Origin of the sequence: Isoptericola sp. b515, from assembly GCF_030588125.1 — a bacterium.
In the GTDB taxonomy this organism is placed as follows: Bacteria; Actinomycetota; Actinomycetes; order Actinomycetales; family Cellulomonadaceae; genus Isoptericola; species Isoptericola sediminis.
Map to the genome: position 1 here is coordinate 983,603 of NZ_JAUQYR010000001.1, position 55,431 is coordinate 1,039,033.

A 55,431-nucleotide genomic window follows, 5' to 3' on the forward strand; every position below is an offset into this window, starting at 1 on the left:
CGCGGGCCGGGTCCCCGGACACCGTCACCGGAGCGGGGTGCCGCGCCCCGGCGAACCCGAGCAGCGCCGCGACGCCGACGTAGGCGAGCGCGAGCACGAGGAACAGACCCCGCGACCACCCCTCGTCGGGCACCGTCCAGGCGGCGAGCACCGCCGCACCGACGAACGCCGCGTTGTACAGCACGTCGAAGAAGGCGAAGGCGCGGCCGCGGAAGTCGTCGTGGGTGTCGCGCTGGACGATGGTGTCCACGGCGATCTTGGCGCTCTGGGCGGCGAGGCCGAGCAGACCGGCACCGACCAGCACGATCGTGCGGGACGGCGTGGTGGACAGCAGGAGCTGGGAGGCCGCGGCCAGCAGCAGCATCCACACGATCCAGCCCTGGGCCCCGGTGAGCCGGGACAGCACCGGGGTGATGACGACGGCGCACGCGCCGCCGACCGCGGTCGCCGCCAGGACGAGGGCGAAGTTCGCCAGCCCCGCGGCGGTCTGGCCGGGATCGGCCAGCAGGTTGCGGGAGATGAGGATGGCGGCGATGAAGACCACGCCGTAGAGGAACCGGTGGGCGGCCATCACCAGCAGCGCCTGGCCCGGTGTCCGCCGGGCGGCCAGGTAGCGGGCGCCGTCGACCAACCCGTGAGCGACGTCCGAGATCTCGGCCGCGAGGTGGCCGCGGGCGGGATGCTCCGGACCCAGCTGGTCGCGGCCGAGCCGCAGGGCGAGCAGCGCGGCGACACCGAAGACGACGGCGGCGCACACGAGCGCGGCCGCGTCGTGGGCCGGTCCGTCCGGGATGCCGAGCCCGATGGCCAGGGCGACCCCGCCCCCGAGGAAGACGGCGCCGGCGCCGAGGGTGGGCGTCAGCGAGTTGGCCGTGAGCAGGTACGGGCCCGCGACCACGTTGGGGAGCCCTGCGCTGAGCGCGGCGAGGAGGAAGCGGTTGACGCTCAGCGCCAGCAGCCCGAGCAGGATCACCCAGACGTCGCCGCTGCCCTCGAGGCCGACGGTGAGCATGATCGCGGCCATGGCCGCCGTGATGAGGACGCGCAGGGCGTTGCCGTGGGCGAGCACCTGGCGCCGCCGCCACCGGTCGAGGAACACGCCCGCGAAGGGGCCGACGATCGTGAAGGGCGCGAGCATGACGGCGAAGGCGCTCGCGACGCCGGTCGCCGTCCCCGCGCGTTCGGGGGAGAAGAAGAGGAGGGCGGCCAGGCCGACCTGGAACATGCCGTCACCGGCCTGGGAGACGAGCCGCACGGCGAACAGCCGACGGAACCCCTCCAGGCGCAGGAGAGCGCGCAGGTCGTGCCAGGTCTCGACCAGAGCTCCCACGGCTCCACCTTCCCATGGTGCGGCGCGGCCCGGAGGGGCTCACCCGCGTGGCGCGGCGCCGCCCTGTCCCGCGAGTCAGGACGTCCCGCCGCGAGTCAGGACGCGCGTGCGCGACTCAGGACGCCCGGGCTCGGTGTGCCGAGTGTCTCGCCCCGCTGCAGATCGACGGGCGACGTGCAGCGAGACGAGACGTTCGGGAACCGGCGGAAGCGGAGGCCTACTCGGGCCGTCCGAACGCTCCGGGTCAGCGCTCGACGTCGCCGGCGATGAAGGCCTCGAGCTGCGCGCGGCCCTGGGTGTCCTCCATCTGGACCGGCGGGGACTTCATGAAGTACGTCGACGCCGACAGGATCGGGCCGCCGATGCCGCGGTCCTTGGCGATCTTCGCCGCGCGGATCGCGTCGATGATGATGCCGGCCGAGTTCGGGGAGTCCCACACCTCGAGCTTGTACTCCAGGTTCAGGGGCGCCTCGCCGAACGCGCGACCCTCGAGGCGCACGTAGGCCCACTTGCGGTCGTCGAGCCAGGCGACGTAGTCCGAGGGGCCGATGTGGACGTTGCGGTCCTCCTTCTTGCCGGCGAGCGCGCCGGTCAGGTTGGAGGTGACGGCCTGGGTCTTGGAGACCTTCTTCGACTCGAGGCGGTCGCGCTGCAGCATGTTCTTGAAGTCCATGTTGCCGCCGACGTTGAGCTGGTACGTGCGGTCCAGCACGACGCCGCGCTGCTCGAACAGCTTGGCGAGCACGCGGTGCGTGATCGTGGCACCAACCTGCGACTTGATGTCGTCGCCGACGATCGGCACGCCGGCGTCCTCGAACTTCTTCGCCCACTCGGGGTCGGAGGCGATGAAGACCGGCAGGGCGTTGACGAAGGCCACGCCCGCGTCGATGGCGCACTGCGCGTAGAACTTGTCGGCGTCCTCCGACCCCACGGGGAGGTAGGAGACGAGGACGTCGACGTTCGCGTCCTTGAGCGCCTGGGTGACGTCGACCGGCTCGTCGGCCGCCTCGTCGATGGTCGCGGCGTAGTAGTCGCCGAGCCCGTCGAGGGTGGGGCCACGCTGGACCATGACACCCGTGGGCGGCACGTCGGCGATCTTGATGGTGTTGTTCTCGGAGGCGTTGATCGCCTCCGCCAGGTCGAAGCCGACCTTCTTCGCGTCGACGTCGAACGCCGCCACGAACTCGAGGTCGCTCACGTGGTACTCACCGAACTGCACGTGCATGAGACCCGGGACGGTGTCGGACGGGTCGGCGTCGCGGTAGTAGTGCACACCCTGGACCAGGGACGATGCACAGTTTCCGACGCCGACGATGGCAACGCGGACGGAGGTCATCCTCGCTCCTTGTTTCTCGGGGCCGGGGCGGGATGCGCCCCGGCGTCGTGGTCGCGGTCACGGCCGCTGACGCGGTCGCGCTCGGTCGTGATGAGCCCGTCGAGCCAGCGCACCTCGCGCTCGACCTGCTCCAGTCCGTGCCGCTGCAGCTCCAGAGTGTATTCGTCGAGCCGCTCGCGGGTCCGGGCTGCGGACTCCCGGACCGCCTCCAGGCGCTCGGTCAGCCGGGTGCGCCGGCCTTCGAGGATGCGGAGGCGGGTCTCGGCGTCCGTCTGCGCGAACAGCGCGAACCGGACGTCGAAGCTCTCGTCCTCCCAGGCCGCGGGGCCGGCGGAGGCGAGAGTGGTCTGCAGGTGTTCCTTGCCCTCCGGGGTGAGCCGGTAGACGATCCGTCCACGACGTCCCGTGAGGGGCTTCGTGCCCGACGCCGTCCGCCCGGACGCCCCGGAGGCTCCGGAGCGTGCCGGCGTGGCAGGGTCGGGGTCGACCGTCTCGATCAGGCCTCGTCCGACCAAGGACTTCAGGGCCGGGTAGAGGGTGCCGTAGGAGAAGGCGCGGAACGAACCCAGGAGCAGGTTGAGCCGCTTGCGCAGCTCGTAGCCGTGCAACGGGGCAGAGCTGAGCAGACCCAGGACGGCCGTCTCGAGAACGTTCGAGCGACTGCGCACCCGTGTTCTCCCTCCCGTGCCGACGGCACCTCTCATGGCGTTGTATCGAGTCGATACATCACGAGGATAGGACGAGCGCGACGGTGCGGCAATCGGCCGCTCCAGCGCGGCGAATGTGAAGGGCTCGTGGAGCCGCGGCCAGAGGTCTGGGGACGACCGGCGCACAAACGGTTGCGTCGCGCGTCCATCTCGACACCCCGCCGCGCGCATCCCCTAGTGTTCGGTGGGGTTCCTCGTGTCCGCAGGGGGGGGAACAGGGTCGAGGACATCGCACTTCGAAAGGGTGGACGTGGGTCGCTTCTGGAACTATCCGCGCCGGGGCCTGGGCCCTGTGCAGCGGTGGCTGCCGTCGTGGCGCATCGTCGTCGGCTGCGTGCTCGGGTTCGTCGCGCTCGGCGCCGGCGTCTTCTTCGCCGCGTGGACGTCGACCGCCATCCCGAAGAACCTCGACGACGTCGACCACCAGGCGACGACGGTCTACTACGCCAACGGCAAGGAGATCGGCACGTTCTCCAGCGTCAAGCGCGAGATCGTCGCCTACGAGGACCTGCCCAAGCACGTCGGCGACGCGGTCGTGGCCAGCGAGAACGAGTCCTTCTGGGAGGACGCTGGTGTCGACTTCTTCGGTATGGCGCGTGCCGCGTTCACCAACCTCACGACCGGCTCCCGGCAGGGCGGTTCCACGCTGACGCAGCAGTACGTCGAGCGCTACTACCTGGGCCAGACGAGCGACATCGCCGGCAAGGCGCGCGAGGCGATCATCGCCATGAAGATCGCCCAGAACCAGCCGAAGGAGCTGGTGCTGGACCGCTACCTCAACACGATCTACTTCGGCCGCGGGGCCTACGGCGTCCAGGCGGCCGCCCAGGCGTACTTCGACAAGGACGCCAAGGACCTGACCTACTCCGAGTCCGCCATGCTGTCCGGGATCATCCCGGCGCCCGTGCGCTACGACCCGTCGGAGAACCCGGACATCGCCAAGGCCCGCTGGGAGCGCAGCCTGAACCGGATGGCCGAGCAGGGCTACATCACCCAGGCCGAGGCCGACTCGGCCCAGTTCCCGGAGTTCGTCGAGAAGGACACCAGCAGCAACAGCCTCGGCGGCCAAAAGGGCTACATCATGAACGCCGTCAAGAAGGAGCTGCTCGCCACCGGGGAGTTCACCGAGGAGGACCTCGAGTCCCGGGGCCTGCAGATCCACACGACGATCAAGCCGAAGCTGCAGCGCACCGCAGCGAAGATCGTCAAGGACCTGCCCGAGGACGCGAACAAGAACATCCGTGCGTCCCTGGTGTCGATCGATCCCGAGACCGGGGCGATCGTGACGCTGTACGGCGGCGCCGACTACCTCAAGCAGTCGCTCAACACCGCCACCCAGGACAGGGTGCAGGCGGGTTCGACCTTCAAGCCGTTCACGCTGATCGGCGCGCTCGAGGACGGGGTCCAGCTCACCGACCGCTTCGACGGCAACACCCCGAAGACCTTCGAAGGCGTGGGCGAGAACGAAGAGGGCTACACGGTCAACAACTTCGGCGAGGAGTCGTACGGTGAGGTCGACCTCGTCGAGGCCACCACGCACTCGATCAACACCGCCTACGTCGAGCTGAACGTCGAGAACGGGCCGAAGCGCACCGTCGACGTCGCGCACCGCCTCGGCATCCGGGAGGACGAGGACGACCCGATCGCGCCCTATGCGTCCAACGTGCTCGGCACCCACTCGGTCTACCCGATCGACATGGCCGAGGCCTACGCCACGATCGCCGGGGGCGGCTACCACGTGGAGCCGTACATCGTGGACCGGGTGGAGCACATGGACGGCACCCAGCGCTACGCGAGGGAGACGACCGCCGAGAAGCGCTTCGAACCCGACGTGATCAACGCCGCGACCTACGCGATGACCCAGGTCGTGGAGAAGGGCTCGGGGCGCGCCGCGCTCGAGCTCACCGGGCCGGACGGGCAGCGCCGGCCGGTGGCCGGCAAGACCGGTACGGCCAACAACAACGAGACCGCCTGGTTCACCGGCTTCACCCCGCAGCTCGCGACCGTCGTCAACCTGCGGCAGTACAAGACGGTCGATGTCGAGCAGGGCATCATGAAGGACAAGGCGCCGATCGAGGCCTTCGGCCCGTACAGCGAGATCACCGGTTCGACCTGGCCGGCCGCCGCGTGGACCGAGTTCATGCAGGTCGCGCTCGAGGGCAAGGAGATCGCGGAGTTCCCCGAGTACACCCCGCCGACGCCGTCGTTCGAGCCGTCCCCGACGCCGAGCGAGACCGCCGAGTGGGTCGAGCTGCCGGACAACCTCGTCGGCATGAACATCAACGAGGCCACGAGGCTGCTGGAGAGCCTGGGCCTGTCGGTGGCGACGCAGGCGACCGACGACGAGGCCCGCAAGGGCACCGTCGTGAACGTCTACGACACGGGCGGCTCCGTCCAGACGGGGTCGACGGTCACGCTCTGGGTCTCGACCGGCAAGGTCGAGGAGCAGCAGAAGGTCGCTGTGCCCAACGTCGTCGGGCAGTCCGCCGGCTCGGCCGAGAGTCAGCTCAACCGGGTCGGTCTCTCGACGGCCGTGGTCGAGGAGCCCAGCAACCAGGTCCAGCGGGGCCAGGTGATCCGCACCGAGCCCGGCGCCGGGAGCGAGGTCGAGTCCGGGTCCACCGTCACGATGGTGGTCTCGTCCGGGCCCCAGCAGACCCAGGAACCGACGCAGGAGCCGACCTCGGAGCCGTCGCAGTCACCGTCCCCGACGGACCAGCCGGGCAACGGCAACGGGAACGGCAACGGGTGACCGAGGCCACCCGACGATGAACTTCGTCCGGGGTGCCCGTAGCAGGTATCCTGGTCGACTGGCCGTACCACGCCGCCCCCGCTCGGGGAACGGCAGGGCACGGCCGACGCACGCACTAACCCTCCTGCCACGGAACGACCGTGGCCGCTGAGACCAGAGGAGGTGGGTTGAACTCATGCGTCAGTACGAACTGATGGTGATCCTGGACCCGGAGGTCGAGGAGCGCACCGTGGCCCCGACGCTGGAGAAGCTGCTCAAGGTCGTCACGACCGACGGCGGCAGCGTCGACAACGTGGACATCTGGGGTCGTCGCCGCATGGCGTACGACATCAACAAGCGCTCCGAGGGCATCTACGCCGTCGTGAACTACACCGCGACGCCGGACACCGCGAAGGAGCTGGACCGTCAGCTGGGCCTCAACGAGGGCGTGCTGCGGATCAAGACGCTCCGCGCCGCTGCTCACTGAGACCCGCTGAACCGAGACACCCCGCATCCTCGCTGGGCACCTGTCGGTGCCCCGTGATGGGATGCCACTGGACCATCGAGGACAGCCGAATCTCGCGGACGAACGAAGGAGCTTGGCATGGCTGGTGAGACCGTCATCACGGTCGTCGGAAACCTGACCGCGGACCCGGAGCTGCGCTTCACCCCGTCGGGTGCAGCCGTCGCCAACTTCACGATCGCGTCGACGCCCCGCACGTTCGACCGTCAGTCGAACGAGTGGAAGGACGGGGAGGCGCTGTTCCTGCGCTGCTCCATCTGGCGCGAGGCGGCGGAGAACGTCGCCGAGTCGCTGACGAAGGGCATGCGCGTCATCGCGCAGGGCCGCCTTCAGCAGCGTTCGTTCGAGACCCGCGAGGGCGAGAAGCGCACCGTCGTGGAGCTGCAGGTCGACGAGATCGGCCCGTCGCTGAGGTGGGCGTCCGCCAAGGTCGCCCGCGCTCAGCGCAGCGGTGGCGGTGGCGGCGGATTCGGTGGCGGCTACGGCGGCAACGCCGGTGGCCAGCCCGGTGGCGGCGGTGGATTCGGTTCCTCCGGCGGCGGACAGCAGAGCGACCCCTGGGCCACGGCTGGCCCGGCGTCCTCGGGCGGCGGGTTCTCGGACGAGCCCCCGTTCTGATCGTCGCCCACATCCAGAATCACCCGTGACCTCCCGGCGTCGCGCCGGAGAGGTCCACACCTGAGAAGGAGCACACACCATGGCCAAGCCTGTGGTGCGGAAGCCCAAGAAGAAGGCCAACCCGCTCAAGGCCGCGAAGGTCGAGACGGTCGACTACAAGGACACCGCCCTGCTGCGGAAGTTCATCTCCGACCGCGGCAAGATCCGTGCGCGTCGCGTCACCGGCGTGAGCGTGCAGGAGCAGCGCCAGATCGCCAAGGCCGTCAAGAACGCGCGCGAGATGGCCCTGCTGCCGTACTCGTCGTCGGCCCGCTGAGGAAAGGATCCAGATCATGGCAAAGCTGATCCTGACCCACGAGGTGACCGGTCTCGGTGAGCCCGGCGACGTCGTCGAGGTGAAGGACGGGTACGCCCGTAACTTCCTCATCCCGCGTTCGCTGGCCACGCCGTGGACCAAGGGCGCCGAGTCGCAGATCTCCGCGATCCGCAAGGCCCGCAAGGCCCGCGAGATCGCCACGCGCGAGGACGCCCAGGCCGCGGCCGAGTCGATCCAGTCGCGGACCTACACCGTCGAGGCGCACGCCGGCGAGTCCGGCCGCCTGTTCGGTGCGGTCACGACCGCGGACATCGCCAAGGCCGTGCAGTCGGCCGGCGGCCCGTCCGTCGACAAGCGCAAGATCGAGATCGGCCAGCCGATCAAGTCGCTCGGTGAGCACACCGTGTCGATCCGCCTGCACCCCGAGGTGTCGGCGAAGATCGAGCTGGAGGTCGTCGCCGGCTGACGCCGGTCCGATCGTCCGAAGGCCCCGGTTCCCGTCATGGGGAGCCGGGGCCTTCGTCGTCCCCCGTGAGCGTCGGTGCTCGTGCCGCCCCGCCGATGGACCGGTCCGCGCCCGCCACCGAGACGAGCACGCGCTCGGCAGTTCGTGCCTCGCTCGGCAGTTCAAGCTGCCGAACGAGGCACGAACTGCCGAGTGAATCCCCAGGCTGTGGATGACCAGCGGTGACCCCTCGGTCGGGCCGCGATGCTGAAGTCCGTGCCCTCCGAGATCGTGATCGCCCGCGAGTCCTTGCCGTCGGACCTCCGGCAGGCGTGCCGCGCCGGCGAGATCGAGCGCATCCGACGAGGTGCCTACCGGTCCGTGCCGGACGCTCCGGACGGAGGGCGTCGGAGTGCGGCGCGTGACCTGCAGATCGACCGGGCACGGGCGTTGGACCGACAGCTGCGAGCCGGCCACTGGTTCAGCCACGCGACAGCGGCGATGCTCCACGGACTCCCGCTGTGGCGGCTGCCGAGCGGCATCCACGTGCTGCAGGCCTACCGCGCGTCGTCGCGCGCCGCTCAGGACGTGCACCGGCACGTGACGCCGGTGCCGCCGGGGGAGCGCACCGAGGCTCTGGGGCTGCCGTCGACCACCCTGGAACGCACCGTGGCGGACTGCGCCACGACGATGCCTCCGCTGGAGGGACTCGTGATCGCCGACTCCGCTCTGGTCCGTGGGCTCGACTGGTCGGCCACGGGCGCGTTGATCGGCGAGCGGACACGTGGTCGCCGGCGCGGGATGCTGGTGCTCGAGCTCGCTGACCGGGGTGCCGAGAGCCCCTGGGAGTCCTGGCTGCGGTACGTCGCCCACTGGGCCGGTCTGCCGCGCCCGCGGACCCAGGTACCCGTCGCCACGCGGCTCGGACGTTTCCGCGTCGACATCGGTTGGCCCGAGCACGCGGTTCTCGCGGAGTTCGACGGGCTGGTGAAGTACCGGACCGGTGCGTTGGGCGGTGACCACGATCCCGACCGGGCACGTATCGAGGAGAAGCGCCGCGCCGACGCGATCACGGAGGCGACCGGCATCCAGCTGCTGCGCGTCACCTCGAAGGATGCCTACGACCCGCACGCGGTGGCGGACCGGCTGCTCGCCCGTTTCCCGGCTGCCGTGCGCGGGACGGCGCGCCGGAACCCGCTGCTGTCCCGGCCGCGCTGACCGGGGGCCGCCGTCGCGGGTACCAGCGGGAGGCTCGCACCGACGAGTCGCGATCGGCAGTTCGTGCCTCATTCGGCAGTTCAAGATGCCGATCCAGGCACGAACTGCCGAGCGGGCGCAGCTGAGCACGGCATCGGGGTCAGGCGCCGGTGGTCATCCACCGCTCGCCGCGGGCGCGCAGACCGGTCGTCAGGGCGCGGGCCAGCATGAAGACCCCGGCGAACGCCGCCCACAGCCAGGCCAGCCCCACCGCACCCTCCGGAGCCCAGGAGCGCACCGCCAGGGCGACCGGCGCGTAGACGACGAGCGTCAGCATGCCTGCCCAGGCGAGGAACCGGCCGTCCCCGGCCCCGATGAGGACGCCGTCAAGGACGAACACCCACCCGGCCATCGGCATGAACACCCCGCAGACGACGAGCCCGGCGGTGATGGCCACACGCACGTCGGGGTCGGGGGAGAACAGCGGGGCTATCCACCAGGACGCCGCCGCGAGGACGACGCCGATGAGCGCTCCCGCGCCGACACCCCACTGCAGGCACCGCCGCAGCACGGCGCGCACCCGGGCGGTGTCGCCGGAACCGAGCCCGAACCCGACCAGCGCCTGCGCCGCGATCGCGAGGGCGTCCAGCGCGAAGGCCGCGAGTCCCCACAGGCTGTTGACGACCTGGTGCCCGCCGAGCGCGACGGCACCGAGCCCGGTGGCGACCCACACGGTCAGCAGGATCGCCAGGCGCAGCGAGATGGTGCGCACCAGCAGGGGAGCGCCGGCGACCGCGTTGGCCCAGATGCCCGCGTGGTGGGGGCGCATCGAGGCACCCCGGCGTCGGGCCCCGGTGACGACGACGACGGCGAGCACGGCCGCCATCAGGAGCTGCGCCGTCGTCGTCGCGAGGGCCGAGCCGGCGATCCCCATCCCGACGCCGTAGACGAGCGTCACCGAGCCGACAGCGTTGAACACCGCACCGCTGGACGCCACCCACAGGGGGGTACGGGTGTCCTGGAGTCCGCGGAGCACGCCCGTCGTGGCGAGCACGAGGAGCATCCCGGGCAGCCCGGGGGAGGACCAGCGCAGGTAGGTGACCGCGTGCTCGGCGACCTCGCCGGTGGCACCCATGGCGGAGACCGCCCAGGGCGCCGTCGTCCACAGGAGTATCCCCAGGACGAGGCCCAGCCCGAGGGCGAGCCACATACCGTCGACGCCGGACTGGAGGGCCTCGCGGTCGTGCCCGGCGCCCAGCCGTCGCGCCACGGCGGCGGTGGTGGCGTAGGCGAGGAAGATGCACAGCCCGACGAGGGTCAGCAGGATCGTGGAGGCGAGCGAGAGGCCGGCGAGCTCGGCCGTCCCCAGGTGCCCGACGACGGAGCTGTCGACGAGCACGAACAAGGGCTCGGCGACGAGGGCACCGAGGGCCGGCCAGGCGAGCGCGAGGATCTCGCGGTCGATGCGGCGGAAGTCACCCACCGAGTTTTCCTCCACAGCATGAGTACGACGTCGTGGCTGTTCACACCCCGTTTCGGGGCTTGTACACAGCAGATTTCCCCAGTTGTGCACAGGGTTGTCCACCGGCTGTGCACAGGATGTGGGCAGTCTTCCACACCGGGGTCCACACGTTCGTCCACAGGGTCCGTTGCGTCGGTCCCTGGGCGCGCCTAGCGTCATCCACACTGTCAGAGGCGCACGCTAGAACAAGACCTTGACGACCGGTGAACGAGCCCACGCGGGGCATTGATTCCGGTGAGAACCGGACTGGGGGACGCATGTCGATCGAGGAGCTCGAAGCAGGCTACGGATCACGGCCGGCCTTCGACCGCACCCCTCCCCAGGACCTCGACGCCGAGATGAGCGTGCTCGGCGGCATGCTGCTGTCCAAGGACGCGATCGCCGACGTCGTCGAGCAGATCCGCGGCAACGACTTCTACCGGCCGGCGCACGAGGCGATCTACGAGGCGATCATCGACCTCTACGGCCGCGGCGAGCCGGCCGACGCCATCACGGTCGTGGCCGAGCTGACCAAGCGCGGCGAGATCGGCCGCATGGGCGGCGCCTCCTACATCCACGACCTCATGGCCGGGGTGCCGACCGCCGCGAACGCCGGCTACTACGCGCGCATCGTGCGAGAGCGGGCCGTGCTGCGCCGTCTCGTCGAGGCCGGCACCAAGATCGTCCAGCTCGGGTACGCGACCGACGGCGGCGACGTCGAGACCGTCGTCAACAACGCCCAGGCGGAGATCTACGCCGTCACCGAGCGCAGGACCACCGAGGACTACGCGCCGCTGGCGGACATCATCGGCGGCACGATGGACGAGATCGAGGCCGCCGGGAACCGTGGCGAGGGCATGGTCGGCGTGCCCACCGGGTTCGCGGACCTCGACCGCCTGACGAACGGTCTGCACCCCGGGCAGATGATCGTCGTGGCCGCGCGACCCGCCATGGGTAAGGCGCTCGCGCTCGACACCCCGCTGCCGACGCCGAACGGCTGGACCACGATGGGCGAGGTCGCCGTCGGCGACGAGCTGCTCGCCCCCGACGGCACGCCCACGCGCGTCGTGGAGGCCACCGAGGTCCTGACCGACCGGCCTTGTTACGAGGTGGAGTTCGACGACGGCACGACGATCGTCGCGGACGCCCAGCACGAGTGGGCCACCAGCCTGACCGGCGATCCCGTCGATACGTCGGTGCGGACGACCGAGGCGATCGTGGCGTCGATGGATCGCGGCGCGGCGCACTCGGTGTCGCGCCCGGGCGCGGCCTGGAAGATCGTGGCCGTGCGCCCGACAGTGTCGGTGCCGGTGCGTTGCGTCCAGATCGATCATGCGGATCACCTCTACCTGGCGAGCCGGGCCATGATCCCGACCCACAACTCGACCCTGGCGCTGGACCTGGCCCGCGCTGCGTCGATCAAGGCCCAGAAGACCTCCGTGGTGTTCTCGCTCGAGATGAGCCGCAACGAGATCACGATGCGTCTGCTGTCCGCCGAGGCGCGGGTCCACCTGCAGAAGCTGCGCAACGGCTCCATGGGCGACGACGACTGGCAGAAGCTGGCCAAGATCATGGGCAAGGTCTCCGAGGCGCCGCTGTTCATCGACGACTCGCCGAACATGTCGCTGACCGAGATCCGCGCCAAGTGCCGCCGGCTCAAGCAGAAGCACGACCTCGAGCTCGTCATCGTCGACTACCTGCAGCTCATGACGTCCGGCAAGAAGGTCGAGTCCCGGCAGCAGGAGGTCTCCGAGTTCTCGCGTGCGCTGAAGCTGCTCGCGAAGGAGATCGAGGTCCCGGTCATCGCTTTGTCGCAGCTGAACCGTGGTCCCGAGACCCGCAGCGACAAGAAGCCGCAGATGTCGGACCTGCGTGAGTCGGGCTGCCTGACCGAGGACACGAAGATCCTCCGCGCCGACACGGGCGCCGAAACGACGATGGGTGAGCTCCACGCGGAGGGCGCTACCGACGTGCCGGTGTGGGCCCTCAACGACCGCTTGCAGTACGTGCGCCGCCACCTCACCCACGTGTTCTCCACCGGGGTGAAGCCGGTGTACCGGCTGCGGTTGGCGTCCGGCAAGGAGATCGAGGCGACGGCGAACCACCCGTTCCTCACCTACGAGGGCTGGACCCCCCTCGGCGAGCTCGAGGTCGGGTCCAGGCTCGGTGTGCCGCGGCACGTCCCGGGGCCGGAGCAGAACACTGCGTGGGACGACCGCAAGGTCGTCATGCTGGCGCACCTGCTCGGTGGCGGTGAATCGTCGGCGCAGGTTGCCTCTCTCGCGGACGGCGACTGGGCTGCTCCCGAGCTCGGCGTCCCGGCAGCGGTCTTCCACCTGCCGAAGGACCAGATCGCGCTCTTCCTCAAGACGCTGTTCACCGATCGCGGTGCAGTGCTGGGCTCGGACGACGATGGACGCGTGACGCTGCCTGGATCGCGGCGGGTCCTCGAGGGAGTCGCCCGGCTCCTGTTGCGATTCGGCATCGCCACCCGGGTCACAACGGCACCCTCGAACCCGCGTCTCACCGTCGACGGGGTCGACGATCTGCGACGGTTCCTGCAGGAGATCGGGATCGACGGTTCGGAGACCGCTGCGGCGGCTCGGCTGCTGGAGCAGGTTCGTGCGCAGTCGTCCGGCGCGCGAGGGGGGACCCGCCACATCTGGGACGAGGTGCGCGACGTCCTCAGTGCCCAGGTGGTTGTTGCAGGAACGGTCACCGTTCAGGACGGCGGGCGCCAGCGGCTGGGCGTCGTCGCTGAGGTGCTCGACGAGGCTGATCTCGAGATCGAGGCCGTCAACGACCTGCTGTGGGAGGAGGTCGTGTCGATCGAGCCGGTGGGGGAGAAACAGGTCTTCGACGCGACGGTGCTCGGCACCCACAACTTCATCGCCAACGGCATCGCTGTCCACAACAGCATCGAGCAGGACGCCGACATGGTCATCCTGCTGCACCGCGAGGACGCCTACGAGAAGGAGTCCCCGCGCGCGGGTGAGGCCGACCTGATCGTCGCCAAGCACCGTAACGGTCCGACCGACACCATCACGGTGGCGTTCCAGGGCCACTACTCGCGCTTCGTCGACATGCAGGTCTAGCGAGCTTTTTGTCGACGTGCAGCCTAGATTGCAGCGAGCATCCTGCCGCACTTCACCGGTGACCAGCTCGCAGCGACCGAGCGATGGGCACACCGGCACAGCACGGCCGTCCTCGGGCTCCCGGAAACCGCCGGCCTTCACGGCGTCGAGCAGTACCTGCCCGGCGAGCGGATCCCGGACGTGGGACGGGCTCGTCGCGCAGCAGGCCGACGGCGATCCTGGAGCCCCCTGACGCCAAGAACGAGCGGGCTGACGGGCTCCAGCCACTCCGCGATGACGGGGTACGCTAACTTCCCGCCATGACGTGGTTCTTTGACATTCCACAATGTAGGCGTACCTTGACAGACATGGACGGGACGAGCGCTGCGGGCATCGGCGCCCAGCTGCGCGCCGCCCGTCGTGCGGCGGGTTGGACGCAGCAGGAGCTGGCCCGACGGTCGGGCGTCTCCCGACCGACCGTCGGGCTCATCGAGCGGGGGCACCCGAACGGCGAGCTGGGCAAGGTCCTGGCGATGGTCAAGGCGCTCGGGCTGCAGCTGCGCCTCGAGCGGGGCCCCGCCCAGACCTTCTCCCTGGACGTCCTCGAGACGGAGACCGAGCCGCTGTGACCCGGCAGCTGGCGGTGCTGCTCTACGGTCGGCAGGTCGCCACCGCGACGCAGGACGCCCACGGGCGCCATCACCTGACCTACGAGCCGGGCTACACCGGCCCGGATGCGACCCCGGTGTCGATGTCGATGCCGACGGTGCTGGAGGTTCACGCCGGCAAGCCCGTGGACGCCTACATGGCGGGTCTCCTGCCCGACGGCCTGGACGTCCGTGAGCGCTGGGCGGACCGATGGGGCGTGTCGGCGACCAACTCCTTCGCCCTGTTGGAGCACATGGGGCTGGACTGCGCCGGCGCTGTGCAGTTCGTCCCTCCGGAGGGCGTCGAGGAGGCGCTGACACGCCCGACGCACCTGAGGGCACTGTCCCAGGAGGACATCGCCTCCCGGCTGGCCGCGCTGCGCACGGATGACACGTCCTGGGTGGTGTCCGGCGAACGGTGGTCCCTGGCCGGAGCCCAGGGCAAGTTCACGCTCACCCGCTCCGGGGAGGGTCGCTGGAGCGAACCTGAAGGAGCCTCACCCTCCACCCACATCGTCAAGCCCGGCGTCAGCGGCTACCGCGACCAGGCCCTGAACGAGCACCTGTGCCTGCGGGCGGCCGCCGCTTGCGGGCTGGAGGCCGTCGCCACCGAGTACACCGCGTTCGCCGGTCAGCCGGCCCTTGTGATCGCCCGCTACGACCGGCGCCGGTCCGGCGATCAGGTCGTCCGCCTGCACCAGGAAGACATGTGCCAGGCGCTGTCGGTGTTCCCCCGCAGGAAGTACGAGGCGTCCGGCGGGCCCGGCGTCGCGCGGATCGCGGAGCTGTTGCGGGACCGGAGCACGCGACCCGACCGCGACGTGCGAGCGTTCCTGACGGCGGTCGCGTTCAACTACCTGATCGGCGCGCCCGACGCGCACGCCAAGAACTACTCCGTTCTCCTGGCGGGCTCCCAGGTACGCCTCGCCCCCCTGTACGACGTCGCCTCAGGGCTGCCGTACGAAGCCACCGGAGCCGATGCCGAGCTGGACCGCTCGGCGATGTCGATCGGCGGGCACCGGATCTTCGGGGACGTCGCCGGGCGCCACTGGGACCGCATGGCGCGCCTCGCGCGCTTCAGCCCGAGGCAGATGCGCGAGATCGTGGCCGACCTCGCCGAACGAATTCCGTCCGCGCTCGAGCAGGGCGTCAGCGCGCAGTCACACGCCGATGACGAGCTCGGCGTGCGCCTGATCGAGCGGGTCGGAGCCCTGTGCGCCACCACGCTCGACCATCTGAGGCAATGACGGAAGGCCCCTAGCCGTTCGGGAACAGCGGTCCGGCCCGGCTGATCGACCCGTCCCGGACAACCCAGCACCCGTTCGAGAACTCCGCCTCCAGCTCGTCGCCGGCAGCAATGGTGACCCGGACGAGTGCGCCGTCCTCGCCGGCAACCCCGACCGAAACGGGGTGCGGGTCCGGGTCGACGCCCGGGCGGCACCAGGATTCGGATCCCCCTCGACGGGGCGTGCGGGTGGATCTGGACATAGCCTCAAGTGGCCGGCCCGGAAGGAGAGGCTCCACCGCGACGACGCGGGCGTGTGCCGCAGCAGGGTCCTCCGAACGGGATGGTCGCCATGAAGATCGAGAATCAGACGGACACGAGGCTGTACTGGCGCGTGTTCAGGCCCGATGACCTGGTCCGGGTGTCAGGGCTCGCGGACGGGTGGATCGGTGCGCGCAGCGCCGCCGCATGGAGCGACAACGCGTTCGGGCAGGTGCGGCTCGAGATCAAGAACGGCGCGACGTCCCGGTACGACGACGTGGTGAAGACCGGCGTCGACCTGATCGTCACGGGTACCTCCGTCCACGCCCGCGGACGTGCCACGGAGATGCCGCTCTCGGGTCAACCGGGCGAGCGGCGTGAGGTGAAGCCGTTCCCGCCCGCCCCCGGAGCGGTCAGGCGCCTGCTCGTGGTGAACGAGGCGAACATCCCGGTCCACGTGGGCATCTCGTGGGGGAACGTGCTGCAGCAGGTGCGCAACAACCTGGCAGCCGGCGACTTCGACTGGTTCTCGCTCTCCGAGGCGGGCGACCACGACCTCACGATCCTGCCGGCGTTCAGCGTCGACGAGAAGCCGAGCGAGCTGAACAGCATCGACCACAACGGCAAGGCGATCACGGGCTGGACCATCGCGGCGGCAGGGGTGGCCCTGACCGTGGCCACCGGAGGCGCCGCGCTCGTGTTCGGCGCCGGCCTGGTCGTCTCGGGCGCGGGGCTCGTCTCGATCGCGGCGGACTCCAAGGTCGCCCCCTGGACGACGGTCCTGACGGGTGCCCGCGGGTTCGACGTCGTCGTCACGGGCGGCGTGTCCGGCACCCGCGAGAAGCCGAGCATCGCGTTGCAGCCCTTCGACCTCGAGACCACGGTGCCGGGCTACTACGACCAGCTCGTCAGGACGATGGCCGACCCGACCGCGCGGATCGTCAGCATCGACCAGCAGAGCGTCGGCCGGACGTTGGACGCCTACCGTTCCGGGGACTTCATCGCCGTCACCCGCGACAGGGACGCGCGCATCGCCTCGCGGCACTGGGTGCTCACGGAGGTGGGCGACGGGTCGGTGTGGATCCAGCAGCTCAGCAACGGTCGGTACCTCGACGCGCACCAGGACGCTTCCCAGGACTTCCGAGCCTGCACGCGCGGCGGGCCGGGGCCGGGCAACCAGGCCTCTCGTCGGTGGCGGATGCTTCCCGACGGTGACGCGTTCCGGATCCAGCAGGTCAGCTCGGGCCGCATCCTCGACGCGCACGCGACGCCGTCGTACGACTACGGCGTCGTCACCCGGGAGAACACCGCGCAGGCGTCGCGGCGATGGGTCGTCACGGACGTGCGTCCCGCCTTCGACTGAGATCAGGTCCCGTCCCGGGACGAACCGTTCTCCGGGGGACGCCCCGAGGGTCCGACGCCCCCGGGTCGCTCCGGCTCGAGCTGGTGCGCGCGATAGTCGGTCATGCGGCCGTCGTAGGTGGCGATGTGCGCCTCCACGCGTTCCACGTACAAGCGGTCCGGGTCGGGCGCGCCGGCGTAGGCCCCCGCGGTGGTCAGGTGCAGGCGATGTTCCCGTGCGAGCTCGCGGCGCAGGACGTCGAGCGCGACGGCGGCGGGCGTCGTGCGGCTGAAGATCCTCTCGACGCCCGCACCCACGACGACGAGGAAGCCCAGTGTCGGGATGATCCACCTCTGGCCGTCGGGGGCGACCGCTTGCGTGAGGGGGATGGCGGCGCCGGCGGCGAGGACCAGCAGCCACACGAGCTGGATCCCGCCGGACCGCAGCCACGCCGCGACGTCGGCGACGCGCAGCCGCGTGCGGAGAGTGCGGTCGTACCGGGACTGCGTGCGCGTGGACTGCTGGTCGCTGCTGCGTGCCATGACGGCTCCTGTCCGACGCCGGCCGCCCCGTCGCGCGCCGTTCGCGACAGCGTAGGCACAGTCGGGGAGCCCACACCCCCGGGGGGCGACGCTGGTGTGGGGTGGAACCCGTCGGCGGCATCGCAGAGCGGGGCGAACTCGGCGCGGTGTACGACGGCGGGCCCCCGCAGCCGCGGGGGCCCGCCGTCGGCGGCAGCAGAGTGGATGTCATCCTGCATGCCTGGGGGCTCAGGGGAACCGGACCGTCAGTCGACCTTCCAGGTGCGCAGCTCCCCGGCCACCGGCAGCACCGTGCTCAGGGGCGTGATGGGTCCACCGAGCACTCCGTCGAGCGACGAGATCTCGATCGTCGGTCCGTCGACGACGACGCGGAGCGCCCCGCCCGTCCACGGCATCTCGGTGGTCTTGCACCCCGGCCGGTCGAGCCGGACGACGCCGTCGGCGGCGGAGACGGCGGCGCTCTCCAGGTCCCCGGCGGTGAGCACGAGACGATCCCCTCCAGGGTGCGGCGCCCACTCCGCGTCGATCACCTGGTCGCCGTCCACGGCCTCCCGCCCGCGTCGTGCGTCGAGGTCGGGGTGCGGGGTGGCGACGAGGCGCTCGCCGACGACGGACAGGACATGGGGAACGCTCAGGCAGCTGCTCCATCCGGCGTCGTCGTCATGCACACCTCGCATCCAGAACATCAGGCACGGGCGACCGTCACGGTCCCGGAAGAAGGACGGCGCGTAGTAGCTGTCACCGAAGCTGAGCCGGCCCCAGGTGTCGGCCTCGAAGCGACCATCGGCGTATGAACCGATCGCATAGCCGGCGTAGTGCAGCACGTCGTCGTCCCAGATCGAGCTCACCATGACCCAGCGACCGTCGACCTCGAAGAACTGCGGGCACTCCCACAGCGCCCCCATCCAGACCGGTGAGCGCTCGTCGGTCGAGCGGGACGCGGCCACGCCGTCGTAGGCCCAGTCGGTCAGGTCCGCCGAGGTGTAGGTCAGGGCCATGGCCGTGCCGGCGCGGTCCGCGGCGCCCACGAACATGCGCCAGCCGTCGTCCTCGCGCAGGACGAACGGGTCGCGGTAGGCGATGAGGTCGAGGTCGTCGGGCGCCTCGACCAGGACGTCGCCCTTGGTCCACTCGTCCCAGGTGTCGTCGGTGGGTACGGCGACCCGGACCCGCCCGATCCCGATGTCCGGCCGGACCACCGAGGTGTACAGGATGCGCGCCGTGCCGTCCTCGGCGACGAGGCTCCCGGTCCAGATGCCGTCGTCACCGTCACCCGGCGCGATCGCCACCGGACGACGCTCCCAGGTGAGCAGGTCGCGGCCGACGGCGTGTCCCCAGTGGCAGTTCGGCGCCCACTCCATGCTGCCGGGCACGAACTGGTGGAAGAGGTGGTAAGCGCCGTCGTGCCAGGTGAGGCCGTGCGGGTCGTTGATCCAGCCGGACTCCGCGGTGAAGTGCAGGTGCGGTCGCATCTCATCGCCCCCCGTCGTAGGCGCGGCGGACGGCGCGCGCCTGGTCGAGGTTCCCGCGTTCCCAGTCGTCGACCTCACGACGGCGCTCCGCGCGCAGCGCGTCACGTTCGGCGACGAACCGCTCCATCCGGTCGGACGCGGCCCGGCGGGCGGCCTCCTGCTCGTCGGTCAGGGGCGGCAGCGGCGCCTCGATGACCCGGTCGACGGGTCGCAGCGGCAGCCGCTCCTCCACCTCGGGCACGGTGAGGACGGGCGAGGGGAGCGTCTGGTACCAGTACGCCGTCGAGGACCAGTCGTCGGACAGGTGGTTGCCGTGACCGTGCTCGAACGTCACCTTGATCCGCTTCTCGAAGCGGATCGGGTCGACGAGGTGGAACCGGTAGCTGTGGTGGAATCCGGGCACGTCCTCCTCGTGGACGATCGTCCCGTTGAACAGGTAGGCGTTGCGCTGCATGCCCCAGGCGTGACCGAAGTAGTCCTCCATGCCGGTGCCGTGCAGGCTCGGCGGCCACGTGTCGTCGTCGATGAAGATCATGTCGTCGCCCTCGCCCCACCAGGATCCCTGGAAGTGGCGGACGGCGAGGTTGCAGCCCACGTAGTGCCCGCGGCCCTCGGTCTCCAGCGCGACATAGTTGTCCGCACCGTCGAGGTTGGCCACCGTCGTCTCGATGCTGTTGGTCTGCAGGTCCGGACCCCACCCGCGGTTGGGCAGGGCGCGGCGCCAGTGGGCGTGGAAGTAGACCGTGTCGGCCGGCAGCGGTTCCGGCGAGAGCTCGTAGTCGATGTAGAAGTACTGCAGGTACGGGATGTCGTTCTGATTCTCGACGACGACGCGGGCGCGCTTGCCGAAGGGCATCCGGAAGTAGCTGTTGAACGCCGCGCTGCCGCCGAAGCTGTGCAGCTCGGGCTCCTTGGCGGACACCGACAGCGGCAGGGAGTCGTAGCTGCCCGAGAGGGAGTTCATCAGACCGAAGAAGTCGCCGAGCGGCGCGATGACGCTCGGTGTCTCCTGGTCGTCCCAGTAGATCTTCAGCAGGATCTTCCGGTAGTAGTCCGGGTCGACGACCTCCCAGCTGACCCCGAGGGCGTTGTGGATCTCGAGCATCGGGACGCCGACGACGTCGGGAGCGATCTGACCGGGACCCGGCTGGACGCGGCAGGACTGGGTCATCCAGATGTGGGTGATGAACCCGGGCCCCTCGAGGTCGGCGAGGACGCGCTCCTCCCCGGGCATCACGATCCAGTTGTCGCGGTTGCGACCCGTCTGGTCGAAGCTGGACGCCCGGGCGCTGCGTCCCGGTCGGGCTCGGGTGAGGTCTCCGAGGAGCCCACCGGGGGCGGGGGTGGGGGTCATGACTGTCCTTTCGCGACGACTCTGTGGCCAGGAAGAACGCATCGAAACGTTTGCGTGCCTGGATTCGCAGCGTAGACGACGCGTATCCTGCGCGCAAGGACTGAAAAGCCTGTAGGTACAGGCTCCGCGACCGGTGGGGCCGACCAGGAAAATGTTTGATTGGAGTGGTCGATGGCGACCATCGTCGAAGTCGCCCGCATGGCCGGGGTGTCCACGTCGACCGTCTCGCACGTGCTCAACGGGACGCGGCCGGTCCGACCGGCGACCCGCAAGCGGGTGGCGGCCGCGATCGAGAAGACCGGCTACCGCCAGGACGCCGTGGCTCGCGCCATGCGCCGGTCACGGACGGACAGCATCGGGCTGGTCGTGTCCGACGCCGGCGAGCCTGCCTTCGCGGAGATGGTCCACGGGGTGGAGCACGCCGCGGCGGCACGCGGGCTGACCCTGGTGCTCGCCAACTCGGCCGAGGACCCGGAACGCGAAGAACGTGCGGTGAGCACGCTCCTCGCGCGCCGCGTGGACGGGCTGATCCTGGCCCACTGCGCGGGCTCGGGGCGCGCCGTCAGCACCCGGCTCGACGCCGACGACACCCGGCCCGTCGTCCTGCTCGACCGTGTGTTCGACGGTTCGCCGCACGACCAGGTGGGGGCGGACAACCGCGAGACCATGCGCCGCCTCGTGACGCACCTGCGCGGAGCGGGCCACCGACGCTTCCTGCTGGTGGCCGGCGATCAGCGGGTCCCCACGCTCGCCGAGCGCCGCCAGGGCTTCCGCGACGCCGTCCCCGACTCCGAGCTCGGCGAGCAGACGATCGTCGACGCCGTCGACACCGCGTCGGTCCGCGCCCACGTGGCGGCCGCCCTCCGCTCCGGCGGCGCGACCTGTGTCATCGCCTGCAGCACGCCGCTGGCGGTCGTCGGTCTCGAATGTCTGCGCGACGCGGGGATCGCGACGCCCGAGCAGATCGCGTTCGCCGCGTTCGACGGGTTCAGCCACTCGGACCTGTTCCGACCCACGATCACGACGGTGCGGCAGCCGGCGTTCGAGATGGGCGAGGCCGCGGTCTCGTTGCTGATGGACCGGATCGCGTCCCCGGAGGCGAGCCCGCGCACGCTCCGGCTCAACCAACGCCTCGAGCTGCGGGAGTCGACCGAGGACTACCGTGTCCCGGAAGTTGACGCGCCACCCATCTCTTGACAGCCGTCGAGCGGCGCGCGTAACCTCGCAAACGATTCGCGCAAACGTTTCGCTTAGCCGTATCCGCCCCCGGGCCTCACCCAACGAAGGACGAGACATGCCTGGCTACCCTTTCCGCCGCCCCGTCGCCGCCGCGGTGACACTCGCCGTGCTCCTGCCGCTCGCCGCCTGCTCCCAGGCGAGTGACGCCGAGCAGGGCGGCCCCACGACCATCACGCTCTCCATGCAGAACCCCGACGTGAAGACCGCCGACCCCGCCACCTGGGCGATCGTGGAGGCCTTCGAGAGCGCCAACCCGGACGTCGACGTCGAAGTCAGCGGCCAGCCGGTCGCCGAGCACCTGCAGTCGCTGTCCATCGCCGCGCAGAGCGACACGCTCCCCGACGTCTTCTGGGTCTACAAGTCGAACGCCGAGGAGATGCTCGCCGGCGACCGGTTGCTGGACCTGCAGCCAATCCTGGAGGAGCAGGGCGTCATCGACAGCCTGCCCGCGACCACCGTCGAGTACTTCACGTCGGACGGCACGGTCTTCGGCGTGCCGTACCAGGGCCTGTTGACCGGTCTGTGGACCAACACGCAGGTCCTCTCCGACCACGGCCTGTCGACGCCGACCACGTTCGACGAGCTGCTCCAGGTCGCCGAGACGCTGGCCGACGAGGACGTCGTGACGATCTCGAACGGCGCGAGCCAGTCGGCGTTCAGCGTCTGGCAGTTCCTCGTGTGGCTGGACCGCTTCGGGTTCGAGGAGAGGATGGACGGCCTGCTCGACGGATCGGAGTCGTGGGAGAACCCCGACTTCGTGCGGATGTACGAGCACATCGCCGAGCTGCGCGACGCCGGGGCGTTCTCCAGCAACGTGTCCACCCAGACCTACCAGCAGGCGGTGGACCAGTTCCTCCAGGGCGAGGCGGCTTTCCTCGACGCGGGTGTCTGGGCCGCGGGGGCGATCCAGGACTCCGAGGTCGCGCCGCACACCACCTTCTGGAAGGGCCCGACGTTCGCCGACGGCGTCGGTGAGCAGAACATCATCATGAACGTGGCCTCCGCCCCCCTCGTCGTCGCGAAGAAGGTCGGTGAGGACGAGGCGAAGCTCGACGCCGTCGAGCGGTTCCTCGGCTTCTACTACAGCGACGAGGCGCAGCAGCTCATGGTCGACAACGGTCAGCCGCCCGTCACGACCTACGAGCCGGAGCTCGACGAGGAGGAGCAGTCGGTCCTGAAGTCGGCGCTCGACGCCGCTCGGGAGGAGGGCGTGTCGACGCCCGGGACCCAGCCGGACCTCGTGTTCCCGGTCGCCGTGTCGAACGCCATCTACGACTCGATCTACGGCGTCATCCAGGACCAGCTCACCCCCGAGGAAGCCGCCGCGCTCGTGCAGCGAGCGCTCGACGCCGAGTGAGGCACGCGGGTGCGCCGCCGAGCGGCGCACCCGCGTCCCTGACCGAACCCGCAGCATCGTCGAGACAAGGAACGACCGTCATGATCTGGCTCAGCTCGCGGTGGAGGATCGCGGTGATGGTGCTGCCCGCGGTGGTCCTGTTCACCCTGTTCTTCGCCTATCCGGTGCTGTACGGCGTCGGCTACAGCCTCACCGACGCGCAGGGCTTCAGCGCTCCCCGGCTCGTCGGGCTCGACAACTACGCCGCGCTGGGCGACGACCCGTTCTTCTGGCTCTCCCTGAAGAACACCGTCATCATCCTCGTGGTCAGCGTGGCCTTCCTGGTGCCGGCCTCCTTCGCCCTGGCGCTGCTGATGCAGCAGAGGATCCGGGCCGCAGGAGCGCTCCGGGCACTCCTGTTCGGACCGGCCATCGTGGCGCCGATCCTCGTCGGTCTCGTCTGGGTGTTCATCCTCGACCCGCGGGTCGGACTGCTCAACCGGCTGCTCGTCCCCCTCGGCATCCCCGAGATCCAGTGGATCGGCGGCGACTCGCTCACGCCGTACTCCATCGCCCTCGTCTTCAGCTGGGCGAGCATCGGCTTCGCCATGACGATCTTCTACGCCGGCCTGCAGCAGCTGCCCGACGATGTGATGGAGGCGAGCTCGCTCGACGGGGCGACCCGGTGGCAGCAGCTGCTCCACGTCACCGTCCCGATGATGCGCGAGACCATCGGCATCGTGTCGATCCTGCTCGTCACGAACGTCTTCAAGATCTTCGAGCTCGTCTACATGCTGACCGGCGGCGGTCCCGTCCACCGCTCCGAGACCCTGGTCAGCTACATGTACTTCGTCACGTTCACCAGCCAGCGCTACGGGGCCGGCATGGCGATCGCCGTCGTCGTGCTCGTGCTCGGCGCGCTGACATCGCTCGTCTACCTGGCCCTCGCACGCCGCGGCCGGTCCGCATGAACTCCCGGAGCGCACCCATGACCTCTGCCACCGTCGCCGGTCGCGAGACCGCGCCGCCGCCCGTGCCGGCCACCGAGCGTCGGCGCGGACGCGAGCAGCACCGGCCCACCCGGTCGCCCGCCGCCGAGCGCCGCCGACGGGTGCGCACGCGGATCATCGTCGCCGGCATCGCGTACCTGGTCACCTTCCTCGTCGTGCTGCCCATCCTCTGGATCGTCCTGCTGTCCTTCCAGCAGAGCGACCAGATCCTCTCGGACCCGTTCTCGGTGCAGACCCTGACCCTCGAGAACTACCGGGACGCGATCGCCACGCTGCCGCTCGTGCAGATGTACAAGAACACGATCATCATCGCCGCCGTCGCGGTGACGATCGGCACGACCGTCTCGTTCATGGCGTCCTTCGCGCTGACCCGGATGGTCTTCCGGCGACGCGGCGTGCAGTCCGCGCTGCTGCTGTACTTCCTGGCGGGGCTCGCGGTGCCCGTCTACGTGCTGCTCTTCCCGGTCTACCGTCTCGACCTGGCGCTGGGCATCTTCGGGACCTACGCCGCGGTGATCCTCCCGTACGCCGTGGTGTCCATCCCCTTCAACACCCTGCTGCTGACCGGGTTCCTGCGCGGAATGCCGGGGGAGCTCGAGGAGGCCGCCATCATCGACGGCGCCGGTCTGTTCCGGATCTGCTGGTCCGTCGTCCTCCCGGTCATGCGCCCGATCCTCGCGACCGTCGTGATCTTCAACGTCGTGTACGTGTTCAACGAGTTCCCCTTCGTGTCGGTCCTCATCAACGACCCGGACCTGGCGACGGTGTCGCTGGCCGTGTCCAAGTTCCAGGGCCAGTACTCCGTGAACTACGGCGGGATGATGGCCGCGGCGACGCTGGTGCTGCTTCCCCAGCTCGCCATCTACGCCGTGCTGCAGCGACACGTGATCGCCGGTCTGACGGCGGGCGCGGTCAAGGGGTGACGGCCCGTACGTAGCCCGCCAGGGCCGTCGGTCCGATCGCGCTCGCTGCGTCGTCGCACCAGATCCAGCCCGAGAAGAGAGGCAGAACCCATGGATGACCGCAACGACGCGGCCGCCCCCTCCGCACGTCACGACCTCGTCTCACGACGCCAGGTGCTCGTCGCGCTCGGCGTCGCCGCCGCGGCCGCTGTCCCGCTCACCGTGCTCGACGGCGGACCGGTAGAGATGCACGCCGCCTCGGCGGCGGAGGCTCCTGAGCTCCCGCCCTACGACGCCATCACCGGCCTGATCTGACCACCCGAAGGAGCAACTCCCGTGGCCTCCACCGTGTACGACGTGACCACCTTTGCCGCGAGCGTCTCGCCGCAGGACGACATCGGGCAGGTGATCAACGAGATCATCGCCGACATCCACGCACGGCAGACCGGTCAAGCCACCCGTCCCGGCGCCGTCGTCTACATCCCCCCGGGTCACTACGTGTTGCGGACGACGGTGGTCGTCGACGTCGGGTTCCTGACGATCAAGGGCTCCGGCCACGGCTTCCTGTCGGAGGCGATCCGGGACGACGTCAATCACTCGGCGTGGGTCGAGACGCTCCCGGGGTCGAGCCACGTCCAGATCGCCAACGACGGTCAGGTGGGCTTCCTCGTGGACCGGGTGGGTGACCCGGGGACGAACGGTCGGCTCAACTCGGTCGTCTTCCAGGACTTCTGCCTCGACGGCATGAACAGCGCCAAGCCCTATGTCGGCACGAACGGCAACGGCAAGACCGGCATCAGGTTCGAGTACGACAACGACGCGATCCGCGTCGAGGGCATGGGCTTCGTCTACCTCGAGGAAGCCCTCACCGTCCGCAACGCCGACGCCTACAGCATCACGAACAACTTCATCGGCGAGTGCGGCCACGGGGTCAGGATGATCAACGGCTCGATCGCCGGAAAGATCACGAACAACTACATCGTCACGCCCTGGGGCGGTAACTCGATCTTCGTCGAGAACGCCGAGAACTGCCTGATCAACGGCAACAGTCTGCTGTGGGGGGCTCGCATCCAGTGCAAGAGCGTCCACCGAGCCGTGATCACGGGCAACAAGCTCGTGAGCAACTTCTCCGGGATGATCGTGCAGGAGACCCCCTGCCATGAGCACCTCATCTCCGGCAACCACTTCCGGCGGATCCACGGGGACGGTGGCCCGGCGCGCAACGACGACCTCTACGGGATGCTGCACCTCAACGGTGACGACAACGCGGTGACGGCCAACATGTTCTCGTTCGACGTCGGCAGCGGGGCCGTCGTCCCTGCAGGGGCCACTCCGACCGTCGTCCTCGTCAAGAGCGGCGCGAGGAACTTCCTCTCCAGCAACCAGCTCGCCGCGACCATGGCCGTGCGACACGTCGTGGACGCGAGCGCGACCTCGTCTAAGGTCCTGTGGTCGGGAACCGCGGGACAGCTGCAGGATCTGAGCTCGAGCACGTCGTTCGTGGCGACGCCGTGAGAGCCCCGCTCAGGCACCCCGCTCCGGACCATGACGTGCTCGTCGTCGGCGAGGCGTTGATCGATGAGGTCGTCGCCGCCGACGGTTCTGTCCGGGAGCATCCCGGAGGGAGTCCGGCGAACGTGGCGGTCACGCTCGGTCGGCTCGGCCGTCGACCGCGGCTCGCGACCCAGCTCGGTCGGGACGACAGGGGCCGCAGTGTGCAGCAGTGGTTGTCGGCGTCGGGAGTGGTACTGGCTCCCGGGTGCGAGCACGGGGGCCCGACGTCGGTCGCGACGTCTCGCCTGGGCGCCGACGGGGGAGCCACGTACGACTTCGCGCTGACCTGGTCACCGGACCTCTCCGGCGTCGGGACGGCGCCGCTGGTTCACGTCGGCAGCATCGCGACGCTCCTGGAGCCCGGGGCCGATGACGTGTTGCGGCTCCTCCACCGGTCGCGCGAGACCGCGCTCGTCACGTACGACCCGAACGTGCGCCCGACGATCTGCCCCGACCGCGAGGCGGTGCGAGGCCGGGTGGAACAGTTCGTCGGCCTGGCGGACGTCGTCAAGGTCTCGGACGAGGACCTCGCGTGGCTCTATCCCGGCGAGGGCGCGATGACGGTCCTGCGGCGGTGGGCGACCGCCGGGCCCGGGGCCGTCGTCGTCACACGGGGGGCCGAGGGTTCGGTGCTCCTGACGGGGGAGTCCTGCCGAGAGGTGCCGGGACGCAGCGTCGACGTGGTGGACACCATCGGTGCCGGCGACTCGTTCATGGGTGCGCTGATCCACGGACTGCTCGACCTGGTGCCCCTCGGAGCGGACGCGCGTACAGCGCTGCGTGGGGTGTCGGTGGAGACCCTGGCACCGATCGTGGAGTTCGCCGGCGAGGTCGCGGCCGTGACCGTCGCGCGCGCCGGGGCCAACCCCCCGTGGCGGCACGAGCTCGCTGCCTAGGGGCGGAGCGCGACCATCGGGTCCCTGGGGCTGCGCCCCGCGCGCCGCCACCGCGTCACGGGGCGGTCGCACTACGGTCGACACGTCCGGGTCCACCGGTTCAGCGAGGGAAGGAAGTCGATGGGTCTCTTCGGCCGACGTGCCCGACGTGCCCGCCCGGCCGGCCGCCGTCCGCCGGAGGTGCCCGACGTCGAGGCCTCCCGGCCGGTCGTCACCGAGCCGCTGGGTGCGTCGAAGCTGTGGTCCGACGGCATGGGCAAGGTCGCGACGCGCTCGGTGCAGGCGCTCGCGGTGATCGCCCTCGTCGGCGTGCTGGTGTTCGCGAGCACCCGGCTGACCCTGGTGGTCATCCCGGTGCTCATCGCGCTGGTCCTCGCCGCGGCGATCTCACCGCTGGTGTCCTGGCTGCGCCGCCGCGGGGCGCGGTCGATCCTCGCGACGTGGCTCGCGCTGATCGCGCTGCTCGCCATCCTCGGTGCCGTCCTGTGGCTCGTCGTGCGGGCCGTCGTCGACCAGTGGGACGAGCTTCAGCAACAGGCGCTCGACGGCTTCGACTCCTTGCAGACCTACGTCCAGGACCTGCCGTTCCAGATCTCCTCCGAGCAGATCAGCTCGGTGCGGGACTCCGCGGTGAACTTCCTCCAGTCCAGCGCGGTGGGGTCCGGTGCGCTCCAGGGGGTGTCGCAGACCGCGGACTTCGTCGCGGGCTTCTTCATCATGGTCGTGGTCCTGTTCTTCTTCCTGAAGGACGGCCCCGCGATGTGGGAGTTCCTTCTGCGCCCGTTCGACGGCGAGGCGTACCAGCGGGGACGGCGCGTCGGCACGGCGACCATCCAGACCCTGGGCAACTACGTCCGCGGGACGGCGATCGTGGCGGCGGTCGACGCGATCGGCATCGGCATCGGCCTCGCGATCGTGGGCGTCCCCCTGGCGCTCCCGCTGTCGGTCCTGGTCTTCCTGCTCGCCTTCGTCCCCCTCGTCGGCGCGACCCTGGCCGGCATCCTCGCCGCGCTCGTCGCGCTGGTCGCCGTCGGCCCGGTCGAGGCGCTGATCGTCGTCGCGATCGTCGTCGGCGTGAACCAGCTCGAGGGCAACTTCCTGCAGCCGATCGTCATGGGCCGCACGCTCAGGCTGCACCCGCTCGTCATCCTCTTCGCGCTGACGGCCGGGACGGTGCTCGTCGGCATCACCGGCGCGGTGCTCGCCGTGCCGATCGCCGCGTCGATCTGGCGGGCGATCCAGGTGTGGGACGGGCCCGACCTGCCCGCGAAGTTCGCCCGGCAGAAGCGGGTCGAGACCGTCTGACGGCGCCGGTGGTGCCAGCGCCGTGCCGCCCCACCCACATCGGTGACCAGGCGCCTCCGCCCGGCGCCGGACCCGCTACCTTCACCTCGTGCATCACCTGCGGAGAACGGCCCGGTTCATGGCTCTTGTCGCGGCTCTGCTGGCGATCGCGGACGGCTTCCGGTGGGGCAACCGCTGGTACGTCTCGACGATGTACGGCGGTGCGCCGGACGGCGGACGGCGGTGCGCTCGCGGTGGAGCGGCTGGTCGCCGCGCACAGCGCTCTGGTCAGCGGTCTGGGTTGGCTGTGCCTGGCGGTCGCGGCCGCAGCCCTGGGGTGGCGGCTCCGGATCGTCGCGGCTCCGGGCTTCCGCTAACGCATGCCTGCCAGGAGCAGGTGGGTGAGCCTGCGGGCGTCGTAGCGGCCGTCGTCACCGGAGAAGAGGCAGAGGTTGCCGATGCCGCGCATGAGCTCGTAGCCGCTGACGTCGACGGCGACCTCTCCGTCCTCGCGCGCTGCGGCGAGGAGGCGGTCGCAGATCGGCACGAGGCGGTCGAGGAAGTAGTCGTGCAGCCCGCTGCCCGACTCGTCGCTGGTGCGGACGGAGGCGAGGCCGTGCTTGGTCGCCAGGAAGTCCACGAAGGCGTCGATCCACTCGCTGAGTGCGGCGAAGCGTGACGAGTCGCCCTGGAGCAGCGACTCGCCGAGGTCGACGCACGCGTCGACCTGGTGGCGATAGACGGCGGCGACGAGCTCGGCACGGGAGGGGAAGTGCCGGTAGATGGTGCCCATCCCGACCCCGGCCTCGGCGGCGATGAGCCGCACCGGGGCGTCGATCCCTGACTCCGCGAACACCCGCGCCGCGGCGCCGAGCAGGGCCTGCTCGTTGCGCCGGGCGTCGGAGCGCCGCGTCCGGGACGGAGCCGCGGGCTCGCTGCGGTCGGACTCGGTGGTGGGCATGACAGGACTCCTCCTTGCTAAACGGAACATCGCTCCGTATATTTAACGGAGCAGCGTTCCGCTTCAATGATGCCAGACCCTCGCTGCACCGCACCATCCTCATGACAGGAGAACGCTCATGCAGTACCGCACGCTCGGGCACACCGGCATCCAGGTGAGCAGCCTGGCGCTGGGCACGATGAACTTCGGGAAGATCGGCGGCACGACGCAGGCCGAGGTCGACACCCTCGTCGGCACCGCGCTGGATGCCGGGATCAACCTCGTCGACACCGCCGACGTCTACAGCGCAGGGGAGTCGGAGGAGCTGCTCGGCAAGGCCCTCGTCGGCCGCCGCGACGACGTCGTGCTCGCCACCAAGGCCGGGCTCCCGATGGGTGACGGGCCTGGCCAGAGAGGTGCGTCGCGGCGCTGGCTCACCACGGCGCTGGACGCGAGCCTGCGCAGGCTGGGGGTCGACCATGTCGACCTGTTCCAGATCCACCGGTGGGACCCGGCCACGAGCGACGAGGAGACTCTCGCGGCGCTGTCGGACCTGCAGCGGGCCGGGAAGATCCGCCACTTCGGCACCTCGACCTACCCGGCCTACCGGATGGTCCAGGCGCAGTGGGCGGCCGCCGAGGCGAAGACCGGACGGTTCGTCACGGAGCAGCCCAGCTACTCGATCCTGCAGCGTGGCGTCGAGCGGGACGTGCTGCCGGTGGCTCAGGAGTACGGCCTCGGAGTGATGGTGTGGAGTCCGCTGGCGTCGGGATGGCTCTCCGGAGCCGTGCGCCGTGGCCAGGAGGTCACCACCCACCGCGCGGCGTTCATGCCGCAGCGGTTCGACCTCGCCGACCGCGCGAACCAGGCGCGGATGGACGCTGTCGAGCAGCTCGCGACCGTCGCCGAGGAGGCCGGCCTGAGCCTCGTCCAGCTCGCGCTGGGATTCGTGACCGCCCATCCCGGCGTCACCAGCGCCCTGATCGGGCCGCGCACGCCCGACCACCTCGCCTCGCAGCTCGCGGCCGCCGAGACGGTGCTGACGGCCGAGGTGCTCGACGCGATCGACGCGATCGTGGCGCCCGGCACCGACCTGGCTGCGCACGAGAAGAACGACGCCCCGCCGGCGTTGCAGGACGCGGCGCTGCGCCGTCGGTGAGCTGAACCGCCCCGTCCTCGAACCAGGTGACCCGGGGCGCCCGAGGAGTCGGGCGCCCCCGGGTCACCTACGCGTAGTCGGCCCAGACGCGGCGCTCCGCCCCGTCGACCGTGAGCATCCCGCCGTACGGCAGGATCCACTGCGGCCGGGTGTGGCCGAACGGCACGCCGACGACGATCACGGCCTCCGGGTTGTAGCGCTGCACGGACTCGATGACGACGTCGCGCTGCTCGGCGCGCTTCACGGTGCGCTCCGCGGGCGTGAGCTTCACGTCGAACGACGTGGTCGGTGGGCGCGCGACGACGACGGCGTCGACGGCGTCGAGCAGCCCGCGCTCGCCGAGGGAGCGCACGACGAAGCCCACCTCCCGGGCGGGCAGCAGCTCCTCGGAGGTCTCGAGCAGCAGGACGCCGCCGTCGACGACGGCAGGGTCGGTCGGGAAGCGGCCCGCGGTGAGAATCCACGGCAGCACGTCGAGGCAGCCGCCCCAGGTCCGCCCGGTGACGGACCGCTCGGGCCCCGCCCACGTCCACGGCTCGGTGGGTTCGCGGTCGCCGAACGAGGTGAGGGCGGCCGGGTCCTGCCAGTCGACACCGAAGTCCTCGGCCTCGCCGGGTTCGGTGATCTCCAGGCGTTCACCGGTGAGCAGGGCGGCGCGCAGGGACGCGGCGTGGACCGGGTCGACGGACGGCCCGGGCCCGAGGTGCACCTGGGTCGACCCGCCGTAGTAGCCCGCGACGCCGTGCGTCCACAGCCAGCTCAGCAGGTTCGTGTTGTCGCTGTACCCGAGGAACGGCTTCGGGTCGGCGCGCACCAGGTCGGCCTCGAGGTGCGGGATCACGGTGATCTGGTCCTCGCCGCCGATCGTGGCCAGCACCGCACGGATCTCGGGGTCGCCGAAGGCGGTGTTGAGGTCTGCGGCGCGGTCCTGCGGCGTCGCGCCGAGGCGTCGGGTGGTCGGGTACTCGACCGGGACCAGACCGGTGATCTCCTGGAGCCGCTCCATGGCCTGCTCGTGCACCGCGGGCGCGAACCCGGGTGCCGCGAACGACGGCGAGACGACGGCGACCTTGTCACCGGGTGCGGGCTTGCGGGGCGATATGAGCTCCATGTCCGTCATGGTGCCGTGGGTGCGGGCGACGGGGGAACCTGATTCCCGGCCCACCAGTCCACCGCGGCGGAGACCACCCGCTCGGGGGACCGGACCCAGCGGATGTGGTCGTTGCTGGCTCCGGCGGGCACCTCGCGGTCGGCGTAGTGCCAGCGGGTGACGGTCCCGGGTGCGAACAGGTCGCGGGCGAACGCCTCGACCGCCCGGCGTGGTGCCAGCGGGTCGTCGTCGAGGCTGACGACGAGCGACGGCGTCGCGATGGGTGGTGCGGTCGGGAAGGGCGGCCGTCCGCTCCGTGCCATCGTCGCCCACTCGCGCATGAGGGTGCGAGCGCCGGGACCGCCGAACGCCGGCCGGGGGAGGTACCCGAAGACGGCCGTCAGCGTCGGCACGATCACGCCTCCCATGAGCACGAGGTGCAGGCCGCCGTACGGGAAGTGGCGGTGGTAGGGCAGGGCTCCGGCGACGGTGATCAGCCCGTCCACTCTGCCGCCGGTCAGCAGGTACCCCGCCGCGAGCTGCGCGCCGAGGCTGTGGCCGAGCAGCAGGACGGGACGGTCCGGACGCTCCCGGCGTGCCGCGGCGACGGCGTCCGCGATGTCGTCGATCTCGTCCTGGTAGGCCCAGTCCAGCCCCCGGCCGGCCGTGACCGACGGGTCCTCGAAGCCGCGACGGGTCAGGGCGCGCGCGTCCCACCCGGCCTCCTCGAACGCCGCGACCACCGGCCGGTAGTAGCGGGAGCCGATGGCCATCGCCGGGGAGATCAGCACCACGGGCGCCGGCTCACCGGAGCTCTGGCCGTTCGTTCCCAGGGTGGTCTGCATCGATCTCGACTTTCGACGGCCTCGCCGCGCAGCAGTGTGGGGGCGGCACACCTGAGCCTAGGGGGCAGCGCGTGCACGCTGCGGTCGCCGTGATCCTCGCCGTCGGTTTGGATGGTCAGGTCCCGACACCCGCTCGACTGGAGGCACACCCGTGACCCGACGCATCCTCCACGTGGTCACCAACGTCGGCCACTACGACGACCCGTCGCACCCGACCGGACTGTGGCTGTCCGAGCTCACGCACGCCTGGCACGTCTTCGCCGAGCACGGCTTCGAGCAGACGATCGTCAGCCCGCAGGGCGGGCGCTCGCCCCTGGAACCGCGGTCCCTGAAGTTCCCGACCTACGACAAGACCGCCAAGGCATGGCACGGCGACCCGGACCGGATGGAGCTGCTGGAGCACACCGCCGGCCCGGACGAGATCGACGCCGCGGACTACGACGCGATCTACTTCACCGGCGGTCACGGGGTGATGTACGACTTCCCCGACAGCGAGGGCCTGCAGCGGATCACCCGACAGATCTGGGAGCAGGGCGGCGTCGTGGCCTCCGTCTGCCACGGCTACTGCGGCCTGCTCAACACGCTGCTCTCCGACGGCACCCTCCTCCTCGCCGGACGGCAGGTCACCGGCTTCGCCTGGACCGAAGAGGTGGTCGCGCGCGTCGACAAGCTCGTGCCGTACAACGTCGAGGAGGAGGCGAAGAAGAGGGGCGCGCGCTACCAGAAGGCAACGCTGCCGTTCGCTCCGTACACCGTCGCCGACGGACGCCTCGTCACAGGCCAGAACCCCGGCTCCGCGAAGAAGACCGCCGAGACGGTCGCCGAGCTGCTCTGAGGCTCAGCAGGAACCCCCGGCACCCACCGGCTCATCCCCGCCCGGCCCCGGCCTCGGCGGGCACGGGCTCCTGCCCGAGCCGGCGGGCCAGCACGGAGCACACCACGAGCTGGAGCTGGTGGAAGACGACCAGCGGCACGACGACGACGGCGAGCGTCGCGGCGGGCAGCAGCGCCGAGGCCATCGGCAGGCCCGTGGCCAGCGACTTCATCCCCCCGACGAGCAGCAGCGTGACCCGCTGGTCGCGCGGCAGCCCCAGCGCCCGGCCGCCCCACCACGTGAGGGCCAGCATGACGGCCAGCAGCACCCCGGCGGACCCGACGAGCACGAGCACGACCCCCACGGTCATGTCCGCCCAGATGCCCTCGGCGGTGGCGCCGCTGATCGCCGTGAACACGATGAGCAGGATCGTCCCGCGGTCCACGGCCGTGGTGACGGCCTTGTGCCGCCGCACGAGCCCGCCCACCCAGGGCTGGAGGAGCTGACCGAGCACCAGCGGCGCGAGGAGCTGCAGCAGCACGGTCTGCAGACCGTCCGCCCCGACGGCGCCGTCACCGGCGACCGCTCCGCTCATCAGACCGAGGACCAGCAGGGGAGTGGCGACCATGCCGACGACGTTCGACACGGTCGCCCCGCAGATCGCTCCGGCGACGTCGCCGCGTGCCACGGACGTGAACGCGACGGCGGAGTTCACCGTGGACGGTAGGAGCGAGACGCAGAGCAGCCCGACGGCGATGCCCTGGCCGACGACCGGGCCGACGGCCGCGGAGACGCCGAGCCCGACGAGCGGGAACACGACGAACGTCGCGACGAGCAGCGGTCCCTGCAGGCGCCAGTCGGTCAGCGACCGCCAGATCTCCCGCGTCGGCAGCCGTGCCCCGTAGAGCAGGAACAGCAGGGCGATCGCGACGTCGGTGACGACGTCGAGCACTCCCCGCGCGCCGTCCGGGACGGGGACGACGACCCCGATCAGGAGCGCGAGGACGATGGCGACGACGAACGGGTCGACCCACAGGCGTACCCCGCGCCACAGGCTGGATCGTCGTGTCACAGGTGGTCCCTCTCGGTCGTCGCGTCGACCGTACGGTACGCGTGCGACGTGCACGGGCGTCTGGTCCGACGTCGACGGCCTGTCCGTGACGAGGGCGAGGCGTTCGCCGCGACCTCTCAGCTCTCCGCCGACGCCTGGTCGTACGCGTCCCGCGCGCGCTCGACCTCGTCGGCGTTCTCGGCGGCCCAGATGATCAAGGCGTCGACGGGCTCCCGGAGGGTCTTGCCCAGGGGCGAGATGCGGTACTCCACGGCCACCGGGCGGGTCGACAGCACGACCCGCGTGACGATGCCGTTGCGTTCGAGCCGCCGCAGCGTCGCGCTGAGCGACTTCTGCGTCACCCCGGGGATGGCCCGACGGAGCCCGTTGAACCGCAGGGGCTGCTCGCACAGGAGCTCGAGGATCTCGAGGGACCACTTGTCGAGGACCTGGTCGAGCAGGTCGCGTCGGTGCTGGGCGATCGTCAGGTGTGGTGAGGGTGACGTGGTGTCGTTCATGAAACCTGGTCTCGTTGTAGTGACTTCCTGCTACTAGGTACCTTACAGAAACCAGATCACCGAGTACAGGAGGATTCCCATGACCGTCACCTATGTGTCGCCCGAGGGCATGACGCAGCCCGTTCCCTACCACCACGTCGCCGTCGCGACGGGCACCCGCCAGGTCCACGTGGCCGGTCAGGTCAGCCGTGACGCCGACGGGCAGGCGCTCTCCGCCGACCTCCGCGGCCAGACCGCGGACGCGCTGCGCAACGTCGCGGTCGGGCTGGCCGGGGGCGGCGCGAGCTTCGCCGACGTCGTCCGCCTCACGTTCTACGTGACCGGATGGCGACCGGACCGCATCGAGGACTTCCTGGCCGGCGTCGGGGACGTCGCCGCGGAGCTCGGCCTGCCCCAGCCGCTGCCGCCGTCGTCGCTCATCGGGGTCGAGATCCTGTTCGAGCCCGACGTCCTCGTCGAGGTCGAGGCGATCGCGGTCACCGACTGAGAGCCGCCGCACCGCGCACGCACGAGTCCCGGCCGGATCGATGATCCGGCCGGGACTCGTCGTCTACCCCTGGGGGCGTCCGGTCAGGACCGGACGAACTCCAGCAGCGCCTCGTTGACCTCGGACGCGTGCGTCCACAGCAGCCCGTGGGGCGCACCCTCGATCTCGACGTACTCCGCCTCGGGCAGGGCGTCGCGGAAACGTCGGCCGGTGGCGTCGATCGGCAGGATGTTGTCCTTCGTCCCGTGCAGGATGAGCGTCGGCTTGGCCGCGGCCCGGACGGCCTCGACGTCGGGCCGGAAGTCCTCGATCCAGGCCGGGACGACGCTGTAGGCCGCGACGGGCGCGGAGCCGACGGCGGTGTTCCAGTTGGCCCGGACGACCTCCTCCGAGATCCGGCTGCCGAGGGTCTCGTCGAGGTTGTAGAAGTCCTGGTAGAACTGCGTGAACCAGGCGTAGCGGTCGGCTCGGGCCGTCGCGGCGATCCCGTCGAAGACCGACTGCGGCACACCCTCCGGGTTGTCGTCGCGCTGGACGAGGAACGGCTCCAGCGAGGCGAGGAACGCCAGCTTGGCGACCCGGTCGTGCCCGTACTTCCTCACGTACCGGGCCAGCTCGCCCGTACCCATCGAGAAGCCCACGAGGATGACGTCGCGCAGGTCGAGGTTCTCGAGCAGGGCGTCGAGGTCCCCGGCGAACGTGTCGTAGTCGTACCCGGCCCCGACCTTGCTCGACCGGCCGAACCCGCGGCGGTCGTAGGTGATGACGCGGTACCCGGCGTCCACGAGCTCGCGGGCCTGCAGCTCCCAGCTGTTGCCGTCGAGCGGGTAGCCGTGGATGAGGACGACGGGCTGGCCGGTGCCGTGGTCCTCGTAGTAGATCTCGACGTCGGTGCTGTTCTCGTGGCTGACGGTGATGTAGCCCATGGTGGCGTTCCCTCCGAATGGTGGAGAACGATCGTTCTCCGTTGGGGGCCGTAACCTGGAGAACGATGGTTTTGTTCCCGGGAGGTGGTCGGCGTGACGAAGCTCGACGACGCGGGCGCCCGGGAGGCGATCGTCACGGCCGCCGACCGGCTGTTCTACGTCCGTGGCATCCAGAACGTCGGCATGGACGCGGTCCGCGCCGAGGCGGGGATGTCGCTGAAGCGGATCTACGCCCTGTTCCCGTCCAAGGAGCATCTCGTCGTCGCCGTGCTGGCCCACCGGACGACGATCTGGTGGAGCGGTGTCGACCGGGCCGCCGAGGGGGCGGGCTCACCCCGGGAGCAGCTGCTGTCCGTGTTCGACTTCCTCGAGGCGTGGTTCCGCGAGGACGACTTCCGCGGCTGTGCGTTCATCAACTCCTTCGGCGAGCTCGGCGCGACGTCGCCCCGGGTGGTGGCCGCCGTGCGTGAGCAGAAGGAGTCGGTCCGGGCGTACGTCCGCGACCTGGTCCGCCGGGAAGGGCTCCCCGATGACGTCGCACTGCAGGTCGACCTCCTCGTCGAGGGCGCGCAGACCGCGGCGGCGATCACCCGGGACGACGACGTCGCGCCGCAGGCCCGTGCCGCTGCTGAAGTCCTGCTCGACGCGGCGGCCGCGTCGGGCGGGAGCCGGGTGGGGACCACCGCTGACTCACGGTGACCGCGCCCTCGCGCGCGATCCCGTCAGGTGGTCTCCCGGGCCTGCTGTCGTGCGTAGTGGCGGCGCGCCTTCATGCGGTTGCCGCAGGTGGCCATGGAGCACCACCGTGCCGTGTTGCCCTTGGACCGGTCGATGAGGAACCGTCGGCAGTCGGGGTTCCCGCACGGGCGGAGCCTGCCGGGCTTGTCGGCGGCGAGCTCGGACCAGGTGATGATCGCGCGCGCCGCGGGCAGCGTCGCGGCGGGACCGGCGAGCCGCCAGCGCAGGCCGTCCGGGGTGAGCGGCGACGGCGCCTGTGCGACGTCGTGAAGGATCTGGTCCAGCTCGTCGCCGACCGTTCCGGTGCGCACGGCCTCCTGCAGGCCGTCCCGGGCTCGGGCCAGCTCGCGCACCTCGCTCGTCGTCCCCTGCCCGCCGAAGCGTCGCGCGAGGTCCGCCGCGTGGGCCGGGTCGGCCATCAGGTCCTCGACGACGCCGTCCGTGACGGGTGTGGAGTTCAGCAGCGCGAGCAGCGCGTCGACGGAATCGTCGTCCGCCACCATATCTAACCCCCTCAATGGTCTTGAACGGTTAGGTCCAGCGTGGTCTACTGACCTAACCACCGAAACCATTTTAGACCGAAGGGCGTCGTCGTGAACACCTACCACCGCTTCGTGGACATCGAAGGGCTGCGAGTCTTCTACCGGGAGGCGGGCGACCCCGAGGCTCCCACCGTCGTGCTGCTGCACGGCTACCCGACCAGCTCGTTCATGTTCCGCCACCTCATCCCCGAGCTGGCCGGCGACTTCCACGTGATCGCGCCCGACCACATCGGGTTCGGGCTCTCCGACGCGCCGTCGGTGGACGAGTTCGGGTACACCTTCGACGCCCTGGCCGCGCACACCGCGAAGCTCCTCGAAGCGCTCGGCGTCGACACCTACGCGATCTACGTCCAGGACTACGGGGCCCCGATCGGCTGGCGCCTCGCGCTGGAGGACCCCGAGCGGGTGTGGGCCGTCGTCAGCCAGAACGGCAACGCCTACGAGGAGGGCTTCGTCGAGGGGTTCTGGTCGGACGTGTGGGCCTACGCCGCCGAGCCGAACGCCGAGACCGAGGCCGCGTTGCGGCCGGCGCTCGGCGAGGAGGCCATCCGGTGGCAGTACACCCACGGCGTTCCCGACCCGGCCGTCGTGAGCCCGGACACCTGGCGGCACGACGCCGCGCTGGTCGCCCGGCCCGGCAACGACCGGGCCCAGCTCGCGCTCTTCCGCGACTACGTCACCAACGTCCGGCTCTACCCGGCCCTCCACGAGTACCTGCGAGACTCCCGCGTGCCGGTCCTCGCCGTCTGGGGCAAGAACGACGAGATCTTCGGACCCGCGGGCGCCGAGGCGTTCCGCCGCCACGCCCACGACCCCGAGATCCACCTGCTCGACGGCGGGCACTTCCTGCTCGAGAGCGCGCTCGACGAGGTGGCGCCCCTGATGCGCCGGTTCCTCGCCCGGCACTCCTGATGCGGTCGCGCCGGCCGCGTGGTCACGACCGGGCGGCGGGCAGTGCTTCCGTGCGTGCCTTGAGGGCATCGTTCATCTGCTCGAACCCGAGCCGTGTCGGGGCGAGGATCGACCGGAGCAACGGGACCAGGACGCCGCTGAAGGTCTCGCTCTGGGTCAGCAGCGTCCGGCCGGAGGAGAGCTCGTCGAGCTCGAAGCGGTGGTCGCCGTCGAAGATCCCGGGGAGCAGGAGGCGGCCCCGCCAGTGCAGCACCCGCCCCGGCTCCCGGTCGACGACCGTGGGCCGGAAGGTCATCGGGCGCCCGCCGGGAGGCTCGATCACGGCCTCGAGCCGGGACCCCACCTCGAGGTCCCCGGAGAGGCGCGTGATGAACGGGTTCCAGTCCGGGTAGCGAGCGGTGTCGGCGAGCACGCTCCAGACGTCGGCCGGTGCGCGGTCGATCTCGACGGCGTGACTGATGGTCGTGGACATGACGGGTCTCCCGGGTGGACTGGGACGGACGAGGTGGGGTCAGGCTGCGGCCGACTCGGTGAGGAGCCGGAGCCGGTCCGCGTCGACGTTCGCGCCGAAGGCGGGATGCCCCGGTTCGAGCCGCCGGCCGGTGGCGAGAGCGCCGGTGACGACCGGGTCGAAGCCGAGATCGTCGACGACGGCGGCCGCGGCGGTGACGTCGTCGACGTCGTCCCCCGCGACGGCGATCGCCTTGCGCTCGGGATGGCCGGCGGGCCGCGAGCCGTCCTCCAGGTCGTGGTAGCCCATGTGGTTGAACGCCTTGACGACGCGGGCGTCGGGCAGCGAGTCCTGGACGAGCTCGCTGGTGGAGCTGGCGGGCCGGGCGAGGTCCTCACGGTGGCCGTCGGTCTCCCACCAGTAGTTCATGGCGTCGACGACGAGCTTGCCGGCCAGCGCGTCGGCGGGCAGCGTGCGGTGCTTGCCCAGCGGGAGGGCGAGGACGACGACGTCGGCCTTCGCCGCGGCCTCGGCCGTGGTGACGGGTTCGGCGCCGGGCGCGAGCACCTCGACGGTCAGGGCGATCTTCGCCGGGTCCCCGGAGCCGGAGATCAGGACGCGGTAGCCGGCCCGGACCGCGAGACGTGCGAGGACGGTGCCGACCTTGCCGGCGCCGATGATGCCGAGGGTCTGGTCGCTGGTGCTCATGCGATCTCCTGGGGCTGGTCGGCGAGCAGGTCGCGGACCAGGGGGACGACCTTGGTCCCGTACAGCTCGACGTTGCGCAGGCGCGCGTCGGCGGGCTGCGCGCCGGTGGTGTAGATGAGGTCGAACCGCCCCACGCCGAGGCTGGTCACGGCTGCGGCGATCCTGCGGGCGACGGTCTCGGGCGAGCCGACGTAGAGGGACCCGCCCGCGATCTCGGCGTCGAACTCCTCCTTGCGCAGGGGAGGCCAGCCCCGCGTGGCGCCGATGCGGTCGCGCTGCAGGCGGTAGTGGGGCCAGTAGATCTCGCGGGCCTCCTCGTCGGTGTCGGCGATGAAGCCGGGCGAGTGCATGCCGACCGCGTGGGCGGTGGTGCCGAGCTGCGCGGCAGCGCGCCGGTACAGGTCGACGTACGGGCGGAAGCGCGCGGGGTCGCCGCCGATGATGGCGAGCATGAGAGGCAGGTCGTAGTGGGCCGCGCGGATCACGGACTGCGGGGAACCGCCGACGCCGACCCAGGTGCTCAGGTGGCCGGACTCGGTGGTGGGGAAGACCTCCGCGTCGGTGAGAGCTGCTCGGGTGGTGCCGGACCAGGTGACGGGCTGCTCCTTGAGCAGCTCGGCGAAGAGCTGGATCTTCTCCTCGAACAGCAGGTCGTAGTCGGCCAGGTCGTAGCCGAACAGCGGGAAGGACTCGGTGAACGAGCCGCGGCCGAGGATGACCTCGGCCCGCCCGCGGGACAGGGCGTCGACGGTGGCGAAGCGCTGGAAGACCCGGACCGGGTCGTCGGAGGACAGCACGGTCACCCCGGAGGCGAGCCGGATGTTCTGCGTGACGCCGGCGAGCCCGGCCAGGACGGTGTCCGGGGAGGAGATCGCGTACTCCGGGCGGTGGTGCTCGCCCAGGGCGATGACGTCGACGCCGGTCTGGTCGGCCAGCACGGCCTCGTCGACGACCTGACGGATGGCCGCGGCGTGCGAGACCAGCTCGCCGTCGGTGCCCATCGGGCGGTCGCCGAACGAGTCGAGGCCGAACTCAACGGTGGTGCTCACGGTGTGACTCCCCAGGTGATCGAGGTGGAGGATGGCGGAAGTTGACACGTCAACACTTGACAGGTCAACAACTATTCCCGATGGTTGACATGTCCATCGAGGAGGGGAGGCCCGCCGTGGCAGAGGTAGCTCGGCACGCTCCGACGGCGCAGCAGCTGGCGACCTGGCGCGCGTTCATCGAGACGACCGAGCTGCTGCGCTCGCGGTTGGGCGCCCGGCTCCAGTCCGAGTCGGGGATGTCCCTGCAGGACTACTCGGTCCTGCTCGCGCTGCGGGAGGCCCCCGCGCGCAACCTGCGCTCCTCCGAGCTGGCGGACGCCGTCGGCTGGGAACGCAGCCGGCTGTCCCACCACGTCGGACGCATGGAACGTCGCGGCCTGGTGGAACGGAAGGGCCCCGCGGACGGGGGCTGGGGTTCCTGCGTCCATCTGACCGATGCGGGCGCCGACGTCTTCCGCCGCGCCTCGGTCGGCCACCTGCAGGCGGTCTCCGAGCTGTTCATCGACGCCCTCTCACCCGCCCAGCTCGACGCGGCCGGTGAGATCGCCCAGGCGCTGTCCGCTCGGCTGGCCGACACCGGCGGTCCGCGACGGTGACCCCGTCCGGAGGGTCCGAGCGTGCTGGGGAGACGCGTCGGTCGCCTAGGTGGAAGTGTTTCGGCCGGTCGGGAGCTCGGTCGGAGGGTCGTCCGTCCCGTGCCGTGGCCCGGCGCCCGCCGGGCGGGTGACGACGTACGCCCCGGTGAGGCCGATGGCGACACCGAGCACCGAGAACGAGGCCACCGGACCCCACGAGACGCCCTCCCGGACGAGGTCCGGCAGCCCGAGCGTGCCGGAGACGATCCAGGGGAACGCGGCGACGCGGCCCCAGTCGGGCAGGGAGAGCATGACGGCACCGAGGATCAGCGACCCGAGCCCCCCGTACATCGCGAACTCCGGGTAGCCGTACCAGAACACGAACGTGCTCGCGGCGCCGACGGCGGCACCCGTGGCCGCCACCCAGCCCCGGAGGCGCACCATCACGGGGACCAGCAGGACCAGCCCGAACGTCGTGCCGAGGTAGGCGAGGATCAGTCCCCAGGAGCCGTCCGTCTGGTTCCACGAGAGCCAGGCGTCGACGCCGATGCCCGCCGCGCCGATCAGCAGCAGCACACCCGTGGCCCGCACCAGCCAGCCCTTCGCCATGGCCGCCTCCTCGCCGCCGCTTCCACGATGCCACGGGCGGCACCGACACGCGCCGCACGCCGATCGCTCCTAGGCTCGCGGCATGACGACGGCGGAGCAGCGGCACGAAGGCACGACCGGCGAAACACCCGGATGGCTGGCGGACGCCGTCATCTACGAGATCTACCCGCAGTCGTTCGCCGACTCGAACGGCGACGGGATCGGGGACCTGCCGGGCGTCATCGACCACCTCGACCACCTGGAGTGGCTCGGGGTGGACGTGATCTGGTTCAACCCGTGCTTCGCCTCCCCGTTCCGGGACGCCGGCTACGACGTCGAGGACTACCTGACGATCGCGCCCCGGTACGGGACGAACGAGGACATGGTCGAGCTCGTCGAGCAGGCCCGCCGGCGCGGCATCCGGATCCTGCTCGACCTCGTCGCGGGACACACCTCGATCGACCACCCGTGGTTCGCCCGGTCCCTCGCCGACCCCTCCGACGACCGGTACATCTGGGCCGACCGCGACGGGCCGGGGCTCGTCCCGTCGCCCGGGCCGCGCGAGGGCTGGTACCTGAAGAACTTCTTCGACTCCCAGCCCGCGCTGAACTTCGGCTACGCCCGACCGCACCCCGACGAGCCGTGGCGGCAGGCGACCGACGCCCCGGGCCCGACGCGCAATCGCGAGGCCCTGCAGGAGATCATCGGGTTCTGGCTGGACCGCGGGGTGGCCGGGTTCCGTGTGGACCTGGCCTTCTCCCTCGTCAAGGACGACCCCGACCTCGAGGCGACCACCGCGTTGTGGCGGGAGATCGCCGGCTGGATGCGCGCGCGGTACCCGGACGCGGTGCTGCTGCCGGAGGCCGACGACGACAACACCGCCGACGCCGGGTTGCGGGGAGGCTTCGACGCGGACTTCGCGCTCGTCATCCAGCGCGAGCACAGCGCGCTGTTCAACAACGGCGCCACCGGCCACCTGACCTGGCAGGACCCGGCGGCGATGGAGCCCTGCTACTACGACCCCGAGGTCGACGAGGAGGCGGGCACCCGCGCGCTGGAGACGTTCCTGCGGGAGTGGGACGAGCGGGACCGCCGGGCCGGCGCGGACCGGCTCGTCGTCCTGCCGACGGCGGACCACGACTTCTCACGGCTCGCCGCCGGGCCGCGCACCGGTGACCAGCTGCGCCCTGCCTTCACGTTCCTGCTGACGTGGGGGTCGCTGCCGTCGATCTACTACGGCGACGAGATCGGGATGCGCAACCTGCCCGACGCGCCCGAGACGGAGGGAAGCCGCTGGAACCCGGGGTACGACCGCGCCGGGTGCCGGACCCCGATGCAGTGGGACGACGCCCTGCCGAACAGCGGTTTCTCTTCCGCGCCGGTCGAGCGGCTCTACCTCCCGCAGGACCCGGACCCGTCCCGCCCCACCGTGGCGGCCCAGCGTGCGGACCCGGGATCGCTGCTGCACCACGTGCGCGACCTCGTGGACCTGCGTCGGCGCACCCCGGCGCTGCGCACCGGTGGGGCGCGCACCGTCCTGCACGTCGGGTATCCGTTCGTCTACCTGCGCGGCGAGGAGCACCTCGTCGTCGTCAACCCGCGGCGCGAGCCGGCCCAGGCCACGATCCCGGCGCTCGCGGGCGCGACCGCCACGATGCTCCTGGGCGACGGCGTCCGGGTCGAGGACGGGGTCGTGGAGGTCGCCGGTGGTGGTCACGCGGTGCTCGCCGTGACTCGACCCTGACGCGCGCACGGCCGACCCGGAGGGCGACGAGCGCGGCGGGCGAGCCCGGGCGCCGGGTGATCTCGCGGCCGGTGGGCTGCGAGTCGACCGGGACGGGGAGAGCCTGAGGTGTCGGGGGATCGGGTTCGGGGATGCGGGGTGCGGGATGTCTGAGCAGCGCAGCGCGGCGCGGGGGGAGACGCACGGGGTCCTCCGGTTGTGGACACCTGCCCCCGAGGGCGACCGGGTGCGGTTCGCACCGGACCCGGACGACCGGTACGCCGTCGTCGACGATCTCGAGGCCGCGCACGTCATCCTCGTGCTGGACCGGTGGCCCCAGGTCGACGGCGTGGGGCACCTGGTCTTCACGGAGCACCCGCAGGTCCGCTCCTTCCGGGTGTCGACGTTCCAGCACCATGTCGACGCCCGCCGTGCGCAGGCGGGGCAGCCGGCCCCGGGCCGGGCGCTGCGCGTGGGCGACGTGTTCTGGGTCCGGGCCGGTGACGACCCCCGGTGGAACGACCCCCGGCGTTGGCAGCTCCTGGACGTGACCGCCTCGGCGCGGCGTGCCGCGCACGCGGCGCAGGTCGTCGCGGTCAACCCGGCGATGCGGCTGCGGGAGGCGGACGTGGCCCACGAGTCCTCGGGACCACCGTCCCCGGAAGGGCCTCGCCGTCCTCCGGCCGGTGCGGCCGCCTCGACGGTGTGACATGTCCGTCCCGCAGCGCATCCCGGCGGACCACTTCACCGCGCGCGACCTCGTCGACGAGCTCGAGGAGCGACCGGACGCCCTGGCGCACTTCGTGCTCAACGTGGGTGACGGTGACGCCCAGGTGGTGCTGCTGCCGACCGACCCGGTGGCGGAGCACCGTCGCGCCGTCGTCGTCGACGCCGGACGGGACAAGCCGTTGTCGCTGATCGCGGCGCTCACGGCCGAGGGCCTGCTCCCCGGCGTGGACGACGTGGCCCTCGTGGTGGCCACCCACCCGCACCAGGACCACATCGGCGCGATGGCCGAGGTGCTGGCCGGTCTGGGCGACCGGGTCGCCGAGTTCTGGGACCCCGGGTACTTCCACCCGATCGGTGCGTTCCACCGGATGATGGCCGAGGTGGAGCGGCGCACCGGGCTGCTGTACAGCCACCCGGCGTCGGGGCTGAGCCGGTGGATCGGCCGGACCGGGATCACCGTGCTGTCCCCGTCGATCCATCTCAGGAACCGGTTCGACACCTACGGGGTCGAGATCAACGACTCCTCCCTGTCGATGCGTCTGCAGCATCCCGCCGCGCGTGTGGTCACCCGTGACGAGGCCGGCAACGTCGTGGACAAGAGCTCGTCCGAGGTCTCCCTCGTGCTCGGCGGGGACGCGCAGACGTTGTCGTGGTCCTACGTGCTGACGGACTTCCCGTTCCTCATGAAGTCGAACTCCGCCAGCTCGGCGGCGATCGCCGCGGCGACCGGGGACGTCGACCTGCTGCAGGCCGACGTCTTCAAGGTCTCGCACCACGCGTCGAAGCGGGGGGTCAATCTCGAGCTGATGGAACGGATCAGGCCGTGGGCCTCGGTGGTGTCGTGCGGACCGGACTCGCCCCGGTACCACTTCCCGCACGACCTGGCGCAGGAGATCCTGCGCGAGGCCCGCGACCCGAGGGCCGGGTCCGGGGGGAAGCGCTCGGAGGAGGACTGGGAGCTGAGGATCTACTACACGGCCGACCGGGACACCGACGGGCGCGCCCTGGGCACCGTGGTCACCGTGCTGGAGGAGGGTCGTCGACCCCAGGTGTGGCGGCTGGGTGACACCCCTGGCCGGTCGGTATCCGTTGCGGCACTGCGGAAGGCCCGTAGGCTCGACAACCGATGACACAGCACATCGGCGTGGCCATATCCGGCGGGGGGCACCGCGCGACGGCGTGGGGGCTGGGCGCGCTGCTCTATCTCGTCGACAGCGGCAAGAACGAGGAGGTCTCCGCGATCTCCTCGGTGTCCGGAGGGTCGATCGCCAACGCCGTCGTGGCGCAGGAGACCGACTACAGGACCGTCGACCCGCCCGGGTTCGACCGCACCATCCAGCGGCTGGTGCGCCACCTCGCCGACACCGGTCTCTTCTTCTGGGGTCCGCCCACCAACGCCTACCTGATCTCGGTGTTCGTCGGGGCCGGCGTCGCCGTGGCCACGATGCTGACCGGCATCGTCTTCGTGTTCCTCAACGGGCTGTCCTGGCGATCCGGGCTCACGCTGCTGGCGGGGGGCGTGCTGATGGGGCTCACGGCCCGCTGGTTCGAGCGCCGTTCGCACGTCCTCGACCGCGCGTTGGCCCGGACCCACTTCCAGCGGGACGGACGGTCGACGCGACTGGGGGACATCGACCGGTCCCTCGACCACGTCGTGTGCGCGACCGAGCTGCAGTCGGCCGAGCACCTCTACCTCACCCCGCGGTTCCTCTACTCCCACCGGCTGGGCACGGGGTCGACGAACGACATGAGGTTGTCCACCGCCGTCCAGGCCTCCCTGGGTATGCCCGGCGCCTTCACCCCGCGGCGGCTGAAGACCGCACCGTACGGGTTTCACGGCGGTACGCAGGAGGGCGGCGTCGCCGAGGACTTCCTGCTCACCGACGGCGGCGTGTACGACAACCTGGCCGACCAGTGGCCGGACGGTCTCGAGAAGAGGCTGGAGCGCGCCCCGGAGCTGCCGGTCGTGGGCCGCACCATCGACGAGCTCGTCATCGTCAACGCCACCACCGCGCTGAGCTGGAGGCGGCTGCGGTACGCACGCCGGTTCCTGGTGGGAGAGCTGTTCACCCTGCTGCGGTCCAGCAGCGTGATGTACCAGGTGCCGACCGAACGGCGTCAACGCGGTCTGGTGCACACCTGGGTCGACTGCGAGCGCACCGGGCGAGGGCAGCGCGGCGCGATCGTCCAGATCCAGCAGTCCCCGTACCGGGTGGCCGACGCGTTCCTCCGGAAGGACCAGGAGGAGCGGGCCCGCCGTGCCCGTGCCGTGCTGGACCTGCTCGGCGACGACGACGAGTCCCGCGAGGCCTGGCGGGCCCGGGCGGACTCCAACGCGGACGTGCCCACCGTGCTGCGGCGACTCGGGAGGACCGCGACCGTCGACCTGCTCGAGCACTCCTACGTGCTCGCCATGTGCAACCTGCACGTCCTGCACGGGTACCCGCTGCTCGATCTGCCGGAGCGCGAGCGGTTCGAGCGTCTCCTGGACGACCCGGAGCCGTCGGCGGCCTAGGCTCGGCCGGCATGGAGCCCGAGGACGAGCGGTGGCGCAGCGCGGTCGAGCACGTTCGGGACCGTGCCGCGGGAGGTCCGCTGCCCGCGGACGCCCGGGTGGTGCTCCACTTCCACCCGGATGCCCCGGCCGGGCGCGGGTCGGTGCTGGAGACGGTCGCGCGCGAGGGTGTCTACCGGTCGCAGTTCGAGACGAGGACCAGCAACGGCGGGTTGACCGCTTTCCCCGGCGGGGACCGGTGGCGGTGGGAGAGCCGGATCTTCGGCGGCGTGTACGACGACGCAGCACCGGCCGCCCGCCCGCGGTACGGGGCGCTCCTGCTCGACGGCGACCCCTACGGCGCGGCACCGCGGTTCGGCTCTAGCTATCTGCGGCTGCGGCCGGGCGTCCTCGAGCGGGCGACCCTCTGCTACCCGGACAGCGTCCACACGCCGCACGACTTCGGCACCCGGGACCGGTCCGGACTGACGGCGCTGCTGCGCTCGGACCCGTGCCGCGACCCTCTCGACCGCTACGTCGAGGCGCACGTGCACGGCGAGGTTCGCGTCGACCGCGACCTGGAGGCGGTGGTCCTGGACCCCTCTTACCGCGGGACGGCGGTCGCCGCGGCGGCGGAGCGGCTCGGCTGCGCCGTCGAGTGGCACCCCGGCTATCGGGCCTTCCCGACCGCGTTCGACGAGCGCTACCGGGGGCCGGAACCGGTCCGGCTCGCCGAGTCCGTCGCCGCCGAGGGCGAGCTGACGCCCGCGCTGCTGGGCCCGTGGCGCGGAGCCGACGACGTCGACCCCCAGACGCTGAAGCAGGTGTGGCACCTGCTGGCCCGTTACGGACGCCGCAGCGGCGCCCTTCCCTAGCCGGGGCCGCTACGCGACGTCGATCGTGTGGGCGAACTCGGGTGCGCACGTCGTGCAGAACATGCGGCGGCCGAGGTCGCGCTCGCCGGGTGCCCCGGGGGAGTAGTAGACCTCCTTGTGCGCGTGGGCCGCCCGGGTGTGCTTGATGCACGAGCCGGCGCCGCACTGCGAACAGACGGTGACCGCCGGGGTGGTGGCCTGGTGCTCGGTGGCGCATTCGAAACAGTTCATGGGACATCTCCTGTGATGCGTGCTGCCAGTCCGGGCGACGCCCGCGGACCCCCGCGTGCCGGACAGGTGCGGGATCCGTGCCGTCCTTGCCGGGGCGCTCGCGGGGTCTGCCGACAGGGCCGCCGTCTCCAGTATCGCAGCGGGTCGATCACTCGCCCGTCCGCGACGGGATCACGGACGCCCCCCGCGGCGTGCCTTCGGCCCGGGCGGTACCCGCACGCCATGACGTGCCAGCACCCCGAGGCCGTCCGCGACGGTGACCGCGGCGATCACGGCGTGGTGCGGCTTCCTCGAGCGCAGTGCGACCGCCGCGAGGTGTTCCGACGCCACGGTGCCGAGCGGCGGCAGTTCCACGTCGTGCACGGCGAGGCACGTCGGCTCCGGCAACGCGCCCCGGGAGCAGAGGACGGCCGGGGCGGCGTCAGGGGGGGTCAGCAGCAGGTCGTCGCGGGGAGCGCCGAGACCGGTGCCGACCGCCTTGAGCACCGCCTCGCGCCGGACCCACGACCGGGTCAGGGTCCGGGCCGTCCAGCCGGCGGCCGGCCGTTCCGCGACGGGCACGACGCCGGCCAGGTCGTCCAGGTGCCGTCCGACGCCCGCCGCTGCCTCGACGTCCACACCGACGTCGACCCCGTGGGCGCCGACGTCGTCGACGACCGCCACGAGCACCCACGACCCGGCGTGCGAGACCGAGAAGGCGGGACCCCCACTGACGACGGGCTTGCCCGGGGCGGGTCCCCCCGGTGCTCCCATGCGGACGTCGACGCCACGGGGAGGGACGCCGAGCGTCTCGCCGAGCACGGCGCGCGTGAGTGCGCGCCCCGTCGCGAACCGGTCACGATCGTCGGCGCGCAGGAACGAGCCGACCGTGCCCGCCTCGTCCGTGGTGAGCAGCGCGGCACTCCCGCACGAGACCGGCACCGTCGGGGCACACCAGACGGTGACCGCACGGGGTGGCCCGGTCATCACGGGAGCACCGCGCCTCCGGTGACCTACCGTTGCGTGATCGTCACCTTGACCGGGTCGCCGACGTCCTTGCCAAGCTGCTTACGCACCTTCGCGTTCAGGGACACCATGTGCCCTCCCGTGCCGGTCACCATCGCCCCGACGTTCTCGAGCGTGACGTCGTCGACGGTCGCGTCGACCCGGACGGTCTTGCCGGTCCCGAAGAACTCGGCCGAGTCGGGGATCTCGACGCAGCTCCACGTCTCACCCTTGACATCGACGCCGATCTTGGTCTCGAAGCTCATCTGTTCGCTCGCCATGCCGACAAGTTACCCCCAGGGCGGCACGTCGGACATCGGACGATCCGGGTCGGTACGGCGTGGCGCGGGTCCTGCGGCTGGTTCCGCAAGCCAGGAGGCAGGCCCCCGGCCCGCCGTTGAGACGCTCCTGGTCCCAGGAGGTCGTCGGGGTGGCCTGTCCCCACCGCCCCGCACGGGGTCCGGGCCGGCCGCAGCCGCCGGCGTCCGTTCGAGCCGTCGACCGACGCTCGAGACCCACGTGCAGGGAGAGCGAGTCATGGAAGCCACTACCGCACCACCTCCGGTCACGACCCCTACTCGCCGGGCCCTGCCCGGGGCCGCCGTCGCCGTCGTCGTCGGCGTCCTGATCGCCGTGATCTGGTCCTACGAGTTCGTCGACGACGTCGTCGGGGGCGCCATCTCGGGGCTCTTCCTCGGCGCGGACCACGTCGCCGAACCCGGCCTCGTCGGCACGCTCGCCTTCGCGACCGTGGCCGGTCTGGCGGGCACGTTCACCGCGTGCAACATCGCGTGCTTCGCGTCGGTGGGTCCCCTGGCCGCCGGGACCGGGGCCACAACACCGTCCCGAGCTGCGCTCGTCCGGCACGCGGCGGCCCAGCTGGGCTGGTTGGCTCTCGGGATGAGCGTCGTCGCCGCCGCGTACGGCGTCGTGGTCGTCGCCGCCGGTGACGGCACCGTGATGCTCAGCGACGAGACCATGGCCGGTATGCCGGTGCGGCTCGTCCAGGCCTCCGTCATCAACGTCGTCCTCGGCGTGGGGCTCGTGTACGTCGCCGTCCGCTACCTCACCGGTGCCCCGCTGCGGGGCCGTCGGGGCATCCTCTCGCTGGGTGCGCTGCTCGGTCTGCTCGTCGTAGGACGGCCGTTCCCGATGTTCCGCGAGGTGCTCGCCGCGGCGGTCGACGCTCACCCGCTCGTCGGCGTCGGGCTGCTCGTGCTCGTCGTGCTGGGCAACCTGGCCCTCGTGGGGATCCTCTACCTGGCGTTCGTCGCCGCGGCCGGGCCGGCCCTCCAGCGGTTCGTCGCCCGCCACCAGCTCACCGTTCTGCGGGTCGGGGGCTATCTGCTGCTGGCGCTGGGTGCCTTCTCGATCGCCTACTGGGGTCTACGGGTGCCGGCGATCTTCGGCATCGGGTGGTTCCCGACCGTCTGAGGGACGTCCGGGCGGCCGGTACCAGGTACCGGCCGCCCGGACGTGTCAGCCGCAGTCGTAGAGCACGGAGTCGCCGTAGCTCGGGATGGGCAGGTCGTCCGCCGCGGTGAAGTTCGACCCCCCGTACGCCGCCGGCGGGACCGGAGAGCAGTTCGACTGCACCCAGGCGACCCGCTCCCGGGCCTCCTCGCCACCCATCCCGGCGATGCCGCCGACCCGGTCCGGCCCAGGAGCCGCCGAGAGGACGAACCGCAGCCTGCCCGACGCCTTCCACGCATCGAGGGTCGCCGTGGTCGGGACCGGGTCGGCACCGAGGAAGCCCCCGAAACCGGCGACGGCCTCGTCGCTGTCGAGCACGAACTCCGACGCCGCGAGGCCACCACCCTCGGTGAGCAGCGTCAGCGGCGCCCCGTCGGCGTGCGTCCTGGCGAAGTCGAGGACGGCCGCGTTCTCCGCGGACATCGTGTGGCCCGCCAGCCCGCCGGCACGCACGGGGCCGGTGAACTCGGGGTCCGTCAGCGCCGCCAGCTCGGCCGGCATCTCCGTCGGCAGCGCGTCGCGGTCGAGCGACACGGGCGGCATCGGCAGGTCCGCGAGATCGACCGGGACGAGCACCCCGGCCCGCATCGCCTCGAACCGCTCGTTCGGGGGGCCTGCCTTGGGGAACCCGCCCGACGACGGCGCCGACGCGGCCGACGCGACGGACCAGGACGCGGAACCGGCGAGGACGGCGACGGCGACGAGCGCCAGACCGTACCCGGCACGCCGGAGACGAGGCGCCGCCAGGACGGCGAGCGCGGCGAGGGACAGCGCCACGACCATCCAGCGGATCCAGCCGTGCCACTCCGGGGACCGGCCGACCAGCACCACCGCGGTGAGGGCCGTCGCGGCCACGCCTACGGCCAGCAGGGCCGTCGCGGTGCGTTCACCGTCGCGGTGCGCGTCCCACAGCCGAACCAGTCCGGCCCCGGCCACGGCACCGACGGCCGGGACGAGCAGCGAGACGTAGTAGGAGTTGAAGATGCCCTGCGTGAAGCTCAGCACCGTGAAGGCGGTGACGAGCCAACCTCCCCACAGCACCCAGCCGCCGGCGCGCGGTCCGGCGGCCATCGGCTCGGCGCGCCAGGCACGGCGGTAGGCACCGGCCCCCACGACGACGAGGACGATCGCGCACAACGGCAGCAGCCAGGCGATCTGCCCGCCGGTCTCCGGCGAGAAGAGCCGATCGAGACCCGGCGCACCACCGAAGAGCCCGACGACCGCCAGCGGGACGTTGAGCCCCGAGCCGCCGGCCGACTGGCCCGAGCCCAGCAGGGCGCCGAAGCCGTTGTAGCCGAACACGAGCTCGAACGCGCTGTCCGAGACGGTCCCTCCCATGTAGGGCTTCTCGCCCGGCCACAGGTCTCGCAGCGCCGACCAGGAGAAGGAGACCAGCACGAGCGTGACGAACGACCGCACCAGGTCGCCGACCCTCGTCCGCACGGACAGCCCGGCCGCGCCCCACCAGACCGCTCCGGCGAAGGCGGGCAGGACGATCCACGCCTCCAGCATCTTCGTGTTGAACCCCAGGCCGACCAGGACGGCGGCCGTGACGAGCCATCGCCGGCGCCGGGCGTCCGTGTCCTCCTGCAGCCCTCGCGTGAGCGCCCAGGCGGCCAGCACCAGGAAGAGGATCAGGAGCGTGTCGGTGTTGTTGTGCCGGTTGAGCGCCACCGTCACGGGGGAGAGCGTCATCACCGCGGCGGCGATCAGAGCGGCCCGCTCGCCGGCCCAGATCCGCACGGCGCGGTGCAGCGCGACGACGGTCAGCACGCCCGCGACCACCTGCGGCAGGAAGAGCCCCCAGCTGTGGAACCCCAGGAGAGAAGCGCTCGCGGCCTGCACCCACAGTGCCAGCGGCGGCTTGTCCACCGACACGATGCCTGCGGGGTCAGCCGCCCCGAAGAGGAAGTTCGTGGGGCTCTGCAGCATGGACCGGACCGCTGCCGCGTAGTAGGTGTTCCCGAGGTCCGCCTCGGAGACCCTCCAGGAGTACATCACGGCAGCCGCGATGCAGAGCACGACCAGTGCGACCGTATACCAGACCGAGCTCGCCGCCGGAGGGCCGGTGGCCCCCGTGCGCCGCTTCCGGGCGGTCGGTGTCAGAACAGCGGCCATCGTGGTCCCTTCGTCGTGGTGGTGCTCCTCAGGCAACCGACCGCACGGGCGGCGGCCAACTCTCGGTTTGCCCGGCGGCCCGGGTCCCGGCGGGACCAGCACGCGAGAAGAATCCCGGCCCGTCCGACCGGCCTACGGTGATCGCGACAACCCGACACCACTCGGGCAGCAGACACGGGAGGTCCGATGAACACCACCGCCACGACCGTCGACGAACGCCGCTCGTTGCCGCTCGACGACGACTACGCAGCTGACCGCCAGCTCCCCGTGGAGTTCGCGACGTCGGCGGACGGCACGAGGATCGCCTACGAGCGGTCGGGCAGCGGTCGCCCCGTCGTCATCGTGGGCGGCGGTCTGAACGACCGGGCCATGTTCCGCCCGATGGCCGGCATCATGTCCACGCGCTTCACCGTCTACAACTACGACCGGCGGGGACGGGGCGACAGCGACCTCGGCGATCCCGACGCCTGGACGCTGGACACCGAGGTCGAGGACCTGCGGGCCGTGATCGAGGCCGTCGGGGAACCGTGCGACGTGTTCGGCAACTGCACCGGCGGCATGGTCGCGATCGAAGGCGCGGCGGCGGGCCTCGACATCCGTCGCATGGCCCTCTACGAGCCGCCGTACCGGTCACCGGAAGCCACCACCGAGCAGCTCGTGGCGATCCGTCGGCTCATCGACGAGGGTCGTCGCGGCGAGATCGTCGAGATGTTCGGTCGCGACATCGTGGGGTTCATCAGCCCCGACACGATGGAGTACTTCAAGCAGCACCCTGCGTGGGACGCCTTCGAGTCGATGGCCTACTCGGCCTACTACGACGCCATCATCAGCCGGGACCACACGGCCATCCCCGCCGAGAAGCTCCCCGCGGTTCAGGTCCCGACGGTGATCATGCGCGGCGACATCGGGGACGGGGGCATCCACGACGCCTGCGTGCAGCTCGCGGACGGGATCCCGGACGCCCATCTGCTGACGATGAAGGGGTGCGACCACCTCCTGGACCAGGCCGCCTGGTCCCGGTACGTGATGGCCTTCCTCGACGAGGACTGACGCGCCCGCCGCCCTCCGCCGCACCGGCCGGGGGCGGCGGCTCAGGCCCGTACCGTCACCCGGACGGGGATCCGTGCCCAGGCCCGGAGCGTGTTGTTCGGGCGCGGGACCGCCGGCCCAGCGGGCTCGATGGTCTCGATCCTAGCCACCATCGCGGCCAGGAGCGCCTCCGCCTCGAGGCGGGCGAAGCTCTGACCGAGGCAGGCGTGCAGGCCGGTGCCGAACCCGACGTGGCCGGCCGTGTCCCGGGTGACGTCGAAGCGGTCGGGGTCCTCCCAGCGCCGGGGGTCGCGGTTGGCCGCCCCGAGCAGCACCATCACCTTCTCGTGCGTGCCGATCCGCGCGCCGGCCAGGGACACGTCGCGCAGGGTCGTCCGGAAGAAGGTCTGCACCGGTGTCGACCATCGCAGCGCCTCGTCGAGCGCCCGCCGGCGCAGCGCCTCGTCCTCGCGGACCAGCGCCCACTGCTCCGGGTGGTTCGCCAGGGCGTGCACCATCGAGCCCAGAGCGTGCACGGCCGTGTTCACCCCGGCCGCGAACAACGAGCGCACGACATCGGGCGCCTGGTCGGCGGTGATCTCCCCGCGGTCCGCGGCGGCCCAGATCCGCGCCCCGAGCCCGTCCGGCGACAGCTCCTCGCGCCGACAGCTCGCGTCCACCCACGCCGCCAGAGCACGAGCGTCCGCCGCGGCGTCCCGCACGAGGGCGTTGCGCGGGCCGAACGCGTTGAAGAGGACGTCGCTGAACCCGAGGAGCTGGTGCCTGCCGCCCGGGGCGATGCCGACGGCGTCCGGGAACACGCGGAGCGGGAACGCCGTCGCCAGCTCCGTCAGGGCATCGAAGGTCGTCGTGCGGGCGAGCAGCCGTCCGACCAGTGCGTCCGCCCCGGCATACCACTGGTCGCGGAGGGTGCGCTGGGTCCGCGGGCCGAGGACCTCGGCGAGGACCCGGTGCGGGGCGTCGTGGTGCGGGGGGTCGGCCTCGAGGATGATGCTCCGCTGCCGCCACGGGGTGCTGACGGCGAAGTTCGACAGGCCCACCCCGGCGGCCGAGCCGTAGTCCTGCCAGTTGCGCAGCACCGCCGCCACGTGTTCGTGGCGACCCGTCGCGTAGCAGCCGTACCGGCCGAGGCGGACGACGTCGGCGGTCTCGCGGACGGCGACCTGGAACGGGTACGGGTCGACACTGCCACCGTCGCCGAAGGGGTCGGCGTCGATCGTGGGGACCTCGGCCGATGGCGTCGACGCGAGCGGGAGCTCGTTCACAGGTCCAGCACCACGCTCTCGTCGCGAGCCCGGGACACGCAGGGGAACATCACGCCGTCCTCTCCGTCGACGAGGATCGTGTCGCGGTGGTCGACCGCACCTTCGAGCACCGGGGTCTCGCAGGCGCCGCACGTGCCGGTCAGGCACGACGACATGACGGTGACACCGGAAGCGTGGATCGCCTCGAGCAGAGTGCTCGTCCGCGGGACCGTGAGGGTCCTGCCGGTCCGTCGGAGCTCGGCGGTGAACGGTTC

55 protein-coding genes and 1 pseudogene (2 of these 56 only partly in view) are annotated in these 55,431 nt (G+C 71.2%); 32 read left to right on the plus strand and 24 right to left on the minus strand.

Features of this window, described 5'->3' with window-relative positions; genetic code table 11:
- From Q6350_RS04465 to Q6350_RS04475, 3 genes are all read right to left on the minus strand, one after another.
- Positions 1-1,330, minus strand: the 5' portion of a protein-coding gene (locus Q6350_RS04465) for an MFS transporter (RefSeq protein ID WP_304602997.1). 11 nt of this gene lie to the left of the window's left edge; the window shows 1,330 of its 1,341 coding nt (coding positions 1-1,330); the start codon lies at positions 1,328-1,330; the stop codon falls past the left edge of the window.
- Positions 1,331-1,574: 244 nt separating this feature from the next.
- A complete protein-coding gene (locus Q6350_RS04470; RefSeq protein WP_304602998.1) occupies positions 1,575-2,666 on the minus strand; it encodes an inositol-3-phosphate synthase in 1,092 nt (363 codons plus the stop codon).
- Complete coding sequence (locus Q6350_RS04475; protein WP_304602999.1) at positions 2,663-3,334, minus strand: PadR family transcriptional regulator; 672 nt, start codon at positions 3,332-3,334, stop codon at positions 2,663-2,665. The genes Q6350_RS04470 and Q6350_RS04475 overlap by 4 nt, the downstream gene beginning before the upstream one ends.
- A 289-nt stretch (positions 3,335-3,623) precedes the next feature.
- Here Q6350_RS04475 and Q6350_RS04480 point away from each other — a divergent pair, with 289 nt between their 5' ends.
- The 6 genes from Q6350_RS04480 (at position 3,624) to Q6350_RS04505 (ending at position 9,224) form a co-directional block, all read left to right on the plus strand.
- Positions 3,624-6,125, plus strand: a complete 2,502-nt coding sequence (locus Q6350_RS04480) for a transglycosylase domain-containing protein (protein WP_304603000.1) — start codon at positions 3,624-3,626, stop codon at positions 6,123-6,125.
- 175 nt (positions 6,126-6,300) lie between these two features.
- The gene (gene rpsF, locus Q6350_RS04485; protein WP_304603001.1) at positions 6,301-6,591 is read left to right on the plus strand and encodes a 30S ribosomal protein S6; all 291 of its coding nucleotides are present in this window, start codon (positions 6,301-6,303) and stop codon (positions 6,589-6,591) included.
- Between the two features lie 117 nt (positions 6,592-6,708).
- Positions 6,709-7,245 (plus strand): single-stranded DNA-binding protein, encoded by a 537-nt coding sequence (locus Q6350_RS04490; protein WP_171246654.1) that lies wholly within the window; start codon positions 6,709-6,711, stop codon positions 7,243-7,245.
- A gap of 79 nt (positions 7,246-7,324) precedes the next feature.
- Positions 7,325-7,561 carry a 30S ribosomal protein S18 gene (gene rpsR / locus Q6350_RS04495; RefSeq protein ID WP_106265817.1) on the plus strand — a complete coding sequence of 79 codons (237 nt, stop codon included), beginning with the start codon at positions 7,325-7,327 and terminating at the stop codon, positions 7,559-7,561.
- 16 nt (positions 7,562-7,577) lie between these two features.
- Positions 7,578-8,027, plus strand: a complete 450-nt coding sequence (rplI, locus tag Q6350_RS04500) for a 50S ribosomal protein L9 (protein ID WP_171246653.1) — start codon at positions 7,578-7,580, stop codon at positions 8,025-8,027.
- A gap of 255 nt (positions 8,028-8,282) precedes the next feature.
- The gene (locus Q6350_RS04505; protein WP_305065461.1) at positions 8,283-9,224 is read left to right on the plus strand and encodes a hypothetical protein; all 942 of its coding nucleotides are present in this window, start codon (positions 8,283-8,285) and stop codon (positions 9,222-9,224) included.
- A gap of 139 nt (positions 9,225-9,363) precedes the next feature.
- On the opposite strand, the gene Q6350_RS04510 is transcribed toward Q6350_RS04505, so the two are convergent.
- Complete coding sequence (locus tag Q6350_RS04510; protein ID WP_305065463.1) at positions 9,364-10,686, minus strand: MATE family efflux transporter; 1,323 nt, start codon at positions 10,684-10,686, stop codon at positions 9,364-9,366.
- 395 nt (positions 10,687-11,081) lie between these two features.
- Here Q6350_RS04510 and dnaB point away from each other — a divergent pair, with 395 nt between their 5' ends.
- From dnaB to Q6350_RS04530, 4 genes are all read left to right on the plus strand, one after another.
- Positions 11,082-13,799 (plus strand): replicative DNA helicase, encoded by a 2,718-nt coding sequence (gene dnaB, locus Q6350_RS04515; protein ID WP_370375365.1) that lies wholly within the window; start codon positions 11,082-11,084, stop codon positions 13,797-13,799.
- Between the two features lie 347 nt (positions 13,800-14,146).
- Entirely contained in the window at positions 14,147-14,407 is a 261-nt protein-coding gene (locus Q6350_RS04520; protein ID WP_304606421.1) for a helix-turn-helix domain-containing protein, read from the plus strand.
- Positions 14,404-15,672 (plus strand): type II toxin-antitoxin system HipA family toxin, encoded by a 1,269-nt coding sequence (locus tag Q6350_RS04525; RefSeq protein ID WP_305065468.1) that lies wholly within the window; start codon positions 14,404-14,406, stop codon positions 15,670-15,672. The genes Q6350_RS04520 and Q6350_RS04525 overlap by 4 nt, the downstream gene beginning before the upstream one ends.
- A gap of 330 nt (positions 15,673-16,002) precedes the next feature.
- Positions 16,003-17,274 carry an RICIN domain-containing protein gene (locus Q6350_RS04530; protein WP_305065470.1) on the plus strand — a complete coding sequence of 424 codons (1,272 nt, stop codon included), beginning with the start codon at positions 16,003-16,005 and terminating at the stop codon, positions 17,272-17,274.
- A gap of 2 nt (positions 17,275-17,276) precedes the next feature.
- Here the strand turns inward: Q6350_RS04530 and Q6350_RS04535 are convergent, their stop codons facing one another.
- The 3 genes from Q6350_RS04535 to Q6350_RS04545 all read right to left on the minus strand — a co-directional run bounded on the left by Q6350_RS04535 (position 17,277) and on the right by Q6350_RS04545 (position 20,621).
- Positions 17,277-17,795 carry a hypothetical protein gene (locus tag Q6350_RS04535; protein WP_305065471.1) on the minus strand — a complete coding sequence of 173 codons (519 nt, stop codon included), beginning with the start codon at positions 17,793-17,795 and terminating at the stop codon, positions 17,277-17,279.
- A gap of 245 nt (positions 17,796-18,040) precedes the next feature.
- Positions 18,041-19,267 carry a glycoside hydrolase family 32 protein gene (locus Q6350_RS04540; protein ID WP_305065473.1) on the minus strand — a complete coding sequence of 409 codons (1,227 nt, stop codon included), beginning with the start codon at positions 19,265-19,267 and terminating at the stop codon, positions 18,041-18,043.
- 1 nt (position 19,268) lies between these two features.
- On the minus strand, positions 19,269-20,621 hold the full coding sequence (locus Q6350_RS04545) for a glycoside hydrolase family 172 protein (RefSeq protein WP_304603015.1): 1,353 nt from the start codon (positions 20,619-20,621) through the stop codon (positions 19,269-19,271).
- 171 nt (positions 20,622-20,792) lie between these two features.
- Between Q6350_RS04545 and Q6350_RS04550 the strand changes: the two genes are divergently transcribed.
- From Q6350_RS04550 to Q6350_RS04590, 9 genes are all read left to right on the plus strand, one after another.
- Positions 20,793-21,818 carry a LacI family DNA-binding transcriptional regulator gene (locus Q6350_RS04550; RefSeq protein WP_305065476.1) on the plus strand — a complete coding sequence of 342 codons (1,026 nt, stop codon included), beginning with the start codon at positions 20,793-20,795 and terminating at the stop codon, positions 21,816-21,818.
- 97 nt (positions 21,819-21,915) lie between these two features.
- Positions 21,916-23,217 (plus strand): ABC transporter substrate-binding protein, encoded by a 1,302-nt coding sequence (locus Q6350_RS04555; RefSeq protein WP_304606412.1) that lies wholly within the window; start codon positions 21,916-21,918, stop codon positions 23,215-23,217.
- 80 nt (positions 23,218-23,297) lie between these two features.
- A complete protein-coding gene (locus Q6350_RS04560) occupies positions 23,298-24,167 on the plus strand; it encodes a carbohydrate ABC transporter permease (RefSeq protein ID WP_304603018.1) in 870 nt (289 codons plus the stop codon).
- A gap of 17 nt (positions 24,168-24,184) precedes the next feature.
- A complete protein-coding gene (locus tag Q6350_RS04565) occupies positions 24,185-25,129 on the plus strand; it encodes a carbohydrate ABC transporter permease (RefSeq protein ID WP_304603019.1) in 945 nt (314 codons plus the stop codon).
- 90 nt (positions 25,130-25,219) lie between these two features.
- A complete protein-coding gene (locus Q6350_RS04570; protein ID WP_304603020.1) occupies positions 25,220-25,423 on the plus strand; it encodes a twin-arginine translocation signal domain-containing protein in 204 nt (67 codons plus the stop codon).
- A gap of 21 nt (positions 25,424-25,444) precedes the next feature.
- Complete coding sequence (locus Q6350_RS04575; RefSeq protein ID WP_304603021.1) at positions 25,445-26,623, plus strand: fructotransferase; 1,179 nt, start codon at positions 25,445-25,447, stop codon at positions 26,621-26,623.
- Between the two features lie 35 nt (positions 26,624-26,658).
- Complete coding sequence (locus Q6350_RS04580; protein ID WP_305065480.1) at positions 26,659-27,558, plus strand: carbohydrate kinase; 900 nt, start codon at positions 26,659-26,661, stop codon at positions 27,556-27,558.
- 120 nt (positions 27,559-27,678) lie between these two features.
- A complete protein-coding gene (locus Q6350_RS04585; RefSeq protein ID WP_305065482.1) occupies positions 27,679-28,863 on the plus strand; it encodes an AI-2E family transporter in 1,185 nt (394 codons plus the stop codon).
- A 200-nt stretch (positions 28,864-29,063) separates the two neighbouring features.
- Positions 29,064-29,219, plus strand: a complete 156-nt coding sequence (locus tag Q6350_RS04590; RefSeq protein WP_305065483.1) for a hypothetical protein — start codon at positions 29,064-29,066, stop codon at positions 29,217-29,219.
- Here Q6350_RS04590 and Q6350_RS04595 read toward each other — a convergent pair.
- Positions 29,216-29,803, minus strand: coding sequence for a TetR/AcrR family transcriptional regulator (locus Q6350_RS04595; protein ID WP_305065485.1), 588 nt, complete (start codon positions 29,801-29,803; stop codon positions 29,216-29,218). The two genes, Q6350_RS04590 and Q6350_RS04595, sit on opposite strands and share 4 nt — an antisense overlap.
- Positions 29,804-29,921: 118 nt before the next feature.
- On the opposite strand from Q6350_RS04595, the gene Q6350_RS04600 reads away from it, so the two are divergent.
- Positions 29,922-30,941, plus strand: coding sequence for an aldo/keto reductase (locus tag Q6350_RS04600; RefSeq protein WP_305065487.1), 1,020 nt, complete (start codon positions 29,922-29,924; stop codon positions 30,939-30,941).
- Between the two features lie 67 nt (positions 30,942-31,008).
- Here Q6350_RS04600 and Q6350_RS04605 read toward each other — a convergent pair whose 3' ends face one another.
- Together Q6350_RS04605 and Q6350_RS04610 are read right to left on the minus strand one after the other, a co-directional pair.
- Positions 31,009-32,061, minus strand: a complete 1,053-nt coding sequence (locus Q6350_RS04605) for a S66 peptidase family protein (RefSeq protein ID WP_305065489.1) — start codon at positions 32,059-32,061, stop codon at positions 31,009-31,011.
- The gene (locus Q6350_RS04610) at positions 32,058-32,876 is read right to left on the minus strand and encodes an alpha/beta fold hydrolase (RefSeq protein WP_305065490.1); all 819 of its coding nucleotides are present in this window, start codon (positions 32,874-32,876) and stop codon (positions 32,058-32,060) included. Before Q6350_RS04610 ends, Q6350_RS04605 begins: the two co-directional genes overlap by 4 nt.
- A gap of 151 nt (positions 32,877-33,027) precedes the next feature.
- On the opposite strand from Q6350_RS04610, the gene Q6350_RS04615 reads away from it, so the two are divergent.
- Entirely contained in the window at positions 33,028-33,711 is a 684-nt protein-coding gene (locus Q6350_RS04615) for a type 1 glutamine amidotransferase domain-containing protein (RefSeq protein WP_305065492.1), read from the plus strand.
- Between the two features lie 31 nt (positions 33,712-33,742).
- On the opposite strand, the gene Q6350_RS04620 is transcribed toward Q6350_RS04615, so the two are convergent.
- The gene (locus Q6350_RS04620; protein ID WP_305065495.1) at positions 33,743-34,762 is read right to left on the minus strand and encodes a bile acid:sodium symporter family protein; all 1,020 of its coding nucleotides are present in this window, start codon (positions 34,760-34,762) and stop codon (positions 33,743-33,745) included.
- 116 nt (positions 34,763-34,878) lie between these two features.
- Complete coding sequence (locus tag Q6350_RS04625) at positions 34,879-35,259, minus strand: helix-turn-helix domain-containing protein (protein ID WP_305065497.1); 381 nt, start codon at positions 35,257-35,259, stop codon at positions 34,879-34,881.
- Positions 35,260-35,338: 79 nt separating this feature from the next.
- On the opposite strand from Q6350_RS04625, the gene Q6350_RS04630 reads away from it, so the two are divergent.
- Positions 35,339-35,746 (plus strand): RidA family protein, encoded by a 408-nt coding sequence (locus tag Q6350_RS04630; RefSeq protein ID WP_305065499.1) that lies wholly within the window; start codon positions 35,339-35,341, stop codon positions 35,744-35,746.
- A gap of 83 nt (positions 35,747-35,829) precedes the next feature.
- On the opposite strand, the gene Q6350_RS04635 is transcribed toward Q6350_RS04630, so the two are convergent.
- Positions 35,830-36,672, minus strand: a complete 843-nt coding sequence (locus tag Q6350_RS04635) for an alpha/beta fold hydrolase (protein ID WP_304603033.1) — start codon at positions 36,670-36,672, stop codon at positions 35,830-35,832.
- 93 nt (positions 36,673-36,765) lie between these two features.
- Between Q6350_RS04635 and Q6350_RS04640 the strand changes: the two genes are divergently transcribed.
- Positions 36,766-37,371 (plus strand): TetR/AcrR family transcriptional regulator, encoded by a 606-nt coding sequence (locus Q6350_RS04640; protein WP_305065502.1) that lies wholly within the window; start codon positions 36,766-36,768, stop codon positions 37,369-37,371.
- Between the two features lie 23 nt (positions 37,372-37,394).
- Here the strand turns inward: Q6350_RS04640 and Q6350_RS04645 are convergent, their stop codons facing one another.
- Positions 37,395-37,910, minus strand: a complete 516-nt coding sequence (locus Q6350_RS04645) for a CGNR zinc finger domain-containing protein (RefSeq protein ID WP_305065504.1) — start codon at positions 37,908-37,910, stop codon at positions 37,395-37,397.
- A gap of 93 nt (positions 37,911-38,003) precedes the next feature.
- Between Q6350_RS04645 and Q6350_RS04650 the strand changes: the two genes are divergently transcribed.
- Positions 38,004-38,864, plus strand: a complete 861-nt coding sequence (locus Q6350_RS04650; protein ID WP_305065506.1) for an alpha/beta fold hydrolase — start codon at positions 38,004-38,006, stop codon at positions 38,862-38,864.
- Positions 38,865-38,886: 22 nt separating this feature from the next.
- Here the strand turns inward: Q6350_RS04650 and Q6350_RS04655 are convergent, their stop codons facing one another.
- The 3 genes and pseudogenes from Q6350_RS04655 to Q6350_RS04665 all read right to left on the minus strand — a co-directional run bounded on the left by Q6350_RS04655 (position 38,887) and on the right by Q6350_RS04665 (position 41,072).
- Entirely contained in the window at positions 38,887-39,336 is a 450-nt protein-coding gene (locus tag Q6350_RS04655; RefSeq protein WP_304606398.1) for an SRPBCC domain-containing protein, read from the minus strand.
- A 39-nt stretch (positions 39,337-39,375) separates the two neighbouring features.
- A pseudogene (locus tag Q6350_RS04660) lies at positions 39,376-40,077 on the minus strand (NADPH-dependent F420 reductase); the annotation flags it as partial.
- On the minus strand, positions 40,020-41,072 hold the full coding sequence (locus tag Q6350_RS04665; protein WP_304603039.1) for an LLM class flavin-dependent oxidoreductase: 1,053 nt from the start codon (positions 41,070-41,072) through the stop codon (positions 40,020-40,022). The pseudogene Q6350_RS04660 and the gene Q6350_RS04665, both read right to left, overlap by 58 nt.
- An 80-nt stretch (positions 41,073-41,152) precedes the next feature.
- Here Q6350_RS04665 and Q6350_RS04670 point away from each other — a divergent pair, with 80 nt between their 5' ends.
- Positions 41,153-41,668 carry a MarR family winged helix-turn-helix transcriptional regulator gene (locus Q6350_RS04670; RefSeq protein WP_304606397.1) on the plus strand — a complete coding sequence of 172 codons (516 nt, stop codon included), beginning with the start codon at positions 41,153-41,155 and terminating at the stop codon, positions 41,666-41,668.
- Between the two features lie 45 nt (positions 41,669-41,713).
- Here the strand turns inward: Q6350_RS04670 and Q6350_RS04675 are convergent, their stop codons facing one another.
- Positions 41,714-42,256 carry a hypothetical protein gene (locus Q6350_RS04675; protein ID WP_304603041.1) on the minus strand — a complete coding sequence of 181 codons (543 nt, stop codon included), beginning with the start codon at positions 42,254-42,256 and terminating at the stop codon, positions 41,714-41,716.
- 82 nt (positions 42,257-42,338) lie between these two features.
- Here Q6350_RS04675 and Q6350_RS04680 point away from each other — a divergent pair, with 82 nt between their 5' ends.
- The 5 genes from Q6350_RS04680 (at position 42,339) to Q6350_RS04700 (ending at position 48,056) form a co-directional block, all read left to right on the plus strand.
- On the plus strand, positions 42,339-43,979 hold the full coding sequence (locus Q6350_RS04680; RefSeq protein WP_305065510.1) for an alpha-amylase family glycosyl hydrolase: 1,641 nt from the start codon (positions 42,339-42,341) through the stop codon (positions 43,977-43,979).
- A gap of 145 nt (positions 43,980-44,124) precedes the next feature.
- Positions 44,125-44,667 carry a hypothetical protein gene (locus Q6350_RS04685; protein ID WP_305065512.1) on the plus strand — a complete coding sequence of 181 codons (543 nt, stop codon included), beginning with the start codon at positions 44,125-44,127 and terminating at the stop codon, positions 44,665-44,667.
- A gap of 1 nt (position 44,668) precedes the next feature.
- On the plus strand, positions 44,669-45,817 hold the full coding sequence (locus Q6350_RS04690; protein WP_304606395.1) for a ComEC/Rec2 family competence protein: 1,149 nt from the start codon (positions 44,669-44,671) through the stop codon (positions 45,815-45,817).
- Entirely contained in the window at positions 45,814-47,202 is a 1,389-nt protein-coding gene (locus tag Q6350_RS04695) for a patatin-like phospholipase family protein (protein ID WP_305065514.1), read from the plus strand. Before Q6350_RS04690 ends, Q6350_RS04695 begins: the two co-directional genes overlap by 4 nt.
- A gap of 11 nt (positions 47,203-47,213) precedes the next feature.
- Positions 47,214-48,056 carry a DUF3626 domain-containing protein gene (locus tag Q6350_RS04700; RefSeq protein ID WP_305065516.1) on the plus strand — a complete coding sequence of 281 codons (843 nt, stop codon included), beginning with the start codon at positions 47,214-47,216 and terminating at the stop codon, positions 48,054-48,056.
- Positions 48,057-48,065: 9 nt separating this feature from the next.
- Here Q6350_RS04700 and Q6350_RS04705 read toward each other — a convergent pair whose 3' ends face one another.
- The 3 genes from Q6350_RS04705 to Q6350_RS04715 all read right to left on the minus strand — a co-directional run bounded on the left by Q6350_RS04705 (position 48,066) and on the right by Q6350_RS04715 (position 49,552).
- Positions 48,066-48,287 (minus strand): DUF2180 family protein, encoded by a 222-nt coding sequence (locus tag Q6350_RS04705; RefSeq protein WP_305065518.1) that lies wholly within the window; start codon positions 48,285-48,287, stop codon positions 48,066-48,068.
- Positions 48,288-48,458: 171 nt separating this feature from the next.
- Positions 48,459-49,253: a 4'-phosphopantetheinyl transferase superfamily protein gene (locus Q6350_RS04710; protein WP_304603048.1), complete on the minus strand. Its 795-nt coding sequence runs from the start codon at positions 49,251-49,253 to the stop codon at positions 48,459-48,461.
- 26 nt (positions 49,254-49,279) lie between these two features.
- Positions 49,280-49,552 (minus strand): DUF1905 domain-containing protein, encoded by a 273-nt coding sequence (locus tag Q6350_RS04715; RefSeq protein WP_304603049.1) that lies wholly within the window; start codon positions 49,550-49,552, stop codon positions 49,280-49,282.
- A 256-nt stretch (positions 49,553-49,808) separates the two neighbouring features.
- Between Q6350_RS04715 and Q6350_RS04720 the strand changes: the two genes are divergently transcribed.
- Positions 49,809-50,705 carry a hypothetical protein gene (locus Q6350_RS04720; protein ID WP_304603050.1) on the plus strand — a complete coding sequence of 299 codons (897 nt, stop codon included), beginning with the start codon at positions 49,809-49,811 and terminating at the stop codon, positions 50,703-50,705.
- Between the two features lie 45 nt (positions 50,706-50,750).
- On the opposite strand, the gene Q6350_RS04725 is transcribed toward Q6350_RS04720, so the two are convergent.
- On the minus strand, positions 50,751-52,862 hold the full coding sequence (locus tag Q6350_RS04725) for a glycosyltransferase family 39 protein (RefSeq protein ID WP_304603051.1): 2,112 nt from the start codon (positions 52,860-52,862) through the stop codon (positions 50,751-50,753).
- 186 nt (positions 52,863-53,048) lie between these two features.
- Between Q6350_RS04725 and Q6350_RS04730 the strand changes: the two genes are divergently transcribed.
- On the plus strand, positions 53,049-53,912 hold the full coding sequence (locus Q6350_RS04730; RefSeq protein WP_304603052.1) for an alpha/beta fold hydrolase: 864 nt from the start codon (positions 53,049-53,051) through the stop codon (positions 53,910-53,912).
- A gap of 41 nt (positions 53,913-53,953) precedes the next feature.
- Here the strand turns inward: Q6350_RS04730 and Q6350_RS04735 are convergent, their stop codons facing one another.
- Positions 53,954-55,177, minus strand: coding sequence for a cytochrome P450 (locus Q6350_RS04735; RefSeq protein WP_305065522.1), 1,224 nt, complete (start codon positions 55,175-55,177; stop codon positions 53,954-53,956).
- A protein-coding gene (locus tag Q6350_RS04740) for a PDR/VanB family oxidoreductase (RefSeq protein WP_305065524.1) crosses the window boundary here: on the minus strand, positions 55,174-55,431 show its 3' portion. It continues 681 nt past the right edge of the window; only the last 258 of its 939 coding nucleotides appear in the window; the start codon falls outside the window, past its right edge; its stop codon occupies positions 55,174-55,176. The genes Q6350_RS04735 and Q6350_RS04740 overlap by 4 nt, the downstream gene beginning before the upstream one ends.

Excerpts from the sequence above, each read along its gene's own strand:
- Q6350_RS04630 (WP_305065499.1), top strand. The coding sequence starts at position 35,339 with ATGACCGTCACCTATGTGTCGCCCGAGGGCATGACGCAGCCCGTTCCC.
- Q6350_RS04600 (WP_305065487.1), top strand. The coding sequence starts at position 29,922 with ATGCAGTACCGCACGCTCGGGCACACCGGCATCCAGGTGAGCAGCCTG.
- rpsR (WP_106265817.1), top strand. The coding sequence starts at position 7,325 with ATGGCCAAGCCTGTGGTGCGGAAGCCCAAGAAGAAGGCCAACCCGCTC.
- Q6350_RS04730 (WP_304603052.1), top strand. The coding sequence starts at position 53,049 with ATGAACACCACCGCCACGACCGTCGACGAACGCCGCTCGTTGCCGCTC.
- Q6350_RS04550 (WP_305065476.1), top strand. The coding sequence starts at position 20,793 with ATGGCGACCATCGTCGAAGTCGCCCGCATGGCCGGGGTGTCCACGTCG.
- Q6350_RS04545 (WP_304603015.1), bottom strand. The coding sequence starts at position 20,621 with ATGACCCCCACCCCCGCCCCCGGTGGGCTCCTCGGAGACCTCACCCGA.
- Q6350_RS04540 (WP_305065473.1), bottom strand. The coding sequence starts at position 19,267 with ATGCGACCGCACCTGCACTTCACCGCGGAGTCCGGCTGGATCAACGAC.
- Q6350_RS04635 (WP_304603033.1), bottom strand. The coding sequence starts at position 36,672 with ATGGGCTACATCACCGTCAGCCACGAGAACAGCACCGACGTCGAGATC.
- Q6350_RS04570 (WP_304603020.1), top strand. The coding sequence starts at position 25,220 with ATGGATGACCGCAACGACGCGGCCGCCCCCTCCGCACGTCACGACCTC.
- Q6350_RS04680 (WP_305065510.1), top strand. The coding sequence starts at position 42,339 with ATGACGACGGCGGAGCAGCGGCACGAAGGCACGACCGGCGAAACACCC.
- Q6350_RS04670 (WP_304606397.1), top strand. The coding sequence starts at position 41,153 with ATGGTTGACATGTCCATCGAGGAGGGGAGGCCCGCCGTGGCAGAGGTA.
- Q6350_RS04490 (WP_171246654.1), top strand. The coding sequence starts at position 6,709 with ATGGCTGGTGAGACCGTCATCACGGTCGTCGGAAACCTGACCGCGGAC.
- Q6350_RS04625 (WP_305065497.1), bottom strand. The coding sequence starts at position 35,259 with ATGAACGACACCACGTCACCCTCACCACACCTGACGATCGCCCAGCAC.
- Q6350_RS04530 (WP_305065470.1), top strand. The coding sequence starts at position 16,003 with ATGAAGATCGAGAATCAGACGGACACGAGGCTGTACTGGCGCGTGTTC.
- Q6350_RS04685 (WP_305065512.1), top strand. The coding sequence starts at position 44,125 with ATGTCTGAGCAGCGCAGCGCGGCGCGGGGGGAGACGCACGGGGTCCTC.
- Q6350_RS04690 (WP_304606395.1), top strand. The coding sequence starts at position 44,669 with ATGTCCGTCCCGCAGCGCATCCCGGCGGACCACTTCACCGCGCGCGAC.
- Q6350_RS04720 (WP_304603050.1), top strand. The coding sequence starts at position 49,809 with ATGGAAGCCACTACCGCACCACCTCCGGTCACGACCCCTACTCGCCGG.
- Q6350_RS04695 (WP_305065514.1), top strand. The coding sequence starts at position 45,814 with ATGACACAGCACATCGGCGTGGCCATATCCGGCGGGGGGCACCGCGCG.
- rplI (WP_171246653.1), top strand. The coding sequence starts at position 7,578 with ATGGCAAAGCTGATCCTGACCCACGAGGTGACCGGTCTCGGTGAGCCC.
- Q6350_RS04595 (WP_305065485.1), bottom strand. The coding sequence starts at position 29,803 with ATGCCCACCACCGAGTCCGACCGCAGCGAGCCCGCGGCTCCGTCCCGG.
- Q6350_RS04560 (WP_304603018.1), top strand. The coding sequence starts at position 23,298 with ATGATCTGGCTCAGCTCGCGGTGGAGGATCGCGGTGATGGTGCTGCCC.
- Q6350_RS04470 (WP_304602998.1), bottom strand. The coding sequence starts at position 2,666 with ATGACCTCCGTCCGCGTTGCCATCGTCGGCGTCGGAAACTGTGCATCG.
- Q6350_RS04710 (WP_304603048.1), bottom strand. The coding sequence starts at position 49,253 with ATGACCGGGCCACCCCGTGCGGTCACCGTCTGGTGTGCCCCGACGGTG.
- dnaB (WP_370375365.1), top strand. The coding sequence starts at position 11,082 with ATGCTGCTGTCCAAGGACGCGATCGCCGACGTCGTCGAGCAGATCCGC.
- Q6350_RS04555 (WP_304606412.1), top strand. The coding sequence starts at position 21,916 with ATGCCTGGCTACCCTTTCCGCCGCCCCGTCGCCGCCGCGGTGACACTC.
- Q6350_RS04725 (WP_304603051.1), bottom strand. The coding sequence starts at position 52,862 with ATGGCCGCTGTTCTGACACCGACCGCCCGGAAGCGGCGCACGGGGGCC.
- Q6350_RS04605 (WP_305065489.1), bottom strand. The coding sequence starts at position 32,061 with ATGACGGACATGGAGCTCATATCGCCCCGCAAGCCCGCACCCGGTGAC.
- Q6350_RS04700 (WP_305065516.1), top strand. The coding sequence starts at position 47,214 with ATGGAGCCCGAGGACGAGCGGTGGCGCAGCGCGGTCGAGCACGTTCGG.
- Q6350_RS04675 (WP_304603041.1), bottom strand. The coding sequence starts at position 42,256 with ATGGCGAAGGGCTGGCTGGTGCGGGCCACGGGTGTGCTGCTGCTGATC.
- Q6350_RS04565 (WP_304603019.1), top strand. The coding sequence starts at position 24,185 with ATGACCTCTGCCACCGTCGCCGGTCGCGAGACCGCGCCGCCGCCCGTG.
- Q6350_RS04705 (WP_305065518.1), bottom strand. The coding sequence starts at position 48,287 with ATGAACTGTTTCGAATGCGCCACCGAGCACCAGGCCACCACCCCGGCG.
- Q6350_RS04655 (WP_304606398.1), bottom strand. The coding sequence starts at position 39,336 with ATGTCCACGACCATCAGTCACGCCGTCGAGATCGACCGCGCACCGGCC.
- Q6350_RS04535 (WP_305065471.1), bottom strand. The coding sequence starts at position 17,795 with ATGGCACGCAGCAGCGACCAGCAGTCCACGCGCACGCAGTCCCGGTAC.
- Q6350_RS04715 (WP_304603049.1), bottom strand. The coding sequence starts at position 49,552 with ATGGCGAGCGAACAGATGAGCTTCGAGACCAAGATCGGCGTCGATGTC.
- Q6350_RS04520 (WP_304606421.1), top strand. The coding sequence starts at position 14,147 with ATGGACGGGACGAGCGCTGCGGGCATCGGCGCCCAGCTGCGCGCCGCC.
- rpsF (WP_304603001.1), top strand. The coding sequence starts at position 6,301 with ATGCGTCAGTACGAACTGATGGTGATCCTGGACCCGGAGGTCGAGGAG.
- Q6350_RS04610 (WP_305065490.1), bottom strand. The coding sequence starts at position 32,876 with ATGCAGACCACCCTGGGAACGAACGGCCAGAGCTCCGGTGAGCCGGCG.
- Q6350_RS04585 (WP_305065482.1), top strand. The coding sequence starts at position 27,679 with ATGGGTCTCTTCGGCCGACGTGCCCGACGTGCCCGCCCGGCCGGCCGC.